This is a genomic window from Fulvivirga imtechensis AK7, assembly GCF_000331535.1.
Lineage (GTDB): Bacteria > Bacteroidota > Bacteroidia > Cytophagales > Cyclobacteriaceae > Fulvivirga > Fulvivirga imtechensis.
In genome coordinates this window covers 1-57,671 of the sequence record NZ_AMZN01000069.1, presented here as the reverse complement: position 1 = coordinate 57,671, position 57,671 = coordinate 1, and the positions used below count along the sequence as shown (strand labels likewise).

42 protein-coding genes and 4 tRNA genes are annotated in these 57,671 nt (G+C 41.5%); 12 read left to right on the top strand and 34 right to left on the bottom strand.

The window, feature by feature from the left end; translation table 11 throughout:
• Window positions 1-374 precede the first annotated feature (374 nt).
• The 7 genes from C900_RS19515 (at window position 375) to C900_RS19485 (ending at window position 12,754) form a co-directional block, all read left to right on the top strand.
• The gene (locus C900_RS19515; protein ID WP_009581902.1) at window positions 375-2,672 is read left to right on the top strand and encodes an NADP-dependent malic enzyme; all 2,298 of its coding nucleotides are present in this window, start codon (window positions 375-377) and stop codon (window positions 2,670-2,672) included.
• Complete coding sequence (ruvA, locus tag C900_RS19510) at window positions 2,650-3,243, top strand: Holliday junction branch migration protein RuvA (protein WP_009581901.1); 594 nt, start codon at window positions 2,650-2,652, stop codon at window positions 3,241-3,243. Before C900_RS19515 ends, ruvA begins: the two co-directional genes overlap by 23 nt.
• A gap of 13 nt (window positions 3,244-3,256) precedes the next feature.
• On the top strand, window positions 3,257-10,441 hold the full coding sequence (sov, locus tag C900_RS19505; RefSeq protein WP_245558458.1) for a T9SS outer membrane translocon Sov/SprA: 7,185 nt from the start codon (window positions 3,257-3,259) through the stop codon (window positions 10,439-10,441).
• Between the two features lie 58 nt (window positions 10,442-10,499).
• A complete protein-coding gene (gcvH, locus tag C900_RS19500; protein ID WP_009581899.1) occupies window positions 10,500-10,880 on the top strand; it encodes a glycine cleavage system protein GcvH in 381 nt (126 codons plus the stop codon).
• A gap of 2 nt (window positions 10,881-10,882) precedes the next feature.
• The gene (locus C900_RS19495; protein WP_009581898.1) at window positions 10,883-11,251 is read left to right on the top strand and encodes a VanZ family protein; all 369 of its coding nucleotides are present in this window, start codon (window positions 10,883-10,885) and stop codon (window positions 11,249-11,251) included.
• A gap of 72 nt (window positions 11,252-11,323) precedes the next feature.
• Complete coding sequence (locus C900_RS19490; RefSeq protein WP_009581897.1) at window positions 11,324-11,998, top strand: energy transducer TonB; 675 nt, start codon at window positions 11,324-11,326, stop codon at window positions 11,996-11,998.
• Between the two features lie 81 nt (window positions 11,999-12,079).
• On the top strand, window positions 12,080-12,754 hold the full coding sequence (locus C900_RS19485) for an energy transducer TonB (RefSeq protein WP_009581896.1): 675 nt from the start codon (window positions 12,080-12,082) through the stop codon (window positions 12,752-12,754).
• Window positions 12,755-13,565: 811 nt separating this feature from the next.
• Here C900_RS19485 and C900_RS19480 read toward each other — a convergent pair.
• From C900_RS19480 to C900_RS19405, 14 genes are all read right to left on the bottom strand, one after another.
• Window positions 13,566-15,722 (bottom strand): peptidase domain-containing ABC transporter, encoded by a 2,157-nt coding sequence (locus C900_RS19480; RefSeq protein WP_009581895.1) that lies wholly within the window; start codon window positions 15,720-15,722, stop codon window positions 13,566-13,568.
• Window positions 15,723-15,727: 5 nt separating this feature from the next.
• On the bottom strand, window positions 15,728-16,204 hold the full coding sequence (locus C900_RS19475) for a peroxiredoxin family protein (protein WP_009581894.1): 477 nt from the start codon (window positions 16,202-16,204) through the stop codon (window positions 15,728-15,730).
• Window positions 16,205-16,840, bottom strand: a complete 636-nt coding sequence (locus C900_RS19470) for a hypothetical protein (protein WP_009581893.1) — start codon at window positions 16,838-16,840, stop codon at window positions 16,205-16,207.
• A gap of 599 nt (window positions 16,841-17,439) precedes the next feature.
• Window positions 17,440-18,060, bottom strand: a complete 621-nt coding sequence (locus C900_RS19460; protein WP_009581892.1) for an ATP-binding cassette domain-containing protein — start codon at window positions 18,058-18,060, stop codon at window positions 17,440-17,442.
• A gap of 846 nt (window positions 18,061-18,906) precedes the next feature.
• A complete protein-coding gene (locus C900_RS19450) occupies window positions 18,907-19,125 on the bottom strand; it encodes a hypothetical protein (protein ID WP_040497141.1) in 219 nt (72 codons plus the stop codon).
• A 162-nt stretch (window positions 19,126-19,287) separates the two neighbouring features.
• Window positions 19,288-20,505, bottom strand: a complete 1,218-nt coding sequence (locus C900_RS19445; protein ID WP_009581889.1) for a helix-turn-helix transcriptional regulator — start codon at window positions 20,503-20,505, stop codon at window positions 19,288-19,290.
• 4 nt (window positions 20,506-20,509) lie between these two features.
• A complete protein-coding gene (locus tag C900_RS19440) occupies window positions 20,510-21,517 on the bottom strand; it encodes a hypothetical protein (protein ID WP_040497140.1) in 1,008 nt (335 codons plus the stop codon).
• Window positions 21,518-22,241: 724 nt separating this feature from the next.
• Entirely contained in the window at window positions 22,242-23,417 is a 1,176-nt protein-coding gene (chrA, locus tag C900_RS19435; RefSeq protein ID WP_009581887.1) for a chromate efflux transporter, read from the bottom strand.
• Between the two features lie 8 nt (window positions 23,418-23,425).
• Entirely contained in the window at window positions 23,426-24,397 is a 972-nt protein-coding gene (locus C900_RS19430) for an isopenicillin N synthase family dioxygenase (protein WP_009581886.1), read from the bottom strand.
• Between the two features lie 69 nt (window positions 24,398-24,466).
• Window positions 24,467-25,084, bottom strand: coding sequence for a chemotaxis protein CheC (locus C900_RS19425; protein ID WP_185113981.1), 618 nt, complete (start codon window positions 25,082-25,084; stop codon window positions 24,467-24,469).
• Between the two features lie 23 nt (window positions 25,085-25,107).
• Window positions 25,108-26,754 carry a chemotaxis protein CheA gene (locus C900_RS19420; protein ID WP_009581884.1) on the bottom strand — a complete coding sequence of 549 codons (1,647 nt, stop codon included), beginning with the start codon at window positions 26,752-26,754 and terminating at the stop codon, window positions 25,108-25,110.
• Window positions 26,747-27,133, bottom strand: coding sequence for a response regulator (locus C900_RS19415; protein WP_009581883.1), 387 nt, complete (start codon window positions 27,131-27,133; stop codon window positions 26,747-26,749). The genes C900_RS19420 and C900_RS19415 overlap by 8 nt, the downstream gene beginning before the upstream one ends.
• A gap of 57 nt (window positions 27,134-27,190) precedes the next feature.
• Window positions 27,191-27,718, bottom strand: a complete 528-nt coding sequence (locus C900_RS19410; protein WP_009581882.1) for a chemotaxis protein CheW — start codon at window positions 27,716-27,718, stop codon at window positions 27,191-27,193.
• Window positions 27,719-27,742: 24 nt separating this feature from the next.
• Window positions 27,743-32,686: a HAMP domain-containing protein gene (locus tag C900_RS19405; RefSeq protein ID WP_009581881.1), complete on the bottom strand. Its 4,944-nt coding sequence runs from the start codon at window positions 32,684-32,686 to the stop codon at window positions 27,743-27,745.
• A gap of 191 nt (window positions 32,687-32,877) precedes the next feature.
• On the opposite strand from C900_RS19405, the gene C900_RS19400 reads away from it, so the two are divergent.
• Together C900_RS19400 and C900_RS19395 are read left to right on the top strand one after the other, a co-directional pair.
• A complete protein-coding gene (locus tag C900_RS19400; RefSeq protein ID WP_051052917.1) occupies window positions 32,878-34,566 on the top strand; it encodes a PAS domain-containing hybrid sensor histidine kinase/response regulator in 1,689 nt (562 codons plus the stop codon).
• Between the two features lie 149 nt (window positions 34,567-34,715).
• On the top strand, window positions 34,716-35,075 hold the full coding sequence (locus C900_RS19395; protein WP_009581879.1) for an Hpt domain-containing protein: 360 nt from the start codon (window positions 34,716-34,718) through the stop codon (window positions 35,073-35,075).
• A 326-nt stretch (window positions 35,076-35,401) separates the two neighbouring features.
• On the opposite strand, the gene rpsJ is transcribed toward C900_RS19395, so the two are convergent.
• The 20 genes from rpsJ to recF all read right to left on the bottom strand — a co-directional run bounded on the left by rpsJ (window position 35,402) and on the right by recF (window position 54,491).
• Entirely contained in the window at window positions 35,402-35,707 is a 306-nt protein-coding gene (rpsJ, locus tag C900_RS19390; protein WP_009581876.1) for a 30S ribosomal protein S10, read from the bottom strand.
• Window positions 35,708-35,719: 12 nt separating this feature from the next.
• On the bottom strand, window positions 35,720-37,834 hold the full coding sequence (fusA, locus tag C900_RS19385; RefSeq protein ID WP_009581874.1) for an elongation factor G: 2,115 nt from the start codon (window positions 37,832-37,834) through the stop codon (window positions 35,720-35,722).
• 11 nt (window positions 37,835-37,845) lie between these two features.
• Entirely contained in the window at window positions 37,846-38,313 is a 468-nt protein-coding gene (gene rpsG, locus C900_RS19380) for a 30S ribosomal protein S7 (RefSeq protein WP_009581872.1), read from the bottom strand.
• A 13-nt stretch (window positions 38,314-38,326) separates the two neighbouring features.
• Entirely contained in the window at window positions 38,327-38,701 is a 375-nt protein-coding gene (gene rpsL / locus C900_RS19375; protein ID WP_009581870.1) for a 30S ribosomal protein S12, read from the bottom strand.
• 171 nt (window positions 38,702-38,872) lie between these two features.
• Window positions 38,873-39,202 (bottom strand): DUF3467 domain-containing protein, encoded by a 330-nt coding sequence (locus C900_RS19370; RefSeq protein ID WP_009581868.1) that lies wholly within the window; start codon window positions 39,200-39,202, stop codon window positions 38,873-38,875.
• Window positions 39,203-39,204: 2 nt separating this feature from the next.
• Complete coding sequence (rpoC, locus tag C900_RS19365) at window positions 39,205-43,512, bottom strand: DNA-directed RNA polymerase subunit beta' (RefSeq protein WP_009581866.1); 4,308 nt, start codon at window positions 43,510-43,512, stop codon at window positions 39,205-39,207.
• A gap of 63 nt (window positions 43,513-43,575) precedes the next feature.
• Window positions 43,576-47,448 (bottom strand): DNA-directed RNA polymerase subunit beta, encoded by a 3,873-nt coding sequence (rpoB, locus tag C900_RS19360; protein ID WP_009581864.1) that lies wholly within the window; start codon window positions 47,446-47,448, stop codon window positions 43,576-43,578.
• A gap of 160 nt (window positions 47,449-47,608) precedes the next feature.
• Entirely contained in the window at window positions 47,609-47,989 is a 381-nt protein-coding gene (gene rplL / locus C900_RS19355) for a 50S ribosomal protein L7/L12 (RefSeq protein WP_009581863.1), read from the bottom strand.
• A gap of 48 nt (window positions 47,990-48,037) precedes the next feature.
• A complete protein-coding gene (gene rplJ, locus C900_RS19350) occupies window positions 48,038-48,562 on the bottom strand; it encodes a 50S ribosomal protein L10 (protein ID WP_009581862.1) in 525 nt (174 codons plus the stop codon).
• Window positions 48,559-49,263, bottom strand: a complete 705-nt coding sequence (gene rplA, locus C900_RS19345) for a 50S ribosomal protein L1 (protein ID WP_009581861.1) — start codon at window positions 49,261-49,263, stop codon at window positions 48,559-48,561. The genes rplJ and rplA overlap by 4 nt, the downstream gene beginning before the upstream one ends.
• Before the next feature lie 12 nt (window positions 49,264-49,275).
• Window positions 49,276-49,716, bottom strand: coding sequence for a 50S ribosomal protein L11 (rplK, locus tag C900_RS19340; RefSeq protein ID WP_009581860.1), 441 nt, complete (start codon window positions 49,714-49,716; stop codon window positions 49,276-49,278).
• Window positions 49,717-49,720: 4 nt separating this feature from the next.
• Complete coding sequence (gene nusG, locus C900_RS19335) at window positions 49,721-50,278, bottom strand: transcription termination/antitermination protein NusG (protein WP_009581859.1); 558 nt, start codon at window positions 50,276-50,278, stop codon at window positions 49,721-49,723.
• A 19-nt stretch (window positions 50,279-50,297) separates the two neighbouring features.
• A complete protein-coding gene (gene secE / locus C900_RS19330; protein WP_009581858.1) occupies window positions 50,298-50,489 on the bottom strand; it encodes a preprotein translocase subunit SecE in 192 nt (63 codons plus the stop codon).
• A 227-nt stretch (window positions 50,490-50,716) separates the two neighbouring features.
• A tRNA-Trp gene (locus C900_RS19325) sits at window positions 50,717-50,789 on the bottom strand.
• A 172-nt stretch (window positions 50,790-50,961) separates the two neighbouring features.
• Complete coding sequence (gene tuf, locus C900_RS19320; protein WP_040497139.1) at window positions 50,962-52,149, bottom strand: elongation factor Tu; 1,188 nt, start codon at window positions 52,147-52,149, stop codon at window positions 50,962-50,964.
• A 171-nt stretch (window positions 52,150-52,320) separates the two neighbouring features.
• Window positions 52,321-52,395, bottom strand: a tRNA-Thr gene (locus C900_RS19315).
• Window positions 52,396-52,611: 216 nt separating this feature from the next.
• A tRNA-Gly gene (locus tag C900_RS19310) sits at window positions 52,612-52,684 on the bottom strand.
• A gap of 71 nt (window positions 52,685-52,755) precedes the next feature.
• Window positions 52,756-52,838, bottom strand: a tRNA-Tyr gene (locus tag C900_RS19305).
• A 154-nt stretch (window positions 52,839-52,992) separates the two neighbouring features.
• Window positions 52,993-53,379 (bottom strand): DciA family protein, encoded by a 387-nt coding sequence (locus C900_RS19300; RefSeq protein ID WP_185113980.1) that lies wholly within the window; start codon window positions 53,377-53,379, stop codon window positions 52,993-52,995.
• Window positions 53,380-53,399: 20 nt separating this feature from the next.
• Window positions 53,400-54,491: a DNA replication/repair protein RecF gene (gene recF / locus C900_RS19295; protein ID WP_009581855.1), complete on the bottom strand. Its 1,092-nt coding sequence runs from the start codon at window positions 54,489-54,491 to the stop codon at window positions 53,400-53,402.
• Window positions 54,492-54,541: 50 nt separating this feature from the next.
• On the opposite strand from recF, the gene pdhA reads away from it, so the two are divergent.
• The 3 genes from pdhA (at window position 54,542) to ribH (ending at window position 57,128) form a co-directional block, all read left to right on the top strand.
• Window positions 54,542-55,576 carry a pyruvate dehydrogenase (acetyl-transferring) E1 component subunit alpha gene (gene pdhA / locus C900_RS19290; RefSeq protein WP_009581854.1) on the top strand — a complete coding sequence of 345 codons (1,035 nt, stop codon included), beginning with the start codon at window positions 54,542-54,544 and terminating at the stop codon, window positions 55,574-55,576.
• 286 nt (window positions 55,577-55,862) lie between these two features.
• The gene (locus C900_RS19285) at window positions 55,863-56,570 is read left to right on the top strand and encodes a tetratricopeptide repeat protein (protein WP_009581852.1); all 708 of its coding nucleotides are present in this window, start codon (window positions 55,863-55,865) and stop codon (window positions 56,568-56,570) included.
• 81 nt (window positions 56,571-56,651) lie between these two features.
• Entirely contained in the window at window positions 56,652-57,128 is a 477-nt protein-coding gene (gene ribH / locus C900_RS19280; RefSeq protein ID WP_009581851.1) for a 6,7-dimethyl-8-ribityllumazine synthase, read from the top strand.
• The last annotated feature ends 543 nt before the right edge of the window (window positions 57,129-57,671 follow it).

Here is a 57,671-nt window from a genome sequence, read left to right as displayed (position 1 = left end):
TGTAGATCACACTATCGCAGGCATTGAAATTTAGTCATTTGCTCACAGCCCTTGCTCCGCCATAGCGGCTACGCGAAGGCGATGCTTGACTTTTTTTGTTATCCCGAAAGCTTTATGCAAGTTGGGGACAAGGCAGAATGACCTTAAAAAGAGGTTTTTAGGTTATTTTTGAATAAGAACACAATTTAATCGGTTCTACTATATCGAACTCACGTTATTTATTAACTTTATCCTTTGTTAATAAAAGGGCTGTATCTAAAAACGGCTTGCATGTAGCAGTCCGTCTTCCCGGATTTGTTTTAACGTTATGCGGATAGAAGTGCTGTGCCGTTTTTTACCATGCCCTGACCTAACCAAATGCAACCAACTACTATATGGCTATAAAAATCAGAAAACAGGATGCTTTAAACTACCATTCTCAAAACCAACCTGGAAAAATAGAGGTAGTACCCACTAAGTCTTTAAGTTCTCAACTGGACCTTGCCCTGGCCTACTCTCCGGGAGTAGCCGAACCTTGTAAGGAAATAGCTGCCAACAAAGATGATGTATATAAATACACATCGAAAGGCAACCTTGTAGGGGTAATTTCCAATGGAACTGCCGTTCTCGGCCTTGGAAATATTGGTGCGGATGCGTCAAAACCGGTTATGGAGGGGAAAGGAGTGTTATTCAAAAAATTTGCGGGCATTGATGTGTTTGATATAGAAATAGATGAAGAAGATCCTGACAAATTCATTGAGATCGTAAAATCCCTGGAACCCACTTTCGGAGGCATCAACCTGGAGGACATAAAAGCACCGGAAAGCTTTAAAATAGAGCAAACACTACGAGAGAAAATGAGCATCCCGGTAATGCATGATGACCAGCATGGTACCGCCATTATATCCGCGGCAGCATTGCTTAATGCATTGGAATTGGTAAAAAAGAAGATCGGTGACATACAAATTGTAGTGAATGGCGCGGGGGCCGCTGCTGTTGCCTGCACAAAAATATATATTGCCCTGGGAGCAAAAAGGGAAAACATCGTAATGTGTGACAGCAAAGGGGTGATCAATAAAAAGAGAACTAATTTGGATGCTTCCAAGGCTGAATTTGCCACCAACAGAGACGTGGATACGCTGCAGGACGCCATTAAAGGTGCCGATTTCTTCCTTGGACTTTCTGTGGCTGACATACTCACCCCTGAGGATATAAATGCCATGGCTAACAATCCTATTGTGTTTGCCCTTGCCAATCCCAGTCCTGAGATCAGCTATGAAACGGCCATGCAAACCCGGGAAGATATTATTATGGCTACGGGCCGTTCCGATCATCCTAACCAGGTAAATAACGTACTGGGCTTCCCATACATTTTCCGTGGCGCACTGGATGTAAGGGCCACTGCTATCAACGAAGAGATGAAACTGGCTGCAGTTAGATCGCTTGCCGAACTCGCCAAAGAGCCTGTACCGGAGATGGTAAGCAAAGCCTATGGTGACAGCAAGATCATATTCGGCAAAGACTATCTGATACCCAAACCACTTGATCCGCGACTTATCACTACTATTTCACCGGCTGTGGCCAAAGCAGCCATTGAATCAGGTGTGGCAAGGATTGAGATCACCGATTGGGAAAAATACCATATTGAATTGCAACAACGCATAGGTATCGATGAAAAACTCATGTCAAGGGTCATTAGCAGAGCCAAAAAAGATCCAAAAAGAGTGGTGTTTGCCGAGGCTCATGACCTTAAGATACTAAAGGCGGCACAGATCATTCAAGACGAGAAAATTGGGTTTCCTATCCTTCTGGGGAAACGTCTCATAATCGAAGAAATGATCAAAGAGCATAAGTTGGAGCTATCCGAATGTAAGATCATCGACACCTACGAAGAAGATGAGATGGTAAATAAATTTGCCAAGTCATACTATGAAAAGCGCAAGAGAAAAGGTGTTACACTATATGAGGCAACCAAGCTTATGCGCGAACGCAACATGTTTGGCTGCATGCTGGTAGAACATAATGAAGCCGATGCATTAATATCAGGATTGACCAAAGACTACCCGAAAACAATATTGCCTGCCCTCCAGATCATAGGTATGGAAAAAGACATCAAACGGGTAGCGGGGATGTATATTATTTCAAACAAAAAGGGCACATTCTTCTTCTCTGACACCACTGTCAATGTAAATCCTACTGCCGAAGAACTGGTTGATATTATAGGGATGACTGCACGAGGGGTAAGGTTTTTTGGCATTGAACCAAGAGTAGCTGTTCTGTCCTATTCCAATTTCGGATCAAGCAAAGGAGAAGTGCCCACTAAAGCACAAAGAGCTGTCAGGCTGACAAAGGAAAAGTTTCCCGACCTTGTCATTGATGGAGATATCCAGGCCAACGTAGCGCTAAGTACGCAGATACAGCAGGAGAATTATCCCTTCAGCGAACTTGCCGAAAACGGAGCAAACACGCTGATCTTTCCCAATCTTGCTTCGGGTAATATTGCTTATAAGCTTGTGATGGAGATAGGTGGAGCGGAGGCCATCGGTCCTGTTCTTCTGGGAATGAAAAGACCCGTACACATACTCCAACTGGGCAGTTCAATAAGAGAAATTATTAACATGACAGCCATCGCTGTTGTGGATGCACAACTTTATCAAAAAAACCTGGAAGATGATCTCGTACCTCAAAGGTAAGCTTGTTCAGAAAGAACCAACACACGTGGTGATCGATGTCAATGGCATTGGTTACCACGTCAATATTTCATTGACAACATTTAGTAGCATAAAGAATGAAGAGAGCATTATGCTGCATACTTATCTGCATGTAAAGGAAGATTCACACACACTCTTCGGTTTCTCCAACGAAGCAGAAAAGAAGATGTTTCTTAACCTGATATCTATATCAGGAGTGGGGCCCAGCACAGGACTGATGATCCAATCTTCGCTTACCTCGGGAGAGCTGAAGCAGGCCATTATAAGTGAAGATGTAAAGACTATTCAGGGAGTAAAGGGTGTAGGCAGTAAAACGGCACAGCGAATCATTCTTGAATTAAAAGATAAGATTAAAAAAGAAGGATTATATCAAGAGTCTGAGGATTTTCAACCACAGGCACACAATACTATTCGTACTGAAGCGTTATCGGCCTTAATAACGTTGGGGATTAACAAACCAACGGCCGAAAAAAGTATCGACAGGATCCTGAAAAATTCAGGAAATACGATTACTTTGGAGGAATTAATTAAGCTCACATTAAAAAACGCGTGATAATATTTACGTTTTGATTTCGAAGAAGTTCTATAAATCGCTAGTAGCTTTTCTATGCGCTTTTGTGATTTGCTCAGAGTATGCTCAATCCAGAGATACTAAAAAAATAAGCTTAAAGGCACTCAATAGTGTTCACCTAAACGCTAGTTTTTTTCAGCAAGATACTACTCAGCAGGATACTGCTAAGAATGCATCATATCAGCCATCCAGAAAGCCTACGTATCAGCCGAAAGACCGGTTTGGCGATCCTTTTAGTAATGTTACGAGTCCTTCGCCATTATTGTTACAGGATCCGGCCAGTTTACAGCTAGGCGTAGAAATAGATACCGGCATGAACTATACCATCTATGAAAAAATAGGTGATATTAACTACCGGCCTACTTCATCCATGACCTTCGAGGAATTCAAAAGATACCAGGAGAGACAACAGCTTAAAGATTATTGGAAAAACAGGTCTGCAGGCCTTGATGGAGAAAGCGCTGTAAGCGGAAGAAATCTTATTCCTCCCATTTATGTGAGCCCCATTTTCGACAGGATATTTGGCGGCACTTATGTAGAGATCATCCCGCGTGGATTCGTAACCCTGGATTTCGGAGGACGCTGGCAAAGGATCAATAACCCTAACATACCCATTCGCCAGCAGCGAAATGGGGGGTTCGAATTCGACCAGCAGATCAGCATGAACGTAGTGGGTAAGATTGGTGAAAAACTGAGGGTCACCGCCAATTTTGACAATAACAATTCTTTCGACTTTGAGAATAACCTAAAAGTAGAATACACCGGTTTTGAAGAAGATATATTGCAAAAGCTTGAGATCGGCAATGTTAGCCTGCCCCTTAACAATAGCTTAATAACAGGCGCCCAAAACCTATTTGGAATAAAAGCTCAAATGCAGTTTGGCGATCTTTTTGTTACGACCGTGGCATCAACGCAAAGAGGCAAATCGGAATCCATTACGATTGATGCCGGTGGAGTACAAGGGCGGGAATTTGCCCTGGAAGCTTCCAATTATGATGAAAACCGGCATTTCTTCCTTGGGCACTTTTTCAGGGACAACTTTGAGAAGTGGCTGGCCGGAATACCGTTTATCACCTCCGGGGTGAATATAACCCGTGTGGAGGTATATGTGGTAAACAGAAATAACGATACTCAAACATTGAGAAATGTGGTAGGTTTGATGGACATGGCTGAACCCAATGCTGCCAACATATATCGCAACAATCTTATAGCGGCCGCAGCCGGGGCCACTGCGAATGATAATAACGCCAATGACCTCTTTACAACACACCTGAATTCGATCAACCGCAGTGCGGAGGAAATAAATAACGCACTCCAACAGAAAGGTTTTGAAAATGGATTGGATTTCGAAAAAATAACCAGTGCCAGAAAGCTGGCTGCCAATGAATTTATTGTTAATACAAAACTTGGGTATATCTCATTATTCAGGAAATTACAAAATGATGAAGCTCTGGCTGTAGCCTACGAGTATACCTATAACGGACAACGCTACAAGGTAGGCGAGCTTGCAGAAGACTATACTAAACTGAGCGAAGAAAAAGTCATATTTTTAAAACTGCTCAGACCCAGAAAAATAAACATCACCGACCAGCAGGGCAACCCGGTACCTACCTGGGATCTGATGATGAAAAATATTTACAACCTGAACGGAACCAATATCGCTCAGGAAGGCTTTCAACTACGCATAATCTACCGTGATGACCTTACCGGTATTGACAACCCACAGTTGCAGGAAGGCGCCACAGCCAGCACCAAGCCGCTTATTGAAATAATGGGCCTTGACAGGCTAAACCAAAATAACGATCCTCAGAGGGATGGGAATTTTGACTTTGTAGAAGGAATAACCATAGAGCCGGGTACAGGTCTCATTATGTTTCCCTACCTGCAACCTTTTTCAGACCCGCTGAGACGAGAGTTTCGGGGAGACCCCAGAGAACAGGCGCTTATTGACAAGTATGTATACAGCGAGCTTTATAATAAAACTAAAAATGATGCCGAGCTTGTTTCCAATAAAAACAAATTTGTGATCATTGGGCGGTTTCAGGCTGGTTCTACAAGCGAGATTGTTATTCCGGGGTTCAACATTGCCGAAGGTTCTGTTCGGGTGTATGCTGGCGGGTCGCCATTGCAGGAGGGCGTTGATTACCAGGTAGATTATACCTTTGGAAAGGTAAATATCATTAATGAGGGCGTTTTGAACTCGGGTAAGCAGCTTACTATCTCCTACGAAAAGGCCGATCTGTTCAATTTTCAATCCAGGACCCTTTTAGGCACCCGTCTGGACTATAAGGTGGATGATGATATTACAGTGGGGGCCACGCTGCTACACCTGAATGAAAGACCGCTGATATCAAGGGTGAGTGTCGGCAATGAACCCACCCGAAATACCAAATACGGATTTGACGTGAATATCAGAAAGGATTCGCGCTTTTTGACCAAAATGCTCGACAAGCTTCCGTTTATCCAAACAAAAGAGCCCTCGAGTATTACCTTTAATGCAGAATTTGCGCAATTAATACCTGGTACTTCAAATGAGGTAGATGGAGAAGGCACATCCTACATAGACGATTTTGAAAGTACAGCCACCCCGTTTTCTCTGTCTAATCCCAATAGCTGGAAACTCGCTTCCACACCCAAAACTCCTGATAATCGCTTCAATGGCCAAAGCCGGGGAATTGACTACGGCTACAGACGCGCCAAAATAGCCTGGTATCAGATAGACAACCTTTTCTATCGCGATGACCGCAGAAAACCCAGTAATATTTCCGATGAAGAGCTGAAAAACCATTATGTAAGACAAGTCGAACCACAGGAGATATTTCCCCACCTGGATAAGAATGTAATTAATATCCAGCCAATGTTCGATATCGCTTACTATCCGGGAGAAAGGGGGCAATACAACCTGAACCCCTCTGTAGCCACTACCGATGGTATTTTCACCAGCCCTGCTGAGCGCAGAGCCAACTGGGGAGGTATTACTACAGCTATACGATCTGAGGTCGATTTTGACAAATCCAATGTAGAATACATCGAATTCTGGTTAATGGACCCATTCATTAATACTGCCAATGGTGTGATCAAGGACGGACGGGGCAATAACAACCCTAATACTGAGGGTGGAGACCTTTATTTCAACTTAGGTAGCATCTCGGAAGACTTAATTCCTGATAGTCAGCACGCTTTTGAGAATGGGTTACCTGCCAACGGTTTTGATGTAAGCAATCCTCAAGGTGTAAAACCCACCGACCCGTGGGGTTTTGTTACCACACAGCAGTACCTGACAAATGCCTTTGATAATTCGGAAAATTCAAGATCCAACCAGGATGTAGGGCTTGATGGGATGAGTAGCGAACAAGAACGGGTTTATGGTCCGTTTCAGGCTTTTGCCAACTTCGAGGATCCCGCTGGTGACGATTTCCAGTATTTTCTTAGTAACGATCTGGATGCAAGAAATGCCGGTATACTGGAACGATATAAAAACTTCAACGGCCTGGAAAATAATTCGCCTGTGGTTACTAATAACACCGGCCTGTTTACACCCTCCGCTACCACAATCCCGGATAATGAGGACCTAAACAATGACAATACCTTAAATGAACTTGAAGAATATTACGAATACAGGATCAGGCTAAAGCCTAATGAGCTTGAAAACCACAAATACATAGTAGACAAACATGTAGACAGTAGTAATAAAACAAAAGAGCCAGTAACCTGGTACCTTTTCCGCATACCTATCCGGCAGCCCGACAACACTGTTGGTAATATATCAGGGTTTAAGTCTATTAAATACTTAAGAACATACCTTACCAATTTCAGCGAACCGGTGGTATTACGTATGGCCAATTTTCGTTTTGTAGCCAGCAGATGGAGACGCTATACCAATTCATTGAGAGATGCTCAGTTTAGTGAGATCCCTGAGGCTGAAGACTTCACTAACCTTACCGTTTCCGTAGTAAATATTGAAGAAAATGGCTCCGGAGATGAAACTTCTTCTCCATATGTACTTCCTCCCGGCTTTAACAGAGACCGGGATAATACATCTTCTGTAGAAAGAAGGCTGAACGAGCAGTCGTTGCAAGTATGCGTAGAAGACCTGGAAGATGCCAATGCAAGGGCTGTAACCAAACAGGTAGCTTACGACCTGATCAACTACGGCAGGATCAAAATGTTCTTGCATGCTGACAGTCAGGACGCTGAAGATGGTGAAGTAACTGCATTCCTCAGGCTGGGTACAGATGTAGATTCTAACTACTACGAAATTGAGGTACCATTAAAGATCACTGCCAAAGGAGCTATGATGGCAGAAGACATTTGGCCTAAGGAAAATGAAATCGATCTGGATGTTGATGAACTGTATGCATTAAAATCCGAGCGCGATCGTTTAAATATTTCAAAAAGAGAGCTTTTCCCCCAGGAGGGGCACAAGCAGGTTGGGAACAATAGGATAAGACTGCGCGGCAACCCGGATATGAGCGCCATCATCTGGCTTACTATTGGTGTTCGAAACCCACGATCCCCGGACGGTGCGGCTAAATCGGTCTGTATTTGGGCCAATGAGTTGCGTGTTACTGATTTTGACCGCACGAAAGGATGGGCTGCCAATGCCACTCTGAATGCAAAGTTGGCTGATTTTGCTAATGTGACAGCCACTGCCCGCCATACAACTTTTGGATTTGGTGGTATTCAATCTAAAATAGCTGAAAGAACGCGGGAGGAAACCACTTCTTATGATATTTCCGCTAACGTTACTTTAGACAAGTTACTACCTGACGCACTTGGTTTGAAAATACCCATGTATGTGAGCTATGAAAAAACTACCATTAAACCCAAGTTTGATCCGGCTAACCCGGATATAACAGTTGATGCTTCACTCCTCTCATTCGAAACAGAAGAGCAAAGGCGAGAGTATGAACAAATCGTCACGGATGAGACTACCCGAAGAAGTATAAACTTCACTAATGTGAGGAAAGTGAAAGTCAATCCAGAAGCCAAGAAACATATCTATGATATTGAAAACTTCTCTTTCACCTATGCATATAGTGAAATGGTCCGGACGAACTTCAATCTGCAGCAGATGCTACAGCAAAACTACAACGCTGCAGTAGCCTGGAACTATAGCCCCATGGTGCAGCCATGGGAGCCTTTCAAAAATGTCCGGTTTTTAAATTCACCATTCCTGAAACTGATAAAAGATTTTAATCTAACACCAGTCCCGACCAATTTGTCTGTTAGAGGAGACCTAAGACGGGAATTCAGGAAAACGGTATACAGGAACAGGATGGAAGTATACAACAATGACCTGGTCAACTATGAGAAATATTTCACTTTCAACCGGTCTTACAACGTGCAGTGGGATATTACCAGAAGCCTGTCCCTGGATTATAATGCCAGAACAAATGCAATAATAGACGAACCAGAGGGAGACATAGACTCGGATGTTAAAAGAGATTCAATCTGGACAAATCTGAAGAACCTGGGGCGTATGAAAAATTTTGATCAAAATGTCAGCGCCAATTACAGGCTGCCATTGGATAAATTACCTGTTACAGATTGGGTAAGCGCTGATTACAGATATCAGGCAGGATACGCCTGGACTGCCGGCCCTATTAACCGGCCAGACAGTCTTGACTTTGGCAATACCATTCAAAACAGTAGGGATAATACAGTGAGTGGAAAGATCGATCTGATAAAACTTTATAACAAAGTAAAAATCCTGAAAGAGATCAACTCCCCGCCCCGTACCACCAGAAGAAGCTCTCTGAGACCAACTACAACTCAGGATACAACACAGGTCAAGAAAGCAGAAAACAAAGGGTTGAAAGGGTTTTTAAAGTTCCTTATGTCGGTACAGTCCATCAATGCCACCTATACCTTAAGAGAAGGAACATTGCTGCCTGGCTTCAAGCCACGTGCATTTCTCTTTGGCATGGACAGCAGCTTCAATGCTCCAGGGCTTCCTTTCATTCTCGGTTCCCAGGATCCAAACATACGATATGAAATGATGAGAGACGGGTTGCTCACCACCAATAATGAGCTGACCGCACCCTTTACACAAACTAAAACGGTTGATTACAACGTTCGCGCTAACCTGGAGCCACTCAGAGACCTGAAGATACAGTTAGATGCGCGTAAAACAAAGAGCGCTTCCTACCAAGAAATATTCCGAAACACTGCTGATGATGGTGAAGACCCTGTTTTTGCCTCCCTGAATCCAAGCCGTTCAGGTGGTTATGCTGTCTCCTTCCTGGCCATCAAAACAGCATTTAAAAAAGATGACGACAATAACAACTCACCCGTATTCCAGGATTTTGAAGCTCATCGCCTGGAAATACTAAGCAGGTTCAACAGAGAAACAGGAATACAGTATGATACCAACTCACAAGATGTACTCATCCCGGCCTTTATTGCGGCCTATGCCGGAAAGGACCCGAATGAGGTGAACCTGAGCCCTTTCCCCTCCACACCATTGCCCAACTGGAGGGTCGACTATACAGGTTTGGGACGTATTCCCAAACTTCAGGAAAAGTTCCAGTCGATAAGTATCACACATGGATATCAGTCTAACTACTCCGTGACCAACTACACCAATTCCCTGCAATATAATGATGGACTGGAGCTGGAGAATCGCATAGAAGATTACAACGATTCCAGATTTGGTGTACAAAACGGAGAAAATGTACCACTTTACATTATCAGCCAGGTGATGATCTCAGAGCAATTCTCACCTTTGGTAGGTATTAACATCAGAACAAAAAGTCGTTTAACGGCGAGGGCCGAATACAAAACCAAACGTGATGTAGCGCTTAACATCACTAATGCCCAGGTTACTGAGCTCAGAAGTAATGACATTGTACTTGAAGTAGGCTTCACCAAGGCAAACTTCAAGCTCCCCTTTAAATCACAAGGGCGGGTAATCTCATTAAAAAATGATCTTACGTTCCGTCTTAATTTCACTATCCAGAATACAGAGACCATACAGCGGAAAATAGATGAAGTAAACACTGTGACAAACGGTAGCGTTAACCTTCAGCTAAGGCCAAACGTCAGCTACGTGTTGAATGAGAAGCTTAACCTTCAGTTTTATTTTGAAAGAAATATTAATGAACCTAAGGTATCCAATTCGTTCAGAAGAGCCACAACCCGTATGGGTATCCAGATCAGATTTAGTTTGGCACAATAATATTTTCGCATTAGGAAAAAGAATGTATTTTTGAATCAAAAATTAACCAAAAAACATAATGAACATACCTCAATCATTGAAATACACCAAAGATCACGAATGGATCAAAGTTGATGGAGACATTGCTACAGTAGGAATCACAGATTTTGCTCAGGGAGAACTTGGCGATATCGTTTATGTTGAAATCGAAACAGAAGGAGAAGACATTGAACAAGGCGAAGTATTTGGTACTGTGGAAGCAGTAAAAACAGTTTCTGACCTGTTCATGCCCGTAAGCGGTACTGTGGAAGAAGTGAATACCGACCTCGAGGGTTCTCCTGAACTTGTAAACGAAGATCCTTATGAGAAAGGTTGGATGATAAAGATCAGGATGTCAGACCAAAGCCAACTGGATGAACTGTTGGATGCTGACGCTTATAAAGAGGTAATAGGCGCCTGATAATGCCCAATAAATATCTGATCGGGTCAATTCTGTGGGCCATAGTAATACTTGTACTTACGCTGACACCCGGTGAATCAGTACCCGATCTTACCCTTTTTTCATACGACAAACTAGGGCATGGGTTTGTCTTCTTTGTATTGGCCTTTCTCCTGATCAGCGGCCTGTATGAAAGCAGGAAAGACCATATCAAGCGAAACAGTATGCTTACCTTGGGTGTTATACTTTCAGCGCTGTATGGGTTTCTGATCGAACTGGCACAGGCCGTAATACCCGGCAGATCGATGGAAATGTATGATGCTCTGGCAAATATAGCCGGATCTTTTTTGGGACTGTGCTTGTTTTATATACGCAATAAATACAAAGCTTGATAGAAAATTAATTAAGTTTTGTATATTTGAAAACACGACTCATTCTAATTTTAAATAAAGAGTACATTAATAATGGAAGCTAAAAAGACAGAAAAAGCTGACCTGAATAAAAAATCAGGACTCCTTTTTAACATAGGTCTCCTTGTTAGCATGTGCCTCGTGGTACTGGCTTTCGAATGGAAGAATTATGATGAAGGAGATCTTGTTGACTTAGGTCAGGTACAGGACGATTTCGAAGACCTGTTGGAAATACCGCCAACGGAGCAACCACCTCCCCCTCCGCCAAAGATCCAGCAGCCGGAAATTATCGAGGTTCCTGATGAGGAAGAGATAGAAGAAGAAATTGAAGTAGACCTTGACGTAGAGATCACAGAGGAAAAAGTGATAGAAGATATTATTGTGGAAGAGGCTCCGGAAGAAGAAGTAGCCGAGGAAGTTTTCATGATTGTGGAAGACCCTGCGACACCTCCTGGTGGCTATGAAGCTTTCTACAAATATGTGGCTGACAAACTAAAGTATCCTGCCCAGGCCAGACGTATGGGTATTGAGGGTAAAGTATATGTACAGTTTGTTGTAGATAAAGACGGAACTCTTACAGAAGTACAAGCCGTTAAAGGTATTGGTGCAGGTTGTGACGAGGAGGCTGTGCGTGTTATTCAAGGCGCGCCAAAATGGAGCCCTCCGAAGCAAAGAGGTAAACCTGTAAAGCAAAGAATTATTTTGCCAATTACCTTTAAACTAGGATAAATTAAGAGCCCGGAGTAAAAATCCGGGCTTCTTTTTGATTTAAACAACTAATTCATTAGTTTTATAACTAAATAATTAGTTATGGAGATAAAAAAACATTCCTCTGCAGATGTGCATAAAAAAGCAGGGCTCTTCTTTCAGATTGGACTGCTCGTGGCACTCGCTCTAACAGTTTGCGCTTTCGAATGGCGCAATTATGATACCGGTAACTTCGTTGACCTGGGACAGGTACAGGACGACTTCGAAGACCTGCTGGAAATACCACCCACTGAACAGCCACCTCCCCCACCTCCCAAGATCCAACAACCCGAGATCATAGAAGTGCCTGATGAAGAAGAGATTGAAGAAGAAATAGAAATAGACCTGGATGTGGAAATCACTGAGGAAAAGGTGATCGAAGACATCATCATAGAGGAGGCGCCTGAAGAAGAGGTGGCAGAGGAAATATTCCAAATTGTTGAAGAACCTGCAACTCCTAAAGGTGGATATGCAGCCTTCTATGAATATGTGGCCAAAAATTTACGTTATCCCCCACAGGCACGGAGAATGGGTATCGAAGGCAAAGTGTTTGTACAGTTTGTAGTCGATCGAGATGGTAAAGTCAAAGATATACAAATAGCACGAGGCATAGGCGCTGGCTGCGACGAAGAAGCTGTACGAATTCTGCAAAATGCACCGGATTGGAATCCGCCTAGGCAGAGAGGCGTTCCCGTAAGTCAAAGGATCATGATACGAATAGCTTTTCAGCTAAACTAAGCTATTTTACCTGGCACAAGTGTTCAGCGATAGCCTCACTTGTGCCTTGTATCAATTTCCAATCTTCAGCCTCACAGCTCTTTTACAGATAAAAACTGAAGATCCATGCCTTGTACTTTTTATCCTGGACGTGTTATTAAATAACTTGAGTTCGATATAAAATGCTTAAAAAAGGCAGTCATCCTATCCCGAAGGCTTTAAGGCTTTCGGGAGAAGGATCTTCCTATGTTGCTGGTAGTATCCTTGAACTTAGTAAGATTCTTCAGCCTCCCCGAAGGCAAGTTCGGGGACCTTAAAAGAGGGTTTTAGGTTATTTTTGGATACGAATACAATTTAATCGGTTCTACTATATCGAACTTACGTTAAATTAACATATACCTTAAAAGCAGAGTCATCCAGAAGTGGAAGGGACCCCTCACCCAAAACTCGGTGGAAAACGGGGATTAAACAATGTGAGTGATAGAATTTACATGTCCCATTAAAATTCCTACGGCCATTGCTAAAGGATTTGGCTGTCAGCGGAATGTCATTTCTCAAGGCCGTTCAGGGGCCGTTCAGGTAGCTATGTCATTATACACAAAATCAACTAAAGGTTGTGGGTTGCCTCCCAGGGAATTAGCTCGGGACATGCAGGATAACGTCATTTCCCAATCGTTTCAACTCAAACCCACGTTATTAAACATATGCACAAGTGTTCAGCTATAGTGTCACTTATGCCTTCTACACGGTTGTGTTCCTCGCAACAGTCCTAGATTCAAAGTCACTCAGGGGTACAGAATACCCGATCGACCATTAGGACATAACCAACTTATTAACTTGATAAGAGTTCCCTATAAGATTCGCTATAAAAATTATCGAATAGCATCAGGCTCTCCGGAGTTCCTTGCGAAACCACTGTTCCATTCTCTAAAATATAGATGTGGTCCGCTATGGAGGCAGTTTTTATTCGGTGTGTAACCAAGAGTATGGCCATTTCTTCCTTAAAGGAAAGTAACATTTCTAAAATAAAGTTCTCAGTGCGTCTATCCATAGCAGAGGTACCTTCATCTATTAGTAAAATATCCGGTTTTCTAAAAAGTGCACGAGCAAGACCAACAAGTTGTCTCTGTCCTCCTGATATATTGGCACCTTCTTCTCCAAGTAAAGTCATATAGCCTTGTGGAAATTTGGAAAAAAATTGATCAAATCCATTTTCTTGGCACCATATGGGAACATGTTCCAGAATTTTCGGATCTTCTGATAAGGCAATATTGAATAGTAAATAATTGTTGAAGATCTTAATCTCCTGAGATACTACCGCTATCTGCTTTCTATATGAATCCAGCTGTATTGTGTTTATTTTCTTGCCATTTGCCTGAATTTGTCCAGATACAGGTTCATAAAAACGCTGAATGAGTTGTAGAATGGTACTCTTCCCCACTCCACTTTCACCTAACAGCATAGTAATCCTTCCTTGTTCAATTTTCAAACTTATGTCTTTTAGTAATGGAAGTGATCCGGGAAAGTTGAAAGACAAGTTTTTTATTTCCATGGGTACGATACTGTTAGCAGGTTCACCGTCATTCATTTCCTTTTCAACCATTGTAAACTCTTCCATTCGCTTAAAAGCTACTTTCGCTTCCTGAAACTGTATATTGAAGGCCGCTAGCTTCGCTAACGAAGGTCCAATGGAACTGGACAGTGACAAAACAGCCATCATTACCCCTAGCATAAGATGATCTGCAATCACTAAATAGGCAGAAAATGACATTACAGCGAGCATCAATAACACTCCCGCAAGCTCGGTTCTAAGGTTAAATTTAATTTGGATCTTCCCAAGTTTGAAGATACTATCCTGAAAAATCCTATAAATTAAGCTGGTAGCCCCATGGAATAGTTCAGTTGTTGCTGTTGCTTTTATTTCAGAAATGCCGCTTATTACATCTATATAGTTACCTTCATTTAAAGCATGCTTAATCATCACATCTTTTTGGGCAGTAATGATGGGTTTATTTAAATTCCTAAGAATAACTATATAGATGGGTAAAAGAGAAAAAACAAGAATACCAACCTGCCAGGAATAAAAAAATACCCCGGCTAATGACGCCATCGCTACTAAGCCCTCAATTATAATATTCCCAGCAAGATTGCTAACTACCAATTGAATCCTTCGAGCATCATTCATGCGAGCAATCATCTCTCCAATTTTTTTTGAATCAAAAAACGGTTTGGGAAGGCACAGCAACGACTTAAAGAAATAACCGATCATTCGGTTATTAAAATCCCTACTTTGTGTGATTAAGAAAGTTGAGCGCACAAAATTTAAAGCCGCCTTGGCCAAAAGAATAAACCCAAATAAAACTATTCCAACGAGCAACTTCATAACTTCTTTTGTGGGCAGGATTACATCAATCAATTTTTGAATAAAAATAGAGGTGGCAAGAGAGAAAATAGCAATTAACACTCCTAAAAATAGAGAAGTCATTAGAATATTAATATCCTCTTTTATCCACGCAACTAACTGGGGAAATCTCCAACGCCTTTTTCGTACTTTTTTAAAATCTTGGTTTGGCACAAGCTTTAGCAGAGACTTGCTCAGCCAAACTTCCCGTAGTTGTTCAGGGCTCCACAAGCTAATGCCCTTTCTGGGATCACCAATGATCATTTTATCATCAACAAACCCATAAAATACTATGTAATGAAGTAAACGATTTTCAAGTGTGACATGTAGGATAGCCGGCTGATCAAGTTCACTAAGATTAGTTATCCCTTCAGCTTCCAATCCTATCACATCGAAACCTAATTGCCTCGCCCCTTGATAAAGTCCTAATAGTTTTGTTCCTTTTTGACTGGTTCCTGTTACTCTTCTAATCTCATCCAAAGATCGATTTCCGCCATGAAATTGTATAATAGAAGCAAGACAAGCTGGCCCACAATCCGATTGACCGTGCTGTAGAATAAACTTTTTGTTAAGCTTGGATAGGTTCATTACCGTTATAAAAGATCTAAAATAGTCTCGATTTTTACTTCTCCCTTGAAATGTTGGATCAGCTTACCTTTTTTATAAATAAGTGTTTGAGGGACACTACCCTCAAATGCAGAAATCACTTTTTCAGGGGAGGATTTAAGATAGAAATTGGATAGGTTATACCTACTTAAAAAAGCAAGAGCTTCATTTTCTGGTTCATAGGAAATTAGAAACAATTGATACTTTTTTAATTCACCAATGTTTTTACTGACCTCCTTGATTTCCTCTTGGCAGTGCTCGCATTCGCTATTAAAAAAGATAAGAATGGTTGTAGGGGTGATATCAGTATCAGCCTGATTGATTTGATTTAACATCAATGAGAGGTCACCTTGTTTTTTTTCGATCGCCGCCTTTTTGTTGAGTCTTCGAATTCCCTTAAACCCTACCCATCCAATAGTCAACAATAACAAAAAAGCTAAAGTAAGAATTGCCTTCTTTTTCATCTAGGCGGCCAGGTTCATACTTAAAAAAGTAATAAATACAATCCAAGTTATAAGTGCCGAGCCATAAACTGGAATAGTAAAGGTTAAAGCTGCATTATAATTAGTGCTTAAAACCTGCTTGATTCCAATCGCCAAGAAAATTATATAAGCCACCTGAAATAAACTAAGCGCTTGTAATGGAAAAATAAGCCAATTTTCCACCTCTGATACGCTAAAAAAATTCAATAATGAAAGCGGCTGAAAATATTGTATATCAACAAGTGTGTAACTTGTATCGATAAAATGAAACCATATAAGGGTAATTAAAGAAGGAATCAACCAGACGAATTCAGCTTTTATTACCACCCTTAAAATCTCTCTAAAGCTAATTTTATGACCAAAAAATATTGTCCAGCTAAGTATCCAAATACCAATGAGAAGGATTTTGACGAAGTAAAATACAGGAAGAACCATGTAGTTTATCCAGGACAGACGGGCCTTGTAATCAATTAGTTCTTCTATTTTACTCAAGCTCAGCTGATTGTAAAAACCATTAACTAAAACCTCATCCGTAAGTATAATTTTGTCCAATAAAACACCAAGTATAATTGACGATAAAATAAGGAGCCCAAACAGGTAAAAGGTATTCAACTTCATATATAATTGATATTTAATAGTTTCGGATTTTAATTATGAATAGTGTTATGGCCATTGCGGTGAATGGAAGAGCTGCTAGTAAATTAATCTGAATAAACACAATCAAGTAAATGGCAACCATGATGGGTAAATACAACATGCTATCCCTAATAGAAAATGAAAAAATATGTAGAAAATGAGCAAACATTGCATTATTAAACAGTACAATAGACATTAAACTAATATCTTGGAAGATGTGCGACCCAGGGTCAGCCAATAGAAGTAACATTAGATATATCATAAATGGGATTACGGTATTGAGGAGTAGGTAAAAAGGAACCACGTTCTTATTAAGATAAATAACTCTTATATACGGTATAACCTTAACATAACCTTCATTCATCATTAGAGATGGAAATAATTGAATTAAAGCAACAACTCCGAGAATAATATTTGCATTGGATTCAGACATATCACTGGCAACAGCAGCTATCAATATGGAGGTAATTTCTATGTACCGGAGAATGAAAAATTGAAACAAAAAATTTGCAACAACTCTCCGGATGTAATCACCAAGTATCTTATATATGTACAGATATGCCTTCAAGGTACCTAAATACTTACTGTTCTATTAAAACTCTCCCGGATTCAATACCTAATACTCTGGAAAGCGGTAGGTTGTCCCTGACGGGAGAGGAATAAATTATAAGTCGTTTATCGTTTTCTATAAATTGTCTAAGTAAACACTGTGCTTCATCATCTACATTTTCAAAAGGTTCATCCCACATAATTATTTGAGGATTTCCTATCAAGCTCCCAGCCAAACCCACCTTCTTTTTCATACCAGTCGATAAATCTCGGATAAATTTCTTAGGCCACTCCTGATTAAACATTTTGCTAATACCCTCTACTGCGAACTTAATCTGAGAATCATCCAAGCCTTTTATTTTCCCGATCAACTCGAAGTATTCCATTGGTTCGTAAAATGGAATTAAAAATTCCTCTCCAAGATATGCCGCAATAACTTTTGATAAGTTTAATTCATTTGTGTATACACCATTAATTTTGATCTTTCTATAGCTGGTTTTCACCAACCCGACTATCCCCTTTAGAAACATACTCTTGCCACTTCCATTCGGTGCAGTTATCAGAAAAGTATCACCTACATCAAAATTTAAATCATGACAATGTAGATGAAATTTTTTCACACTAATGTCTAATTTTTCAATATAAATATTCATAAAAATACCTATGTTTATTCTGCTTTAATTTGTAATAACCTATCCTCCCAAAATTTAACTATCCGGGAAAACCGGCTGATGACAATTATTGTAAAAACAATTGATAGGCAAGAAATTAATTCTGGACCAACAGAAAAATTTGACCACAAGTATTGAAACATAGCAGGAAATGCAATAGTCAATACCAGTAAGGGAAACCCATAAAACTTATGAATTACCAAACCCTTTTTGCTGTTGAACAAATCAACATAGATGGTCAGAAGTGGAAAAACAATAAGAAACAATAAGTTTGGTATGATAAAATACAAAATAATAATGTTAAAGATGCTATAATCAACTATAAGCCAAGGAGTAAGTGATACAGCTTTTATTAAAATGAAAGAAAACACAAAATATGAAAGGTTTAAAAATATGTACATATAAATGATATTCTTCATTCTGATTTGAAATGCAACAAAATGGCGGAAGGAAGATTCCCATCCCAATCCATAGTACAGATGATTGTAGTAAAATTGAAATATATAGGAAAAGATGAGAAGTCTATGAAAATAAAGATTCAAAGTTTCTACCGTTTGTAAGAATATGAGCATGCCAACGACAATAAAGTAGACAATAAAGGAGGTGATGAAATAGAAGTAAAGCTTTGGATTTCTAAAAATCAATCGCTTATAGTAAGAAAGTAGAATAAAAATTTTCATACTGGGTAAAATATGTACTTAGATCTTTGAAATTCGCGGAGGAATCTGCCAAAAAGAGTTAAAGCAAAACGAATTTCCCTCCAATGGAGTAAGAAGTAATAACTTTCCTCGGCAGATCCTTACCTAATAAATGGGATTTAAGTTAAGTTTAGTAGTATTCACATACCGCAATAACAGCTCCTGTTGCTACCATACCGGCTACAAAACCGATTCCACCGGATACCGCTCCAAATGCATATCCAATTCCACTTGCCCAAAAGCCAAGAACAACTTGAGTTGCCACGCCACAGCCTCCGCCCTCAACATTCTCCATTTTTTCTAAAGATAATTCTTTCATTTTTTCGATTGATTTATATGTTATTGACATATTTAAACGAGCTATGTCATTTACTCGGATTTATGGCCATAAAATCACTTCAAGTATAGCCTCCGAATAAAGTCTTTTGCAAATCCTGAACGTCACAGAACGTATACATCAGCGTAATTTAACGTCACAAAGTGTGTATATAATAATAAATTATTTATATAGTTATATACCATTCAGTAACTCTTCCATCCAGTTTTCACTAGTTAATCCCAGTTTTTTCTTAATTCTAGACCTAGATTGCCTAATTGAATCGGATTTTATTCCCATTAAATCCGCAATATCTTTATTACTCATATTAAGTTTAAAATAGCCCAGAAGCTTCATTTCATTCGGTGTAAGTTGTGGATATTTCTTTTGCAGCTTTTCAAAATGACCATTTTGGGTTAAATCAAAACTCAATTCAAAGACTCTATAATCTCTATTGATTTCCTTCTGTAACTCTTCTTTAATTACTCTGGTAATAGGCTGGAAAGCACTCCGCTGCTCAAAGCTTAACTTATGAAGTTCCTCTTCTATTTTTTTTAATGTTTCTTCCGTACGACTTATTCGATGAGCTGCTTTGATAGCTTCATTTCTTCTCTGTTCTAATTCATTCTTTAGTTTACTTCCTTCTTCTACTACTTCCTCAATGTTGTTTATAACAGGGCGAACTTCCTTAATTAGGTCAAGTGTTATACCCGAAAAGAAATATGCTGTCAGATAGCTGACTACAATGAAAATTAGCCATATATTCATATATCGGGAAACCTTAGGTGGGTTTAGCCCTGATTGATTTAAAACATCTTGCCGTTCTATTGCCCATTTTTCGTTATTCTTAAGTGCATTTTCATATTTTACAACCTCCGAAGACGTCATATAGTGATATTGATAATCAAAGCCCAAATCAAAGCTTCTATACAATAAAATGCCCAAAACTATTACAAACCAAATGGTAGCTCCTTTACGTCCAACAACAAGAACCACTACTAATATTAGGGCGTGTCCTAATGCAAAATCCGTAAAAATTGCATCCTGTGACGGGTTACCTATACCCAACATGTTAGCAGTACTCATTATCATAATAGCTGCCATACTTGTCCATGCAGCTATTTTATCATAAAACATGATCTTTATTTCCGGCATGTTTTGCCAAAGTTCTGCTTTTCCCAGAACACTAAGATTATACAATAAAGAACCAATATTTAAAATAATAGCCGGTACATAGATATAGTACAGAAGATAAACTTGGGGGACGAACTTACCTTCCGCAATCCTCTCCGATGTAAGAAAAAAAATGGTACTTATCACATAGACAATGTTCATAACGATCACCAGTTTCCTCCTCGCCCCCATAGTAGGCAACAGCAATCGCCTCTTTGATTCTTCTAGCAAGCCTTCCATTTCCTTATGTTAAATCAAATCCGGATATATAGATATTTTTTAAAGGTTTGCCGGCTTCATAGTTTCTTACGATAACACTGGCCTTTACTTCAGATTTAAACTTAGATAATATGCCCAAGGGCAGGGACTTCAGAGTTCGATATAAAGGAGATTTTATATCAGCCCACATCATCGCTATGTTATGTCCGGTAACTTGCAGAACACCTTCTAGCAAGTTGCTCAGTTCATTTTCACAACCCTGCCTTGCATATATACCCTCAATAGCAAGAAATCGATAGTCAGTATTGAATAGCCTGCGAAGAAACGGTATTTTTACTTTCAAAAGCACTTTACCTAAAGCACTTGGAATATTTAATATTTTCCATCTTTCTTTGGTAGCTGCAATTCCGGCCAGGATCCTCCCATCACGTTTTAATACATAATAGTCCGCGTGTTCGTACTTAATATTATCAATGGTAAATAGGTTATAATCTCTATAATGATCACAAAGTAGCTCTTTGACTTCCATAAAATCTATTTTAGAAATGTTATTAGCTGCTTTAGGAAAAATTCTGGAGAAAATAATTGTTGAAAACTGACCTGCTTCCTGAAAGTTAAAAAGGTCACATATTGCCCGGGAGCGCAGATTATTTAAATCAACATAGGCATATGTTAACCCAATATTTAGAGCAGCTAAATAGTTATTTATCTCTTGTTTTAGGACTGAATTTTTGTTTTTCTTAGTTTTAGGCAACTCCTCTACCCTAAATCCAGGCAAAAAAGAAAAATATCTAAAGTAATATCCTTTTGTCTGCTCCTTAAGCAAAGTTCTGCTCACATTGGCACACATACCAACTACCCTTCCTGCCAATTTTATTTGTAAGTATTCAACAGTTGAAGCAATATGATGTAATTTGGGCCTGATATAGCAATGCCTGTAAACCATGCTACGACCCTGCTGACCGATTTCATTGGCTTCGAGCAAATCTGTAATGCCAGATCCAGCTCTATCCGTTATATGTAAATATTTCATAGATACTTAAACAAAGTGAAAAATGCTGTGGTAAAAATTTTTCGTTAACCTCTAAATTCCAAAAAAGTAACAGTTTTGATTTTGGATTCTCAAATATATTATAAAATAAATAATATATAAACTAAACTTTAAATGCGTATAAACCAAATATAAATATTCTATATTAAAATATCCTTCCTGACGTCTGGTAACATAAAAAACCGCCCGAACCGCATCCTAAAAAACCAGAAATTATATTCAATCACGAGCTTATGCTGCTGTACAGATGTACCGATGACATCAACCAAAATAGAAGGTGAGGAATATGGCAAAAAATATTTACTCCATTCGAGGACCCTTTTTCATACAAAAACCGTACTACCCAACCAGTCAGCTTTGGGCCAAAGGCCAGTGTTTTTGCCATAAGTTCAGGTAAACATTACTGAATTTTCGCAGGGAAACTGCTCTTCAGCACACTTCAGCAAACATGATCCATTTGTAATACACCTACCTGGTACAGTAGGACAAAATCGCAACGAAGGTAAGGTTATGGTCACGGAAGCTATGTCAACTCACATCAAAAAATTAAAAATATAGATAGATAGCAAGCCGCGCTAGTGAATTATATATTCTCTGGAATTCAAATAAAACTTCACTGTGTTTTAAATTCTTCGTGTAAAAAAGTAAGTAGATTACAGCTAACAACAGTGACAGATTGATCCCTAGGAAAGCTGTATAAAAGTATTTAAAATAGAAACCCGGCACCCAAACCAAGCAGGATAATCACAGGGGCGGGAATTTTAGTAAACACCAGCACTACAAAAGTACCTGCTATTACCGCAATATTTTGCACATTAGACTCCAGTGGAAGGAACATAAGCACGGCTGCAGCGACAACCATTCCTGAACTGGCTGCATTAATTCCCTCTAGCGAGGCCTTTATAATGCGATATTTCTTCAGCCCTTCCCAAAACCTGATCACAAAGAATATAAGAAACGTGCCGGGAAGAAAAATGCCTATGGATGCTACCAACGCACCTACAATCTGCCCCCCAATACCAAAATTACGCATGGCCAATGTGCCTATATAAGCACAGAATGAAAATACCGGTCCGGGTACGGTCTGCACCATGGCATAGCCTGTTAAAAATTCTTCGGAAGTGAGGTAACGCTTAAATTCAACAAATTCGGTATAGAGCAGTGGTATGAGTACCTGCCCACCGCCAAAAATCAAACTGCCGCTTCTGTAGAAGTTCTCCAGCAGCCGAACGGGCAGGGACCGGGTGACACCACCCAGCGCTGCGATAAATACGAAGAACCCTGCCCACAGGATAAAATTTGCCCATTGTATCTTGATCCGGTCTTTCTCCTCAATGGGTTGAGCCTTATACTTAAATGCGGTAAAAGCCCCGCCTGCCAGGATCAGCAGTGGAAAAACGAAAGGAGACTTAAATACAAATGACCCAATCGCCGCCAGCACCAAAATGACCGCTGCAGTTTTAGTTTTTATAACTTTCTGACTAATGCGGAGAGCCGCATAACTCACAAAACCCACCGCCATTGGTTGTATGAATTTGGTGAACTCAATCGAAATGCTCCGGGCTTGTAAGTGAGAAATGATTATGCCGGCAATTGTCATAATAGTTACAGCCGGTATCATCCACACCAACAGTGTAAGATAAGCGAGGTTGGGGCCTCCTATGCGAAACCCGATAGCCGTTATGGTTTGTGTAGACGTAGGCCCCGGAAGGATCTGACAAAGTGCATTAAGCTCTATCAGATCCTCTTCTGAGAGGTACCTTCTTTTTTTCACCATCAGGTCAAACATCAAAGCTATATGAGCCTGTGGGCCTCCAAAAGCACTTAAAGCAAGTAGTAGTACGTCTTTTAGAAAAATGTAATATCGTACACGCTTAAACAACTCCCGGCTTATTTCTTCAAACCTATCTCTGCCAGTCGTTGGTCCAGAAAATCTCCCGCTGAGATGTCGTCAAATTGTTTAGGATGCGCCTCATCTATACAATTCTCCAGACAGGAGAGATCCATTTCAGACCTGGGATGCATAAAAAACGGAATTGAATACCTGGATGTACGCATCTGTTCTTTGGGAGGGTTGACCACCCGGTGTATTGTAGATTTAAGCTTATTATTAGTATGGCGCTCCAACATATCACCCACATTGACCACCAACTGCTCAGGAAGTGCGGTAATGGGTATCCATTTTCCATCCTTCCTCAGCACCTGCAAGCCGTCAGCGCTGGCACCCATTAATAGTGTAATAAGGTTAATATCTCCATGTTCAGCAGCTCTTACTGCATCTGCGGGCACAGCATCTGGATTTTCAATAGGAAAATAGTGAATGGGCCTAAGGATACTATTTCCATTCTTAACTTTGTTATCGAAATAGTTCTCGTCAAGTCCAAGGTAAAGTGCTATGGCTCTTAGCATTTGTACTCCCGTTTTTTCCAATCTTCGGTATACTTCAAGACCAACTGTCTTCAGTTCGGGAACCTCCTCTACCCACACATTGTCGGGATATTCTGCTTTGATGGGATCATTGTCAGTAACTTCCTGTCCTATATGGAAAAACTCTTTCAGGTCTCCTGTAGTTCTGCCTTTAGCATGCTCTTTACCTTTACCTATATAGCCCCGCTGCCCTGCCAGACCTTCTATTTCATACTTTTGCTTCACCTCATCGGGCAAAGAAAAGAACTTCTGTATAGCTGTATACAGGCTCTTCGACAATTCATCCGTCAGATAATGGTTTTTTATTGCAACAAATCCGATATTGTTATAAGCTTCCCCCAGCTCTCTGACAAACTTCTTCCTGCGTTCTGCATCGCCACTATCAAAATCTGCGAGGTCCAGTGATGGCACCTCATCGTACAATATATCGCTCATAAAGTTAGGTTTAATTCTAACTACTAAATAAAGGAATAAATTATAATAAAGCTAGATAGAGGAGGGCACTTAGTCCTTTAATAGTAATTTAAATTCTCTTTTGTTTATCTTCCTGATCAGGTTCATGACCTTTTCCAGGTTAGGAATATCAAAAATCAAAACCATTGACATATCGACCTGCTGATGACTGCTTTTAAATATCGTATTTACAGTGAAAAGCACAGGGCGAGTCAGATCAAGGTCCAGCACCAGGTCATTTTCAGTGACAGCAGTACGATAAATCGGGGCGCTTGGAACCGACCCGTAAATATTTATTTTAAGGATATCTGCAAGGTGCGTTACCAGTGTACCTGTTACTATATTACTTATCTCCAGTAGCAGGGATTCCCTCATTTTGTTAGTCACTGTGGTTGTTTTAAGGCAAGCAGCTTCAAACATCCGGATCTGTTTATCAGAAAAGAGGATCAAAGTATGGGCATAGATATCACCTTTAACCTCTGACTGTATAATTACTTCAATTCTATTATCGTTAAATAATTCCTCCAAAGCCGATTCCTTGTCAGCTTCATATAATTTTGGCACATTGATCAGCACTTCTTCCTTTGATATTCTTGCAAAAGAATCAGCAGCTTTAGCCAGAATTATGTTCATTAATTCCTGTAGTATATCTTTTTCTAGCTGTGTCATTTGGTCATAAAGCATTACAGGCACTAGTAAATTTGTAAACTGCTTTCCTTTTGCTCATAAATTTTGGTAGCATTGGCAACATCCAGCACATAACAAACCTCACCAGACCCGAGTAAAGTAATGCCACTAAACAAATGATTATTGTCCAGTGGTTTTTGTAAAGGTTTAATCATGATCTCCTGCTGCCTAAGGAGCTGATCCACTATAAGTCCATACTTTTTGTTGTTGTACCAGACAATGACTATATCCATTATCTCACGTTTCAAATTGATAAAGCTCGTCTGATATTCCTCCTTAAACAAAAAGTCATTCATATAGATTAATTCTATTGTTTCATCTTTGCGCTCCAATGTCAACACTCCAGCTATGGTATGTATAGACCTGCGCGAAACAGTAACTACCGAATGTATATTCAGCAGTGGCAGTGCAAAATTGTTCTCGCCAACCTTAAACAACAGCGCTGCTTTCACGGCCATTGAAATAGGTAGTGACATAATAAAATTAGTGCCCTTACCTACTTCAGATTCTATTTTTAAGTCTCCTCCGATGGAGTCTATTACACTTTTGACAATGTCTAATCCCACTCCTCTGCCTGCAAATTCAGTAACCTTGTCAGCCATGGAAAATCCGGGAACGAACAAAAGGCCAAGCGCCTCATTATCTGTGAGTGAACGTGCCTTAGCGCTGGTAATCATCTTTTTCTCCACGGCCCGGGACTTAATGGCCTTTGGGTTTAACCCACGGCCATCATCGGAAATAGAGATAAAAACAAGACCCTTGTCACTGCTGGCAGATATTTTAAGCGATCCCTCCTCCTTCTTTTTTTGCTTTTTTCGATCCTGTGGGGCTTCTATACCATGAGTAATTGCATTGCGAATAAGATGTATCATAATGTCGGATATCACCTTAAGTACATTTCTGTCAATTGTGGTGTCCGCACCTTCTACTACAAGGTTAACAACCTTCTTTTCTTTGGCTGCAATATCACGTATGATACGTGGAAATTTATTAAACAAAGAGGATACCGTGACCAGCCGTGCCGTCATCACAGTCTCCTGAATACTGTCTGCTACTCGCGACAGGCTTTGCGTAATAACCTTGATCTGCTGATTTTCAATTATCTCCGCAAAGCTGATCAGATGATCTCTACTAATGATGAGCTCACCCACAAGATTGAGTAGATCGTCCAGTTTTTTTAATGAAATGGATACAGAATCAGACAAGTGAAGCTTGTTGGACACGACACTGGCCCCTCCCTCGCTTTGAAGCCCTTCAATCCTGTCCTCTCCACCGGAAATCACTTCATTAAGCCCGTCAAGTAGCTCATTGTTATGTTGTTGTACGCGTGGTTTAGCTATATTATTGATAAGATATCCAAGGTAGTCAACGGCTTTGAATATCAAATTCACCTTGCTTCCCTCAAAGGTAATATCACCATTACGTATTGCGCTGAAAACATTTTCGAGTCTGTGGGCGAGCTCAGCAATAGCCTCCAATTCCATAGTACCGGCATTGGCCTTCATATTATGGAGAAGCCGAAAGATCTCGGCCACAACTTGTTCATTACCAGGATCACGCTCAAGCTTAACTATGTCTGTTGATATCTGGTCATAGCTCTGCTGCGCCTCTGCTAAGAAAATGGCACGATATTCCTTTTCGCGATCATTCATTATTTATCTCATTACCAAGAATTTCTCCCACCACCTCCACTACCTTTTCTTCATCAAATGGTTTCACAATATAGGCACTGGCTCCAATTTCCATCGCCTGCTCTACTATGCTGCTCTGTCCTACCGCACTTACTACAACTACATTCTGATCAGGATATTTCTCCTTTATAGATCTCAAAACGTCCAAACCTGAATTGTCGGGCAAAATCAGATCCAACGTTACCAGGTCGAGATTATCATGCTGCTCATCCACGCCCTTTAGAGCATCCTGGCCACTGGCTGCTTCATTCACTACATTATATCCCGCATCCTCAAGAATATTCTTTAAGATCGTTCTCATGTAGTACGAATCATCTACTACTAAAATATTCTTACTCATGACTATATATATTTTTTATGATTTTAATTTAATGTCAGCAACAGGCAATTCAAAATTTTAAACCGAAGAAATCTGACTTATTTCCTTTGCTGACAATACTTTTAATATATCTAATAAGATCACCAGATCACCATCATTAGTTTTTCCCAGTCCGGAAATGAATTTGTTTTTTAACCGGGCTTTCTCGATCACATCGGCAGAACGATTAATTTGGGATTCCGAAAGTACTAACGTATTTGGCATCTCTGTTACAATAAAACCGATGGTATAGGTATCGGCATCTATAACTATAGTAAATGAATCAGCTATAGGGGCATCTTTTATTTTCAGGGCTGGCTTAAGGTCAAACCGCTCCTCAAGATCTACAATAGCAATCAAGTCGCCTCGCACACTGGCCACGCCTTTAATGAAGGGTGGGGTCTTTGGCATTTTAGAGATTTTCGGAGTTATAGTCACCTCCTTTACGTGCTCAATACTGACTGCATAATCTTCCGTGCCCAATTTGAAAGTAACAAACTGATAAAGCACCTCATTTTTCTTGCTTTTGCCTTCCTGTACTAAAGCGATGCTGTCCTTATCTTCCATAATTTCACAGGTTTAAATTTAAGCCTATTTACTTTTACCTGATTTCTTATTCGAAGTAGACTTCGTGCCGGAGGTTGGCTTTGAGCTGCTGGCATCTTCCTTCCTTGAGGTACTCTTTGCTGTAACAGATTTTGTTGCCGTCTTTTTAGTACCTGTAGCAGAAGCTTTTTTCTTCGCTATTGTCTCTTTTTTTGCAACTGAAGGGCTATCGACAGGCAATTTTCTATTCGGCCCTGTTGATTTTAGTTTACTTGAGGTCCCTTTTAGTACAGTCGGCACACTTGATATTTGTCGTCTTGCGGTCAATTCGCGTTGTGTTCTGAACGAAAGGGTTTTTGGGGGCGCCTGAATTGCATGGGGGGAAAGATGTATCTCACGCTCATGTGTAGGATAAAGTTTGAAAGCGCTAATACCCATTTGAAGGTCTTCCGCAATAAATTTCATATTCTGGCTAGACTCAGTAAATTCTTCCATGGATGCCGACAGTTGCTGTGCAGTGCTGGCCACACCTTCAGTGGTATTTGCTGTTTGCTCGGCAATATCCACCACTTCTTCCACGTACTTAACAACATCTGAGATCTTCTTTTTCTGTAACTCAGTCGCTATTCGGATATCCTCCGCTGTTTTTAGGGTTTTGCTACTGGAATCAGCAATGTTTTCGAAGGCCTCGGTAGCATCAAACGTAGCCTGCTTACCTTTCTCCACTATTTCGGTCATGTTTACGATTGCCGCTGATGCTGACGATGAATCTTTCTTCACATCCGCCACAAGGGTTTCGATCTCATTAGCAGATTTCCTCGATCCTTCGGCAAGCTTTCTGATCTCCTCGGCCACAACGGCAAAACCTTTACCCGCCTCACCGGCTCTGGCCGCCTCAATGGCAGCGTTAAGTGCCAGTAGGTTGGTTTGAGCAGAAATGTCTGTGATTACACCCAGGTACTTGGATATCTCCTGAGAACGTTCACTCAATACTTCAATGGTTTTGGCAGTCAGGGCAGCAGATGAAGCGATCTGTTCCATATTTTTTACCACCTGGGAAACCGTCTTCATACCCATTTGAGAAGTGTTCTCACCAAGTGCCGCGGCATTGTTTACTATCTCCGCTTTATGGGCCGTTTCCTCGGTACCGGTCATAATTTCCTCGATCAATTTAAAGGCCTGGTCAGTCTTGCCTGCCTGGTTTTTGGAACCTTCGGCCATGGCTTGCATCGAAAGCGCCACATTTACCGTAATTTCATTCATATCAAGCCCCTTGGCAGCCATCTCTTCAGATGACTCACCCACCACCATTGAGCTCTCATTGATGTTGAGGAGTAGTGTATTCAGGTTGCTAACGGCAGTATTCAAAGCGTTAGACATCGACTGAATATCACCGGCTGTTGCAATTTCCACCCGCTGGGTCAGGTCTCCTTCTGATATCGCCCGTACTATCCGACTTACTTCCAGTACCGGGGATACAATAGACTCGAGAAGGTTATTAAGCGTATCTACCAACTCTTTCCAGCTTCCACTGATATCGGTCATCGCTACCCTTTCCGTCAGTTTTCCTTCCGTACCTGCTACTCTCGCCACCCTGCTGACCTCCCTGGCCAGAGAGTTCAGCATCGTCACCATCGAGTTGATCGTTTCTGCAAGCCCTGCCACCTCCCCTCTGGCATCGAGGGTAAATTTCTGTGTCAGATCACCTTTCGATACTGCCGTAACGAGACTCACAATACCCCGCACCTGTGTGGTGAGGTTGTTCGCCATGATGTTCACATTTTCAGTGAGTTGCTTCCATACGCCCTCCACACCGGGTACATTCGCCTGACCACCCAGCTTTCCTTCTGTACCCACCTCACGGGCCACACGAGTTACCTCGCTGGAGAATACGTTCAGGGAGTCCACCATCTTATTGAGGTTTTCTTTTAAGACGGCAAGCTCTCCGTTTACATCCACCGTGATCTTTTTAGTCAAATCGCCCCTCGCCACCGCGGTGGCTACCTGTGCAATATCCCGCACCTGCAGGGTCAGATTCGATGCCATGGTATTCACGTTGACGGTTAGTTCTTTCCAGATGCCTTCCACACCCGGCACATTGGCCTGACCGCCCAGTTTTCCTTCTGTACCCACCTCACGGGCCACACGCGTTACCTCATTACTAAATATGTTCAGCGAGTCCACCATTTTGTTGATGTTCTCCTTCAAATCTGCTATTTCACCTTTTACATCTACGGAGATCTTCTTGGTAAGGTCACCTTTCGCAACCGCTGTTGCCACACCGGCAATTCCCCGCACCTGAGTGGTAAGGTTATTCGCCATGATATTCACATTCTCTGTCAGGTGCTTCCATACACCTTCCACAGCCGGTACGTTGGCCTGTCCTCCCAGTTTCCCTTCCGTACCCACCTCGCGGGCCACCCTTGTTACCTCCTCCGCAAACACGTTCAGGGAGTCCACCATTTTATTAATATTGTCCTTCAAATCGGCAATCTCTCCTTTTACATCCACCGTAATTTTTTGGCTCAGGTCACCTTCGGCCACCGCTGTCGCTACGTGCGAGATATCCCGCACCTGGGCAGTCAGGTTGCTACCCATGGTGTTTACGTTATCGGTAAGATCTTTCCATACACCCGCTACATTCGGCACGTTGGCCTGACCACCCAATTTACCCTCCGTACCCACTTCCCGAGCCACACGAGTTACCTCATTACTGAAAATATTCAGGGAGTCCACCATGCCGTTGATATTTTCTTTAAGGTCCGCGATCTCACCTTTTACATCCACCGTGATCTTCTTGGTCAAATCACCCTTTGCAACAGCAGTAGATACTTTCGCAATATCCCGTACCTGCTCCGTCAGGTTACTCGCCATGGTATTCACATTGTCTGTTAATTCTTTCCAAAGGCCCTCGACACCAGGCACGATCGCCTGACCACCAAGATTACCCTCGGTACCTACCTCACGGGCCACACGAGTTACCTCACTGGCGAATATGTTCAGCGAATCCACCATCTGGTTAAGGTATTCCTTCAGCTCCAGGAACTCTCCCTTTACATCCACCGTGATCTTCTGGGTCATATCTCCCTTGGCCACAGCAATTGCCACATCAGCAATATCCCGCACCTGAAGGGTCAGGTTACTGGCCATGGTATTTACATTATCAGTTAGTTCCTTCCATACACCGGCTACATTAGGCACATTGGCCTGGCCGCCCAGTTTTCCTTCGGTACCCACTTCACGCGCCACTCTCGTCACCTCATCAGAGAATATATTCAGGGAGTCCACCATCAGGTTGAGGTTCTCTTTCAAGTCCGCAATCTCACCTTTAGCATCTACCTTAATTTTCTGGGTCATATCCCCCTTCGCCACCGCGATCGCGACATCAGCAATATCCCGCACCTGAAGCGTCAGGTTATGAGCCATGGTATTTACATTATCCGTCAGCTCTTTCCATACACCGGCCACGTTAGGCACGTGAGCCTGGCCGCCCAGCTTTCCTTCGGTACCCACTTCACGCGCCACCCTTGTTACCTCATTACTGAAGATATTCAGAGAGTCCACCATCTTGTTGATAAACTCCTTCAGATCGGCAATCTCGCCTTTTACATCCACCGCTACTTTCTGTGAAAGGTCGCCCTGCGCAACAGCCGAGGATACTTTAGCAATATCCCGCACCTGGTTGGTCAGGTTGCTCGCCATGGTATTCACATTATCCGTCAGGTCCTTCCAAACACCGGCTACATTGGGCACATTAGCCTGGCCGCCCAGCTTTCCTTCAGTACCCACTTCACGGGCCACCCTTGTTACCTCATTACTGAAAATATTCAGCGAATCCACCATTTTGTTGATGTTCTCCTTCAGGCCCGCTATCTCACCCTTCACGTCCACCGTAATCTTCTGGGTAAGGTCGCCTTGGGCCACAGCAGTGGAAACTTTGGCGATATCCCGCACCTGGGAGGTGAGGTTGCTCGCCATTATATTTACATTTTCCGTTAGTTCTTTCCATACACCTTCCACGCCCGGTACTTTTGCCTGCCCTCCAAGGTTTCCTTCAGTACCCACCTCGCGAGCCACACGAATTACCTCATCAGCGAAAGTATTAAGTGAATCGGTCATCTGGTTGATATTCTCCTTCAGTACCAGGAACTCCCCTTTTACATCAACCGACACTTTTTTCGTAAGATTACCTTTAGCAACCGCAGTTGCCACATTGGCAATATCCCGCACCTGGTTGGTCAGGTTACTTGCCATAAGGTTCACATTGTCGGTCAGGTCTTTCCATACACCGGCTACATTGGGTACAGTAGCCTGGCCACCCAGTTTACCTTCGGTACCCACTTCCAAGGCCACACGGGTTACTTCCCCTGCAAAAAGGTTAAGATTATCAATGGTTCGGTTGATGGTCTCCGCCATCACCTTAAAGTCTCCTGTTACGGGGATCTCAAACTTCTCATACAGATTACCGCCCGATATATTTTTAAGAACTTTACCCACTTCCAATACCGGTACCGCAATGGAATCCACCAAACCATTAATATTGTTGATGATGTCCTTCCAAAATCCGGATGCATTTTCAGCCGATGCCCGTGCGGTCAGGTTACCTTCAATACCTGCCACTTTTGATATCCTCGACACTTCACCGCCCACACCGGAGATCATTTCCACCATGCTGTTGTATGCTTCGGCTATTTCAGAAAATATATCATCTTCCTCTTTATTCAACCGTACGGATATATCCCCTTTCTTAAAAGCATCCAATGCAAACAATATCTTGTTTAGCTGTTTGGTAGCATATACTTCGTCCTTAAGTGTTTCCTTTATGGGTATAGAGTAAAGTTCGGCAGCAGGAAAGGCTTTGTATTTGCCAGATTTTATCGGTTCATCATCGTCTTTCTGGTGATTATCTATTTCAGGAACTTCTTTTTTAGATTGTACGTACCTTTTATCTGTACTTTTCTCAGTTTCGGGTTTCTTCGGAGATTCCATTTTTTTAAATTGTCGTAAGTAAAGTTCTGTTGAACATTAAAACTTTTTCCAAAAAGAAATGTTCAACATGTTGAGGAATAATTTTTAAACGCCTTTATATAAATATAAGAAAATTACAGAGTTACCATCACCACCACACTCATTTACCTATGAATGGAGATGTTAGAAATGGAACGAAAAATCAACGTATTTTGAATAAACCAACTGCAACGGAATTAAATCAAAACCTGAATGAAGCCCTTCTTAATAACTATGTAGACGGGCTAATTGGTTTTGACAGGTCATTCCAGGTAATCGAGTGGAACAGGATCATGGAACTACATTATGGCATTAGCAGAAACGATGCTATTTCTATGGATATTTTCGAAGCCTTTCCTGAATTGGACAGAAAAAAAGACATAGATATTCTTTATGAAGTACTTAGTGGCGGTAATATTTATTTAAAAGAAAAGAAATATAAGCTACGCGAGGGCTACTTTGAAATTCTTATTACACCTATTCATGACAAAGAAGGGAATGTTACCGGTGGTATAATCACTCTTCATGATATTACTGAAATTAAAGAGATGCTTGAAAAACTCAAGCGTCAAAACCAGGAACTTGCCAATACCAACCAGCTTTTACAAAAGGAAATTGCAGAAAGGGAAAAGGCAGAAGCAGATCTAAAAAAGGCCCATGACAATTTGGAACGAAGAGTAAAAGAGCGTACAGCGGAACTCACCAAAGCTAAGTATGAAGCGGAAAATGCTTCAAGGGAAAAAGATAAATTCCTGGCTAATATGAGCCATGAGATCAGGACACCCATGAATGCTATCATAGGAATGGCACAATTACTTAAGGACACCCCGCTTACCGAACATCAGACTAAGTATGTTAACTCCATCAATTTCGCCTCCGATACCTTACTTTCATTGATTAACGACATCCTCGATTTCAGCAAAATAGAAGCTGGCATGATCGACTTTGAGGACCGTACTTTTTCCCTGGAAAACCTGGTTAATGAAGTGCTGGAGATCACTTCATATCGATGTCAGAATAGTAAGGTACAATTGGAAAAACAGGTAGACTCAAAAGTCCCCACATCTGTTTCGGGTGATAAATACAGATTGAACCAAATCCTGCTAAATCTGCTGAGCAATGCCGTTAAGTTCACACCACATGGGAAAATAGAGCTGAAAATTGGAATTGAACAAGAATCGAAAGATGAAATACATCTTAATTTTACCGTTAAGGATACCGGTATCGGCATACCAGGAGACAAAATAGATACAATATTTGAAGGCTTCACTCAGGCAAGCAGCGACACAACAAGGAAATACGGTGGTACAGGGTTGGGCTTGACCATTGTTAAATCTCTTGTTGAACTACAAAAAGGAAGGGTATCAGTCAAAAGCCAAGAAGACATAGGCTCAGAGTTTTCCTTTACTATTCCCTTCAAAAAAGTATCCACACAGGATGGCGCAGGCCGTAATAAAGGAAAGGAACCGCTAAGTGACATCACCAACCTTAAGATACTGGTGGTGGAAGACAATGAATTGAATCAATTCCTCATTCAATCGCTGCTTGTCAAATACAAGGCTATTGTAGATGTAACACCAGACGGACTGGCAGCCCTTGATGCTCTGAAAAACAACCACTATGATCTGATATTAATGGATATTCAAATGCCAAATATGGATGGATACGAGGCTACCAGGAAAATTAGAAGTACCTTTGATGAAGGTAAAAATAAGATCCCTATTGTAGCTATGACAGCGCATGCACTTGTTGGTGAAAAAGAAAAATGCATTGAAGCCGGCATGGATGATTATATAACCAAACCGATCAAGGTCAGGGAACTCCTGAACAGTATACACAGAGTTCTTAATCAGTGTCTATAGGAAAACACGCCAATGTCTGCGTTATGCTCGTCCCAAAAATGCTCACGTACCCCAGTACGCTCCGCTTTTTGGCACTTCATCCCGCCCTTTGGCGGGAACGTTTTCTTAAAGCCACTTAGAGTTTTCATACAAACACTAATTAAAATCAAATGAAGCAATACACCGATCTCACTTACTTGCAGGAACTCACTGATAATGATGAGGAATTAATTATTCAAAGTCTAAAAAGATATTTCAATAGTTCATCCTCCCAACTGCAAAGCTTGCTCAAAAGTACTGATGAGCAGGATTGGGAAGGCATTCATAATAGTGCTCATTCGCTGTTTGCTACCACTCAAATTGTAGGCATAACTGATCTGGCTAAAGCGCTGAAGGACATTCAACTGCTTGCCAGAGAAAAGCGTGATTTCGATCAAATAGAACAAGACGTAAAGCAAGCCAACGAAATTATTAACCACTCATACCAGGAAATACAAGCTCATTTGGACAAACTGCAAAACTCTCAGTAATTCCCAAATCCAAGTCCATAAAACCACCCCATATTCATTCTAAATATTATAAAACTACTGCGTCATCCTGAAATTTTTGCAGAGCAACGGAGAAAATATTCAGGATCCCCAGAACAGAGGCAGAAGCCGGATCTCATACTGTATCACGAATCAGGGAGATTCCTGATCTCCGCTCTGCTGCGTCAGGAAGGACGAAAAAGGAAAGGCTCTGTCAGGAAAAGCTGCATCAGAAACGAAAAAGGGAAAAGTCGTCTTTAAAAACCACAAAAGGCCATGCACAATTTACATTGTGATGGCCTTAATTTCATTTTAAGTCTTTCGCGTACTTAAACTTTGATCTCTACGTCTACACCGCTGGGAAGCTCAAGCTTCATCAGAGCGTCAACAGTTTTAGTGCTGTTAGAGTAGATATCTACCAGTCTTTTGTAAGTACAAAGCTGAAACTGCTCTCTGGATTTCTTGTTTACGTGAGGTGATCTCAATACTGTAAACTTCTCCTTGATAGTAGGAAGAGGAATTGGTCCACTCACTACCGCACCAGTTGTTTTCACAGCTCTCACAATTTTCTCAGAAGACTTGTCTACCAAGTTGTGATCGTATGACTTAAGTTTTATTCTTATTTTCTGATTCATAACTTTAATTAATTAAACTGCTGCTCCTTTTACTTCTTCGATAACTTTATCAGCCAGGTTCTTAGGAACAGGCTCGTAGTGAGAGAATGTCAATGTTGCAGTAGCACGTCCTGAGGTAATAGTCCTAAGGTCAGTTACGTAACCGAACAGTTCCGCCAAAGGAACATCCGCTTTTATAACCTGAGCACCACCTCTGGTATCCATACCTTTCATTAAGCCTCTACGCTTATTCAAGTCACCGGTAACAGATCCGGTATATTCATCAGGAGTAAGCACTTCCACCTTCATGATAGGCTCTAACAACTGAGGGCCGGCCTGTCTGGCGGCAGCTTTGAAACCAAGTCTGGCAGCCATTTCGAAAGACAGGGCATCAGAATCCACATCGTGGTAGCTACCGTGGTAAAGCTCAACCTTCATGGCTTCAAGGGGATAACCTGCCAAAGGACCGTTAACCATAGACTGGTCAAAGCCTTTCTGTATTGCAGGGATGAATTCCTTAGGAATAACACCACCAGTGATGGCGTTAACGAATTGAAGTCCTGGTTTAACCACTCCGTTTTCATCAGGATCAGCAGGGCTTAATTTGAATACGATATCAGCAAATTTACCCTTACCACCAGTTTGCTTTTTGTAAACCTCTTTATGATCTACTAAAGTAGTGATAGCTTCTTTGTATGCCACCTGAGGAGCTCCCTGGTTTACTTCTACCTTGAATTCTCTCTTCAAACGGTCCATGATGATATCCAGGTGAAGCTCACCCATACCTCTGAGGATAGTTTGTCCAGTCTCTTCGTCAGTATTTACCTGTAGTGTAGGATCTTCTTCAACGAGTTTGGCAATAGCCATACCCATTTTATCAACATCAGCCTGAGTTTTAGGCTCGATGGCATATCCGATTACAGGCTCAGGGAATACCATAGATTCAAGAACAATCTTATGTCCTTCGTCACAAAGTGTATCACCTGTTTTAATATCTTTGAAACCTACTACCGCAGCGATATCACCGGCATGTAGCCTTTCGATCTGATTTTGCTTGTTCGCGTGCATCTGAAAGATACGCGAAATTCTTTCTTTCTTATTGGTTCTGGTATTGAACACATAAGAACCAGACTCCAGCAATCCTGAATATGATCTTACGAAACAAAGTCTTCCTACGAAAGGATCCGTTGCGATCTTAAATGCCAGTGCTGCAAATGGTGCATCAGGAGAAGGTTTTCTTGAGGTCTTTTCTTCTGTATCAGGATTAGTACCTACAATGTTATCTCTGTCTAATGGAGAAGGCAACAACTCCATTACATAGTTCAACATAGTCTGTACACCTTTGTTTTTGAAGGCAGATCCACAAAGCATAGGCACAAAAGCCAAATCGATAGTAGCTTTTCTCAAAGCAGCCACTACTTCATCTCTTGAAATGGATTCAGGATCTTCAAAATATTTCTCCATCAGAGTCTCATCGTATTCCGCTACAGACTCCAATAGTTGCTCTCTATAATGCTCAACATCCTCCATCATATCTTCAGGTATGTCTATTGTTTCATAGGTCATACCCAGATCTTCCTCATTCCACACCATGGCTTTCATTTCAACAAGGTCAACCACCCCTTTAAATGTAGCTTCAGCACCAATAGGTAATTGTAAAGGAACAGACTTAGTACCCAACATTTCCTTTACCTGCTTACATACGTTAAGGAAATCGGCACCATCACGGTCCATTTTATTCACGAAACCAATTCGGGCAACTTTATAGTTGTCAGCTAGTCTCCAGTTAGTTTCTGACTGAGGCTCAACACCATCAACAGCGCTAAAAAGGAAAACGAGACCGTCTAATACTCTTAAAGAACGGTTCACCTCAACAGTAAAGTCAACGTGTCCCGGAGTATCGATTATATTAATATGATATTGATCGCCTTTGTAAGGCCAGAATACTGTAGTAGCGGCAGAAGTAATAGTAATACCTCTTTCCTGCTCCTGCTCCATCCAATCCATAGTAGCAGCACCATCATGTACCTCTCCTATCTTGTGGCTTACTCCGGTATAATATAGAATACGCTCAGTCGTAGTAGTTTTACCAGCATCGATGTGTGCAGCGATACCTATGTTTCTCGTTAGTCTAAGATCTCTTGCCATTATTACAGATATTAAAATCTAAAGTGTGAAAATGCCTTATTTGCTTCTGCCATTCTATGAGTATCATCCTTCTTTTTCACAGCAGCACCTTCACCTTTTGACGCAGCAATAATTTCACCCGCCAATCTGTCCTTCATAGTTTTTTCACCACGAAGACGTGCATACCTGATCATCCATTTGATACCCAGTGTGATCTTCCTTTCAGGACGTACTTCCATAGGCACCTGAAAAGTAGCCCCACCTACTCTTCTACTCTTTACCTCAACAGAAGGCATAATATTGTTCAGTGCTTTTTTCCAGGTCTCCAAGCCATTCTCGCTGGTTTTATTTTCTACTTGAGCTACTGCTTCGTAGAAAATGCTATAAGCGATACTCTTCTTACCATCAACCATAAGATAGTTCACAAACTTCGTTACCAGGGTATCCTGAAATTTAGGATCCGGCAGAATATATCTTTTCTTTGGTTTAGCTTTTCTCATTATCTTCTAGAATTTATTTTTTGGGCCTTTTAGCACCGTATTTAGACCTTCTTTGCAACCTACCATTAACACCAGCAGTATCCAATGCACCTCTGATGATGTGATACCTTACACCTGGCAAATCTTTCACTCTACCACCCCTGATCAATACGATAGAGTGTTCCTGCAAATTGTGACCTTCACCCGGAATGTAAGCGTTCACTTCCTTACCATTAGTTAATCTAACCCTTGCCACTTTTCTCATTGCTGAGTTAGGCTTCTTAGGTGTTGTGGTGTACACTCTGGTACAAACACCTCGCCTTTGCGGGCATGAATCAAGAGCAGGCGATTTGGATTTTGTTACCAACTTCTTTCTACCCTTTCTTACCAATTGTTGAATAGTAGGCATTTATATTTCTTTCTTTAGTTTGTTCCCTTTTAAAAATTCGGACTGCAAAGGTAAAAAAAACAGTCACATTAATCAAATATTTTACATAAATTAATTCAACCCGAAGCTTACACTCCGGGTTGAAAGATTTTTATTTTTCTTAAAAGATCTTCAAATCAGGTTGAAAATCCTTTATGCTTCACCCATCGTTCCGCCAAAATTGATGGGGAACTTCGGGGCTTCTTCCGTCTTTTTTATAGGACCAAAGGTTTCTTCATACTTATGAATGTTTTCATTCAAAGCAGTCAGTAAGCGCTTGGCATGTTCAGGAGTTATCACGATCCTGGACTTCACCTTTGCTTTCGGTACACCTGGCATCAGACGAATAAAGTCAATCACGAACTCGCTATTCGAATGAGCTATCATAGCCAAATTAGAATATACACCTTCGGCTACCTCTTCGGATAACTCGATGTTAATTTGATTCGGATTTTCCTTTTTTCCTTTATGATCGTCAGCCATAATTATCTACCTTCCTGAAATTCTCTTTCCTTTGATTCTTCTTTGGAAGCTACGAGCTCATTATACTCTTCCTGAGATCCAACGATGACATCCTTGAACGTTCTCTGTCCTGTACCTGCAGGAATGAGGTGTCCTACGATTACGTTCTCTTTCAGTCCTAGCAACTGATCCGCCTTACCTCTGATAGCCGCTTCACTCAACACTTTGGTAGTTTCCTGGAATGAAGCTGCTGACAAGAAGCTTTCCGTTTTCAACGAAGCCTGAGTAATACCCTGCAAGGTAGGCTTCGATACAGCCGGCATGGCTTCTCTAACCTCTACAAGTTGCAAGTCCTTTCGCTTCAACGTAGAGTTCTCATCTCTCAACTCACGGGCCGTTACGATCTGTCCGGGCTTCAGGTTCTCAGAGTCACCGGCATCTGTCACTACCTTTTTATCAAGTACAGAATCGTTTTCTTCGCTGAAGACAAACTTATCCACGATCTCGTTGGTAAGGAAGCTGGTATCTCCCGGATCTACGATCTGAACCTTTTGCATCATCTGACTCACAATGGCCTCGATATGCTTATCGTTGATCTTCACACCTTGCAGACGGTAAACCTCCTGAATTTCATTCACCAGGTATTCCTGCACGGCAGTAGGGCCTTTGATAGACAGAATGTCTGCCGGAGTAATAGCTCCGTCTGATAAAGGATATCCGGCTTTCACAAAGTCATTGTCCTGCACAAGAATGTGCTTAGAAAGCGATACCAGGTATCTCTTCTTTATTCCGTCTTTCGACTCGATAAAGATCTCTCTGTTACCACGCTTGATACCTCCGTAAGTCACCACACCATCGATCTCACTTACCACAGCAGGGTTAGAAGGGTTTCTTGCCTCGAATAATTCTGTTACCCGTGGAAGACCCCCGGTAATATCTCTCGACTTACCCATCGTTCTCGGGATTTTAGCCAAAATCTGTCCGGCTTTGATCTTATCTCCGTTCTCTACTGCAAGGTGAGCGCCTACAGGTATATTGTAAGACTTACCATCATCCTTTGTATTTACCCTGATTGCAGGGTTTTTTGTTTTATCTTTTGTATCGGTAATTACCTTCTCTCTGTGCCCGGTTTGCTCATCGGACTCTTCTTTATAGGTAATGCCTTCGATAATAGACTCAAATTCGATTGTTCCGTCAAATTCAGACAAGATTACCGCGTTGTAAGGATCCCAGTAAACAAGTTCCTGGCCTTTTTCTACCTTTTGACCATCCTTCACCTTCAGGAATGAGCCGTAAGGCACGTGGTTGGTCATCATGACAGTTTTCTTCTTCTCATCGATTACCTTGATCTCACCGGTACGGCCCATTACTACTTCTACATTATCACCATCTTTGTTGGTAGTTTTAATGGTTCTAATTCCTTCGAACTCAATGATACCTTCAAATTTAGCCTTAATGTTAGCATCAACGGCAATGTTAGAAGCAGTACCCCCAACGTGGAAAGTTCTCAACGTAAGCTGCGTACCTGGTTCACCGATAGACTGGGCAGCAATAACACCAACAGCCTCTCCGGCATGTACCATTCTACCTGTAGCCAGGTTGCGGCCATAGCATTTAGCGCAACCACCGAGCTTAGTCTCACAAGTAAGAAGCGATCTGATCTCCACTTCTTCTATGGCTGTCTCATCAATCGCCTTGGCAATCTCTTCTGTGATCTCATCACCAGATTCACAAATAAGCTCATCTGTGATAGGATCATATATGTCGTGTACAGATACACGTCCTAATATTCTCTCAGATAGTGGCTCAACGATATCCTCATTGTCTTTTAAAGCCGTAACTGTAAGTCCTCTTAAAGTACCGCAATCATCTTCAGTGATCACAAGGTCTTGTGCTACGTCTACAAGCCTTCTGGTCAGGTAACCGGCATCCGCAGTTTTCAAAGCGGTATCTGCCAGACCTTTACGTGCACCGTGTGTTGAGATAAAGTACTCGATTACGTCCAGTCCTTCTTTAAAGTTTGAAAGGATAGGGTTTTCAATAATTGCACCAACAGAGCCCGCAAGATTCTTTTGTGGCTTAGCCATCAGACCTCTCATACCTCCCAACTGACGGATCTGCTCCCTGGAACCCCTCGCACCGGAGTGCATCATCATATAGATGGAGTTGAAACCCTGATCATCTTCGGCCAGTTTCGTCATCAGCGTATTGGTCAACTGAGTATTGATCCTGGTCCAGATATCGATCACCTGGTTATATCTTTCGTTATCGGTGATAAGACCCATCAGGTAGTTGTTCCATACGGCATCCACTTCTTCCTTAGCCTGAGCTACCAACACTTCCTTTTCCGGTGGAATAGCCACATCGTTCAGTCCCATTGAAAGACCACCTTTATAGGCCATTTGGAACCCAAGATCTTTAATATCGTCAAGGAAATGCGCAGTACGGGCCATTCCTGATATTTTAAACACATCCGAAATGATCTGCTGCAGCTTTTTCTTCGTCAACAGTTCATCAACGAAACCTACCTCTTCAGGAACGTGCTGGTTAAACAACACTCTACCTGCAACAGTCTCTATCACTTTGTTTTCAAGCTCGCCTTTTTCATTTCGAACCTTTGTTCTCACTTTGATGTAAGCGTGCTTGGAAAGTACTCCTTCATTGATGGCAATGATCACTTCCTCTGCACTGTAGAACATCATACCTTCACCTTTTACAGGATGATCCTCGGTTCCTCTTCTACCTTTTGTTACATAGTAAAGTCCCAGTACCATATCCTGAGAAGGTACGGTAATAGGGGCACCATTGGCAGGGTTCAGAATGTTGTGCGATGAAAGCATCAACAGTGAAGCTTCCAGAACAGCCTCCTGACCAAGCGGTACGTGTACCGCCATCTGGTCACCGTCAAAGTCAGCGTTAAATGCAGTACATACCAGCGGGTGCAACTGGATAGCCTTACCTTCTATCAGCTTAGGCTGGAAGGCCTGGATACCCAGTCTGTGAAGTGTCGGAGCCCGGTTAAGCATTACAGGGTGTCCTTTCAAAACATTTTCAAGGATATCCCAAACTACGGGATCTTTTCTATCTACAATTTTCTTGGCTGACTTCACTGTTTTTACAATTCCTCTTTCGATCAGCTTTCTGATGATAAAAGGTTTGAAAAGCTCTGCTGCCATATCTTTAGGCAGACCACACTCATGCAGTTTCAGCTCCGGACCAACTACGATCACAGAACGGCCGGAGTAGTCAACCCTTTTACCCAACAGGTTTTGACGGAATCGACCTTGCTTACCTTTAAGCATGTCACTTAAAGATTTCAAAGCTCTGTTTCCATCCGATCTCACTGCATTCACTTTTCTAGAGTTATCAAACAGTGAATCCACTGCTTCCTGAAGCATTCTCTTCTCGTTTCGTAGAATTACTTCAGGAGCTTTAATATCAATAAGTCTTTTCAGACGGTTATTTCTGATAATTACTCTTCTGTAAAGGTCGTTAAGGTCAGAAGTAGCAAATCGACCGCCATCAAGTGGTACCAGTGGCCTCAATTCAGGTGGAATTACAGGCACCATTCTGATCACCATCCACTCAGGACGATTTTCGATTCTGGTTCTTGCTTCTCTGAATGCCTCAACCACTTTCAGTCTTTTCAATGCCTCTGCCTTTCTCTGCTGAGAAGTATCAGTGGCCGCCTGATGTCTCAGATCGTATGAAAGTGTATCCAGATCAATTCTTGCTAATAGCATTTCCAATGCCTCTGCTCCCATTTTTGCGATGAACTTGTTAGGATCATCATCATCAAGCAGGTGGTTTTCTCTAGGCATCTTATCTACGATATCCAGGTATTCATCCTCGGTAAGGAAGTCCATCATGGCCAAGCCATCTTCTTCCTTAACACCAGGTTGGATAACCACATATCTCTCGTAGTAGATAATCTGGTCTAGCTTTTTAGTAGGCAAGCCCAGAAGATATCCTATTTTGTTAGGCAGCGATTTAAAATACCAGATATGAGCTACGGGCACCACCAGTTCAATATGGCCCATTCTCTCTCGTCTTACTTTCTTTTCAGTAACCTCAACACCACATCTGTCACAGATAATACCTTTATATCTGATCCTTTTATATTTACCACAATGACATTCCCAATCCTTAACAGGACCAAAAATTCTTTCGCAGAATAATCCACCCATTTCAGGTTTGTATGTCCTGTAGTTAATGGTTTCCGGTTGCGTAACTTCACCATGGGAGCTTTCAAGAATAGACTCGGGCGAAGCCAGGCTAATGGTAACCTTAGAAAAATCGTTGTTTAACTTTTTATTCTTTCTGAACGACATAGTTTGATTATTTAATGTCTAATGATCAGGAGGTCAGTGCCTCCCGATCAGAATATTTTATTATTAGTCTAAAGTAATTTCCAATGCAAGACCACGAAGCTCGTGTACCAATACATTGAACGATTCAGGAATATTAGGCTTCTTCATATTCTCGCCTTTTACGATCGCTTCATAAGCTTTCGCTCTTCCTATTACGTCATCCGACTTAATAGTAAGTATTTCCTGAAGGACATGAGATGCTCCAAACGCCTCAAGCGCCCAAACCTCCATCTCTCCGAATCGCTGACCTCCGAATTGTGCTTTACCACCAAGAGGCTGCTGCGTGATGAGTGAGTAAGGTCCGATAGATCTGGCGTGCATCTTATCGTCTACCAAGTGCCCCAGCTTAAGCATATAAGCTATACCGACTGTTACCGGCTGATCGAATCGCTGTCCGGTGAGACCATCATGCAAATAAGCTCTTCCATACTCCGGGAGTCCTGCTTCGGCCAATTCATTAGCCACTTCCTCCATAGAAGCGCCATCGAAAATTGGCGTTGCATAACGTCTGCCAAGCTTTAATCCTGCCCAGCCTAACACGGTCTCGTAGATCTGTCCAAGGTTCATCCTTGAAGGTACCCCGAGTGGGTTCAAGCAAATGTCAACAGGCGTTCCGTCTTCAAGGAAAGGCATATCCTCCTCTCTTACGATCTTGGCAACAACACCTTTGTTACCATGTCGACCTGCCATTTTATCACCTACTTTTAGTTTTCTCTTCTTGGCGATATAAACCTTAGCTAATTGTACAATCCCCGCGGGCAATTCATCACCTACTTCTAATGTAAATCTTTCTCTCTTGAATTCACCTGAGATTTCATTACGTTTAATGTTGTAGCTTTTCACCAGCTTGAACACCAAGTCGTTTACTCTTTCATCTGCCGTCCAGTTGTCCAGAATAACATCAGAAACGAGGTTTACCTCTTCCGGCACATTGTATGTGCTTTCATCTTTATATATGTTCTTTTCAGGGAACAGATTCTGCTCAATGTTCTTAGCATTGAATTTCACGCCTTTGCTGATCAGTTCATCACCAAATTTGTGTTTGATCCCCTGGCTTGTCTGTCCATCAAGAAGCTGAGTCAACTTTTCGATCATTCGAGACCTCAAAGCCAATAGTTCCTTGCTGTATTTGTTTTTAAGGATCTCCACTTCCTTCTTAGACTTAGCTCTTAGTTCTTTGTCTTTCTTAGGCCTTGAGAACAGCTTTGTATCGATAACTACACCCCTTAAAGATGGTGGCGCTTTCATAGAAGCATCCTTCACATCACCGGCTTTATCACCGAAGATCGCCCTAAGCAGCTTTTCCTCCGGAGTGGGGTCTGTTTCTCCCTTAGGTGTAATCTTACCGATCAGGATGTCACCTTCTTTTACCTCTGCTCCAATTCTGATGATACCGTTTTCGTCAAGGTGTTTCACAGCCTCTTCGCTAACGTTAGGTATCTCAGAAGTCAATTCTTCCTCACCACGTTTTGTATCTCTTACTTCAAGCTCATACTCATCGATATGGATTGAAGTATAGATATCATCGCGTACCACTTTTTCAGAGATTACAATGGCATCCTCGAAGTTGTAACCCTGCCAGGGCATGTATGCCACTCTCAGGTTTCTTCCAAGCGCCAGTTCTCCACCCTCAGTGGCATAGCCTTCCACCAGTGGCTGTCCCTTCAGTACCCTTTCTCCTTTTTTAACAATAGGAGTAAGGTTAATGCAAGTATCCTGGTTAGTTCTTCGGAACTTGATCAGGTTATACGTTCTGAAATCGTCATCAAAATTGATGAGGATATCATCCTCATTCATATCATATTTCACAACGATCTTTTTCGCATCTACGAATTCAACCACACCGTCACCTTCTGCAAGGATCAACGCTCTTGAATCAAGGGCCACCCTGCCTTCAAGGCCAGTACCAACAATAGGAGCCTCAGGCTTCATCAAAGGCACTGCCTGACGTTGCATGTTTGAACCCATCAGGGCACGGTTAGCATCGTCATGCTCAAGGAATGGAATAAGTGAGGCCGCTACAGAAACGATCTGGTTAGGCGCCACGTCCATATACCTTACTTCACCAGGCTCTACTACAGGGAAGTCACCTTCAAAACGAGCTTTTACTCTTTCGTTAATGAACTCTCCGCTATCTTTCAATGGAGCGTTGGCCTGAGCGATGTTATGAGTATCCTCCTCTTCTGCTGTGAGGTACTTCACATCACCGGTCATTACCACTTTACCACTGTTTACCTCTCTGTATGGTGTTTCGATGAATCCCATGTTGTTCACCTTGGCATGCACGCAAAGAGAAGATATTAGTCCGATGTTCGGACCTTCAGGAGTTTCAATGGTACAAAGTCTGCCGTAGTGTGTATAGTGAACGTCACGCACCTCGAAACCTGCTCTTTCTCTTGAAAGACCGCCAGGCCCCAGGGCTGACATCCTTCTCTTGTGAGTAATCTCCGCAAGAGGGTTGGTCTGATCCATAAACTGTGACAACTGGTTGGTGCCGAAGAATGAGTTGATCACAGAAGACAACGTACGCGCGTTGATCAGGTCAACAGGCTTAAAGTCTTCGTTATCTCTAACGTTCATTCTTTCTTTGATCGTTCTGGCCATTCTGGCAAGTCCCACACCAAACTGGGTGTACAACTGCTCACCAACTGTCCTTACCCTTCTGTTACTCAAGTGGTCGATATCATCCACTACAGCTTTGGAGTTGATCAAACCGATCAGATATTTCACGATCAGGATAATATCTTCGGTAGTCAATACCCTCTGGTCAGAGTCGATATCAAGACCTAACTTCTTGTTTATTCTGTATCTACCAACTTCACCAAGATCGTATCTCTTTTCACTGAAGAACAAGCTTTGGATAATATCTCTTGCCGTTTGCTCATCCGGTGCCTCGGTATTTCTCAACTGACGGTAAATTTGCTCCACCGCCTCTTTTTCAGAGTTAGAGTTGTCTTTAGCAAGGGTATTGAATATAATGGTATAATCCGTAACGTTTACATCTTCCCTGTGAAGGATTATTGACTTAGATCCGGATTCTACAATAGTATCAATATCCTCTTCAGTAAGAATATGATCTCTTTCAAGGAGTACTTCGTTTCTGTCAATTGACACCACCTCTCCCGTATCTTCATCCACGAAATCTTCAGTCCAGGTTTTCAGTACTCTTGCTGCCAGTTTTCTACCTGCAGCATTCTTAAGGTCCTTTTTGGTAGCCTTTACTTCTTCGGAAAGCCCAAAGAGGTCTAATATATCTTTATCGCTTCCATAACCTATTGCACGAAGCAAAGTTGTTACAGGGAATTTCTTCTTTCTATCGATATAAGCATACATTACATTGTTTACATCGGTAGCAAATTCAATCCATGATCCCTTGAAAGGAATAATTCTGGCAGAGTAAAGCTTTGTACCGTTAGTATGCTTGCTTTGAGCGAAGAATACGCCCGGTGATCTGTGAAGCTGGGAAACGATAACACGCTCAGCACCATTGATCACGAATGAGCCTTTCTTCGTCATATAAGGTATATTGCCCAGGAAAACCTCCTGCTCTATAGTTTCGAAGTCTTCATTGTCTTCGTCATTACAGGTCAGTTTAAGTTTTGCTTTCAAAGGCACTGAATAGGTGAGTCCTCTGTCAATACTCTCGTCAACTGAATATTTGGGAGGATCAACTATGTAATCAATAAACTCCAACACAAAGTTTTCTCTGGAATCCGTGATCGGAAAATTTTCAGAAAATACTTTGAATAGTCCTTCTTGTTGCCTTTTTTCGGCAGGAGTTTCCAACTGAAAAAAGTCCTTGAAAGACTGAAGTTGTATATCAAGGAAATCGGGATAATCTATTACTTTCTTAATAGATGAAAAACTGATTCTTGAGTTATCTTTTTTAGTAGCCAAGGCTTTAAAAATTTAAATTACAAGATGTTGTAAATGGCCGAAAGTCGTCTGACGGCCCGGAAATAGACTGTTTGTAAAGTATCTACAAACAGCAAAAGACCCCGATTTGTTTACCGGGGCCTAACTTATTGTTAGACGAGCAATAATATGTCGCCAAGGGTTACTTCAACTCAACTTCGGCCCCAGCTTCTTCAAGCTGCTTCTTAAGACCTTCAGCTTCGTCTTTAGACACACCTTCTTTGATAGCTTTAGGTGCTCCGTCTACCACTTCTTTAGCTTCTTTAAGTCCAAGTCCAGTAAGTTCTTTCACTAATTTAACGATTGCTAATTTAGCTCCACCTGGTGACTTAAGGATCACATCAAATTCTGTTTTTTCAGCTCCAGCTTCACCACCGTCACCGGCTGCAGGTGCAGCAACAGCAACAGCCGCAGCAGCCGCAGGCTCAATGCCGTGCGTTTCTTTCAAATATTCTGCTAGCTCATTTACTTCTTTTACTGTAAGTTCAACTAGTTGATCTCCAAGTGCTTTAACGTCTGCCATTTTTTATTCTTATTTAGTCAATTATTCTTTTGTTACTTTAAATTCATTTTATCGCTCAGCCAGCGCCTTCACCAGGCCACCGATAGTATGTTTTCCACTCTGAAGAGCTGAAAGTACATTCTTAGCAGGTGACTGAAGAAGTGCGATAACATCACCAATGAGCTCATTCTTAGATTTGAGTTCGCTCAACATTTTCAGATTTTCCTCGCCAATGAAGAAATCTTTATCTATGGAAGCAGCCTTTAACAAAGGTTTTTTGGCACCTTGTTTTTTTCTGTATTCTGTGATCACTTTAGCAGGCAGATTAGCCGTCTCGTTTGAGAAAACCACTCCGGAGAATCCTTTCAATGACTCATCAAGAGCAGAGAAATCGCCATCTACATTGCTAAGTGCTTTCTTGATCAATGTGTTTTTGTACACGCCATATTCTACGCCTCTGTCGTAACATACTTTTCTGAAAGCGTTTACCTGGGCTACTGACAGGCCAGAAGCATCCGTAATATAAAAGTGCGGATTGTTATTAAACTTCTCGGTCAGCGCCTCTATTATATTTGCTTTTTCTTGCCTTGTCATGATTTTAATCCTGAAATTGAGTTTTTATCAATAGTTATTGAAGGGCTCATTGTAGTAGAGATATTGATACTTTTGAAGTACGTACCCTTCGCTGAAGCAGGCTTAAGTTTAGATATGGTCTGGATCATCTCCTGCACGTTATCCTTGATCTTGTCAGGGGTAAATGACGCTTTTCCAACACTTACGTGAATGATCCCGAATTTATCAACTTTAAAGTCTATTTTACCGGCTTTGATATCTTTTACCGCTTTTCCTACCTCCAAAGTAACGGTACCCGACTTAGGGTTAGGCATAAGACCACGAGGTCCTAACACTCTACCTAATCTACCTACCTTGGCCATTACTGTAGGCATGGTAATGATAACATCAATATCAGTCCAGCCCTCTTCAATTTTCTTAATGTAGTCGTCAAGACCTACATAGTCAGCACCGGCATCTTTAGCTTCCTGCTCTTTGTCAGGGGTACAAAGTACCAACACTTTAAGATCTTTACCAGTTCCGTGAGGCAATGTAACCACACCTCTTACCATCTGATCAGCTTTCTTAGGATCAACACCCAAACGAATGTCCAAATCAACAGAAGCATCGAATTTAGTGAAAGTGATCTCTTTCAAAAGATTAGCAGCATCATCAAGAGAATATTCTTTAAGATTATCCACTTTGGCCTTTGCCGCTTTCTGATTTTTTGTCAGTTTTCCCATTTGCTTCAAATTTTACTCCCAAGGAGCTGTTCCTGTAACTTTTATACCCATACTTCTGGCTGTACCAGCAACCATTTTCATTGCAGATTCTACTTTAAAGGCATTCAGGTCGGGCATTTTAGTCTCAGCAATAGTTTTGACCTGATCCCAGGTAACGCTACCGATCTTGTTCCTGTTTGGCTCCGCAGAACCGCTCTTTTTCTTAGAAGCTTCCAGCAGCATCACAGCAGCAGGAGGAGTTTTAATTACAAAGTCAAAAGACTTATCAGTATAGATTGTAATTAATACAGGCAACACCTGACCCTGTTTCTCTTGCGTTCTAGCATTAAACTGCTTGCAGAAGTCCATGATGTTAAGTCCCTTAGAACCTAATGCGGGACCTACGGGAGGAGAAGGGTTTGCTGCGCCTCCTCTGATCTGCAACTTCAAGTATCCACTAATTTCCTTAGCCATTATCTTAATCTAATTTTTCTACTTGCATATAGTTTAATTCTACAGGAGTATTCCTGCCGAATATTTTTACCATTACGTTGAGCTTTTTACGCTCTTCGAAAACTTCCTCTACAGTTCCGGTAAAACCGCTAAAAGGTCCATCCATCACCTTCACCGACTCTCCTACTATATATGGTGTTTCCAGTTTTTCTTCAAATTCGTCAATCTCATCTACCTTACCCAGTATTCTGTTTACTTCCGACTGACGCAAGGGGACAGGTTCTTTTGAAGACCCCGTACCATTGTTACCCAAGAAGCCTATTACGCCCGGAATACTTGTTACCAAGTGGTTTGCCTCTCCGTTGCTGAGATCAGCAGAAACAAGCACATATCCCGGAAAAAAGTTTCTCTCTCTGACTCTCTTCTTCCCTCCCCGCATCTCATACACCTTTTCAGAAGGGATCAACACCTGGGGAATAAAATCCTGAAGTTTCTCTCTCTCCACTTCAGTTTCCAGGTAAGTTTTTACTTTCTTTTCCTGACCACTTACGACCCTAACCACATACCATTTTAATTCACTCATCGCTAGTCAAGTCTAAATATTAAAATTCCTTATAGAACCAGTCCATGCCGGTTTGAAATACATAATCCATCAAACCTATCACCAAAGCGAAGATCAAAGAAGCAACAAGTACCAATATGGAGCTGCTTTGCAATTCGCTATATTTGGGCCATGAGACCTTATTCTTCATCTCATCGTATGACTCCAGGATAAATGTCTTTAACTTATGCATCAGACTTTTTTATTAAAATTCAGCTCAGGCAAAGGAATGGATATCACCAAACCTCCCTTCACTTAAAACAATTTTTTAACTTTTTTACCTTGACTTTACAAGGTTTCTATATTTGCACGGGTGGAAATACTCGAATCCCGATGGCCACCGGGACAGGCTCCCAGCACCTGCGCTCATATCAATCAATTCAAACTATACACCTCGTCTTTTCAAGGCTTCTGTATTTGCACGGGTGGAGAGACTCGAACTCCCAGCCAACGGTTTTGGAGACCGCTACTCTACCAATTGAGCTACACCCGTTTGTCATGTATCCTACGAGCCATTTGCAACCTCTTTCCTCCCAATTTTATTGACCAAATTCAGGCCAACTCATATACCACAACTCAAAATGGTCTGCAAAGATACGACAAATATTTAGAAAATAAAAGCGTTCCGAATATTTTCCGGAACGCTCTACTAGAATATTCTATTCTTAATCTAAAATTTCAGTTACCTGACCAGAACCTACTGTTCTACCACCCTCACGGATAGCGAAACGAAGTCCTTTTTCCATTGCTACCGCGTTGATCAACTCAACAGTGATAGAAACGTTGTCACCCGGCATAACCATCTCCACTCCTTCAGGAAGGTAGATCTCACCAGTAACATCAGTTGTTCTCAGGTAGAACTGAGGTCTGTATTTGTTGAAGAAAGGAGTATGACGACCACCTTCTTCTTTAGACAGAACGTAAACCTCAGCTTTGAATTTTTTGTGAGGCGTTACAGAACCTGGCTTACAGATAACCATACCTCTTTTAATCTGATCTTTTTCGATACCTCTTAAAAGAAGACCTACGTTATCACCAGCTTCACCTCTGTCCAATATTTTTCTGAACATTTCCACACCAGTAACAGTAGATTTCAAACCTTCTGCACCCATACCAAGAATATCTACAGGATCACCAGAGTTGATGATACCTCTTTCGATTCTACCGGTAGCTACAGTACCTCTACCAGTGATAGAGAATACGTCTTCAACAGGCATCAAGAAGTCTTTATCGATCAAACGCTCAGGAAGAGGAATATACTCATCAACAGCTTTCATCAATTCTTCAACTTTTTCAACCCACTGAGGCTCACCATTCAAGGCACCCAAAGCAGAACCTTGGATAACAGGAATATCATCACCAGGGAAATCATAATCAGAAAGAAGCTCTCTGATTTCCATTTCAACAAGCTCTAACAATTCAGGATCGTCTACTAAGTCTACTTTGTTCATAAACACAACCAGCGCAGGCACACCTACCTGACGTGAAAGAAGGATGTGCTCTCTTGTTTGAGGCATTGGTCCGTCAGTAGCAGCAACAACAATAATAGCTCCATCCATCTGAGCAGCACCAGTTACCATGTTTTTTACGTAATCCGCGTGACCTGGACAGTCAACGTGAGCATAGTGTCTATTCTCAGTTGCGTACTCAATGTGTGACGTATTAATAGTAATACCTCTTTCTTTTTCTTCCGGAGCGTTATCGATAGATGAAAAGTCTCTGTTTTCAGCAAGACCTTTATCTGACAATACTTTTGATATCGCAGCAGTCAAAGTTGTTTTACCGTGGTCTACGTGACCGATTGTTCCAATATTCACGTGGGGTTTTGAACGGTCAAAAGTTTCTTTAGCCATATTTGAAAATCCCTAGTTTAGTTAAAATTATATTCGTTATTTTGTTAATTGTTTACCCTTTAAATGAGTATAAGGCTCATTACACCGCAAGCTTTACGGCAATGATCCTTCTTCATTGCTGAGCTCCTTATAGCTCATTCTCATGGGCACGAAATACATCAATTCCATACCTGGAGCCAAGAAGGGGATTTGAACCCCCGACCTCTTCCTTACCAAGGAAGCGCTCTACCCCTGAGCTATCTCGGCTAATTCCGCTGAGCCAGGAGTGCTTTCAGTCGGGACCCCGACTTCCTATCCTGATATTTCACAAGACGGAACACTCTACCCCTGAGCTATCCCGGACTGAAAAGTTCAAAGCTCATAACTTAAAGTCGAAACTTTTAAAACCACTTTTTAGAAGCATAAACTTCCATAAAACGATCCTGCCTGTAGCAGACTTATCAACCTTAAACTCAAAAGTTGAGCGGGAGACGAGGCTCGAACCCGCGACCTACAGCTTGGAAGGCTGTCGCTCTACCAACTGAGCTACTCCCGCTTAATGTTTTTTCCGGGAGACAAATTTACAACTTTGTAAGCTATCATAAACACTCCCGGAAAAATAAAATGTGGGGGGAGCAGGATTCGAACCTGCGAAGTCATAAGACAACGGATTTACAGTCCGTCCCAGTTGGCCGCTTTGGTATCCCCCCAAAGCTTCATTTTATTAATGAACTTTCCTTTGATTTTGAGGATTTCAGTCCTCGTTTTTTCCAAAGGAAGTGCAAAATTATACGGTTTTTTCTTTTAATCAAACTTTTGAAAAAAAAAGATTATTTTTTTTCAAAATGCCCCTTTTTAGCGGTTTTACATGAATATGACCTCATCAACAACGCCTTCTCCAAACTCCCTTTTGAAAATATCCAGAATTTTACTCTTGGACATATTGAGCTCGTGTTTAAGTGGTGCAGATTGGATCTCAACGAACAGTACCTGCTTCTTAACAAAGATCTTTCCTGTTCTGTTGGCTATTGTTTTACCCATCAATTTTTCCCAGGAAGCAATAACATTTGCAGCATCATATTTCCTTTTGAGATTATAGGTATTTAACATCTCTGTTATGGCAGACTTCAAGGAGCGTTCTCCGCTTCTGGCATTTTCCTCATACTTTTTCCTCATACAATATACTGTCTGGTCCACTACAAATATACTCGCTTTTCCTTTCCTGCTTTCACTGAATGTCGTCTTTCTCATTAATAGTGGGCCAACCTGCCTTATTTTGCCAGGGGCAGCGTTATGATCTGAGCTGGTAAGTTAAAGGTTGCCAGGAGTTGTTCTGTTCTGTCCCTACGGGCATCGGTAATAAAAACCTGGCCAAACTGATGGCCTGTAATCATCTCCATCAGCTTACGGATACGCTCATCATCCAACTTATCAAAAATATCATCCAGCAACAGTATAGGTTTAAAATCCTTCAAGCCTGCAATAGTATCAAAATGCGCCATTTTGAGTGCGACCAGGTATGTCTTTTGTTGCCCCTGTGAGGCAAACTTTTTTATCGGCTTACCGGAAATAATAAGTCTGTAATCATCGCGATGAATGCCCATGGATGTTCTTTCCAGCGCCAGGTCTTTTTTAATACTGGCTTTAAACTGGGCTACAAAGTCATCCTGCAGCCACTCTGAGCGATAGATAATATTCACTTCTTCCTTCCCTTGTGAGATCTGGATATAGTGTTGCTGAAACAACATCAGAAAACCTCTAATAAAAGCTGCTCTTTTTAAAAATATATCCTTCCCCAGTTTCAGCAGTTGGTCATCATATGTATTAATTAAGTCATAGTCTACCCTCCCTATAAAGGCAAATTTTTTCAAAGCACTGTTCCTCTGGCGCAGGTATTGATTGTATTTCGATAATGTCTCCAAATAGCTGCTGTCCAACTGACACAGGATAGTATCAAAAAACTTTCTTCTTGCCTCACTTCCTTCCCTGATTACATCTACGTCATTGGGAGCGATTAGAACCACGGGAAAGCGTCCAACATGCTCGCTTAGTTTTTCATAATCCTTTTTATTTGCTTTGAAAGTTTTTTTTGAGCCCTCCTGGAAAGCACACACTATTTCGTAGGTCTTATTCTCCAGCTTAAAATTGCCCTTAATACTAAAAATGCTTTCTCCAAAGCGAATATTTTGGCTGTCGATATTGTTGAAGGCGCTTTTTGTTAATGATAAATAGTATATCGCATCAAGTATGTTCGTCTTGCCACTGCCATTCACACCTACCAGACAATTGACCTTCTCTGAGAAATTCAGGGTCACGTCCTCGTAATTCTTGAAATTAAACAAACTTAATTTTTCAATGTGCATTAACTTTTTTTACTTATTTTCGCAGTCCAATCGCATTCAAAATTAACATTATGGCAAGTACAACAAAAGAAAAGAGCAAATCTAAATCTTCTGCCAAATCCAAATTTTCCAAAGAAACATATCTAGAGTGGTTTGAAAGTATGCTACTCATGCGGAGGTTTGAAGAAAAAGCAGGACAGCTATATGGTCAGCAAAAGATCCGTGGTTTTTGTCATTTATATATAGGACAAGAGGCTTGTGTAGCAGGTGCTGTTTCAGCGCTGAAAAGAGGGGATAAATATATCACTGCTTATCGTGATCATGCTCACCCAATTGCTCTCGGTTCCGATCCGAAGCAGATCATGGCCGAGCTATTTGCCAAGGAAACGGGCATATCCAAGGGAAAGGGTGGCTCTATGCACATGTTTGACAAAGAAAATCATTTCTTTGGAGGCCATGGTATTGTTGGCGGTCAGGTACCTCTTGGTGCAGGCATTGCCTTTGCAGAAAAGTATAATAAAACTGACAACCTTTGTATTTGCTATATGGGAGACGGTGCGGTAAGGCAGGGCGCCTTTCATGAAGCGCTGAACCTGGCCATGACCTGGAAATTGCCGGTAATATTTGTGATTGAGAACAATGGGTATGCTATGGGAACTTCCGTTAAAAGGACTTCGAACGTTACCGACCTCTACACTCTGGGAGAGGCATACGATATGCCATCTGAGCCTGTTGATGCCATGTCGGTAGAAGCAGTGCATGAATCGGTGGAGAAAGCTGCTGCACGCGCACGAAAAGGAGATGGCCCCACGCTACTGGAATTCAGAACCTACAGGTACAAAGGCCATTCTATGTCTGACCCTGCAAAATATCGTACTAAAGACGAAGTGGAAGAATATAAGCTGAAAGATCCTATTGAGCAGGTAAGGAAAACAATCCTGGATAAGAAGTTTGCTTCGGAAAAAGATCTTGAGACCATAGAAAAAAAGATAAAAGATCAGGTGGCTGAATGTGTGAAATTTTCTGAGGAGTCAGATTTTCCTGATCCTAAGGAGGCCTTTAAAGATGTATATGCCGATGAGGACTATCCATATATAACGGACTAATAAGTGTCTCTAAAAAATGTCAACTTAAGAATGCGTTGGTCTCAAAAATGCTCAAGTACCTTGGTACATTCAGCCTTTTTGGGGCTTTCAAAGTCCATACTTACCGAAGCGGCTACGCAAAGGCGAGCTTGATGTTGATGTTTTCTTAAAGTCACCTGGCGTTTAAAATACAACCACCCATTATAGAATATTGACATAAAAGGGCTACCGAAAACAGGATTTTTCTTCAATCCTGTTTCTACTTTATAAACTAATTGTTAGTTTTGCAGCCTTAAAATCTTTACAGATGGCAGTAAAAAATAAAAAAGGTACTGAACAGCACAGCAGTGACCTACTTGAGAATCCGGAGGCTTTAGCGGGACAGATCACAAAGACGGAAGAATTTGTTAGCCAGCATAAAGGGCTGGTGTTTGGTGTAGCCGCAGTAGTAGCATTATTAATTGCGGGGTATTTCGGATTTAGATATTATAAAAACACTCAAAACCTGAAAGCTCAAAATGAGATGTTTCAGGCCGTGCATTATTTTGAGTCAGATAGCCTGAACCTGGCTCTTAATGGGGATGGGAATAATCTCGGCTTTTTGAGTATCATTAAAGACTATGGCATAACTGACGCTGCCAATCTCGCTAACTTTTACGCAGGTGCAACATACCTGAAGCAAGGTAAATATGAGCTAGCCATTTTATATCTCAAAGATTTTAGTTCGGATGATCTGTTAGTACAGGCAAGGGCATATAGCCTGATCGGTGATGCATACATGGAGCAGGAAAACTATACAGAGGCTGCAAACTTTTACCAAAAAGCAGCCGAATACAAGCCAAACAAGTATTTCACTCCGCTCTATTTATTGAAAGCTGCAATGGCTTATGAAAAGGCAAACAATAATGAGGCGGCCATTCGGGCGTATGATAGAATCATAACCAAATATTGGGATTCTAATGAATTCCAGAAGGCAAAAAAATACAGGGCTATGCTCAATGGCAGCGAATCTTAAACCAAAAAAACAAGATTTTATAAAAAGGGATAGGGTTAAATCTTTATCCCTTTTTTATTTTTGAACCCAAAAGATCTTTAAATGGCATCATCACAAAAAAATTTAAGCGACTACAGCAGTAAGAATATCTCCAATATATCAGACAAACGTTTTGCTGTTATTGTGTCAGAATGGAATGAAGAGGTTACCGAGGCGCTTTACTCGGGGGCTTATGAAACCTTGATATCTAACGGGGCCAGCCGCGATAATATTATTAGAAAAAATGTGCCCGGAAGCTTCGAACTCACCCTGGCAGCACAATGGATGGCCCAAAAAGATGATGTAGATGCCGTCATTTGTATTGGATGTGTCATTCAGGGTGAAACCAAGCATTTTGATTTCATCTGTAGCGCTGTTGCACATGGTATAACAGAAGTAGGCCTGAAGTACAACAAGCCGGTCATTTTTGGGGTACTGACTCCTAACAACCAAAAGCAAGCTCTGGATCGGGCTGGTGGGAAGCATGGAAACAAAGGTGATGAGGCGGCTATTACCGCGATAAAGATGTTAGGGTTTTAGTTATTGTTAATGGTTAATCGTTAATCGTTAATGGTCAATGGTTAATGGTTAATTGTTGCTTGCTTGAAGCTTAAAGCTTGCGGATTGGTTCTAATATTTGAGTTTGATGTTTGATGTTTGTTCCATGTTTGAGGTTTGAGACTCTACTTGCCTGCTGCTTCTGCCTACTGCCTTTTAGCATTATTGGTTACTTCTTGCAAGGAAAGCTTTACTAGTCCTTATAGGCTTAGTAAAGCAGTATTTGTAACTCAAGCCTCAAGACTCACGACCAGGTACTCAGGACTCTATTTTGCCTACTGCTTTTGTGTACTGCCGACTGTTTCTGTCTGATGTTAATCGTTAATCGTTATTTGTTAATAGTTAAGTGTTGCTTGCTTGAAGCTCAAAGCTTGCTGCTCTACCTGCCGACTGCTTCTGTCTACTGCCTTTTAGCATTATTGGTTACTTCTTGCAAGGAAAGCTTTACTAGTCCTTATAGGCTTAGTAAAGCAGTATTTGTAACTCAAGCCTCAAGACTCACGACCAGGTACTCAGGACTCTATT

Excerpts from the sequence above, each read along its gene's own strand:
- C900_RS19515 (WP_009581902.1), top strand. The coding sequence starts at position 375 with ATGGCTATAAAAATCAGAAAACAGGATGCTTTAAACTACCATTCTCAA.
- ruvA (WP_009581901.1), top strand. The coding sequence starts at position 2,650 with ATGATCTCGTACCTCAAAGGTAAGCTTGTTCAGAAAGAACCAACACAC.
- gcvH (WP_009581899.1), top strand. The coding sequence starts at position 10,500 with ATGAACATACCTCAATCATTGAAATACACCAAAGATCACGAATGGATC.
- C900_RS19495 (WP_009581898.1), top strand. The coding sequence starts at position 10,883 with ATGCCCAATAAATATCTGATCGGGTCAATTCTGTGGGCCATAGTAATA.
- C900_RS19490 (WP_009581897.1), top strand. The coding sequence starts at position 11,324 with ATGGAAGCTAAAAAGACAGAAAAAGCTGACCTGAATAAAAAATCAGGA.
- C900_RS19485 (WP_009581896.1), top strand. The coding sequence starts at position 12,080 with ATGGAGATAAAAAAACATTCCTCTGCAGATGTGCATAAAAAAGCAGGG.
- C900_RS19480 (WP_009581895.1), bottom strand. The coding sequence starts at position 15,722 with ATGAACCTATCCAAGCTTAACAAAAAGTTTATTCTACAGCACGGTCAA.
- C900_RS19475 (WP_009581894.1), bottom strand. The coding sequence starts at position 16,204 with ATGAAAAAGAAGGCAATTCTTACTTTAGCTTTTTTGTTATTGTTGACT.
- C900_RS19470 (WP_009581893.1), bottom strand. The coding sequence starts at position 16,840 with ATGAAGTTGAATACCTTTTACCTGTTTGGGCTCCTTATTTTATCGTCA.
- C900_RS19460 (WP_009581892.1), bottom strand. The coding sequence starts at position 18,060 with ATGAATATTTATATTGAAAAATTAGACATTAGTGTGAAAAAATTTCAT.
- C900_RS19450 (WP_040497141.1), bottom strand. The coding sequence starts at position 19,125 with ATGTCAATAACATATAAATCAATCGAAAAAATGAAAGAATTATCTTTA.
- C900_RS19445 (WP_009581889.1), bottom strand. The coding sequence starts at position 20,505 with ATGGAAGGCTTGCTAGAAGAATCAAAGAGGCGATTGCTGTTGCCTACT.
- C900_RS19440 (WP_040497140.1), bottom strand. The coding sequence starts at position 21,517 with ATGAAATATTTACATATAACGGATAGAGCTGGATCTGGCATTACAGAT.
- C900_RS19430 (WP_009581886.1), bottom strand. The coding sequence starts at position 24,397 with ATGAGCGATATATTGTACGATGAGGTGCCATCACTGGACCTCGCAGAT.
- C900_RS19425 (WP_185113981.1), bottom strand. The coding sequence starts at position 25,084 with ATGACACAGCTAGAAAAAGATATACTACAGGAATTAATGAACATAATT.
- C900_RS19420 (WP_009581884.1), bottom strand. The coding sequence starts at position 26,754 with ATGAATGATCGCGAAAAGGAATATCGTGCCATTTTCTTAGCAGAGGCG.
- C900_RS19415 (WP_009581883.1), bottom strand. The coding sequence starts at position 27,133 with ATGAGTAAGAATATTTTAGTAGTAGATGATTCGTACTACATGAGAACG.
- C900_RS19410 (WP_009581882.1), bottom strand. The coding sequence starts at position 27,718 with ATGGAAGATAAGGACAGCATCGCTTTAGTACAGGAAGGCAAAAGCAAG.
- C900_RS19405 (WP_009581881.1), bottom strand. The coding sequence starts at position 32,686 with ATGGAATCTCCGAAGAAACCCGAAACTGAGAAAAGTACAGATAAAAGG.
- C900_RS19395 (WP_009581879.1), top strand. The coding sequence starts at position 34,716 with ATGAAGCAATACACCGATCTCACTTACTTGCAGGAACTCACTGATAAT.
- rpsJ (WP_009581876.1), bottom strand. The coding sequence starts at position 35,707 with ATGAATCAGAAAATAAGAATAAAACTTAAGTCATACGATCACAACTTG.
- fusA (WP_009581874.1), bottom strand. The coding sequence starts at position 37,834 with ATGGCAAGAGATCTTAGACTAACGAGAAACATAGGTATCGCTGCACAC.
- rpsG (WP_009581872.1), bottom strand. The coding sequence starts at position 38,313 with ATGAGAAAAGCTAAACCAAAGAAAAGATATATTCTGCCGGATCCTAAA.
- rpsL (WP_009581870.1), bottom strand. The coding sequence starts at position 38,701 with ATGCCTACTATTCAACAATTGGTAAGAAAGGGTAGAAAGAAGTTGGTA.
- C900_RS19370 (WP_009581868.1), bottom strand. The coding sequence starts at position 39,202 with ATGGCTGACGATCATAAAGGAAAAAAGGAAAATCCGAATCAAATTAAC.
- rpoC (WP_009581866.1), bottom strand. The coding sequence starts at position 43,512 with ATGTCGTTCAGAAAGAATAAAAAGTTAAACAACGATTTTTCTAAGGTT.
- rplL (WP_009581863.1), bottom strand. The coding sequence starts at position 47,989 with ATGGCAGACGTTAAAGCACTTGGAGATCAACTAGTTGAACTTACAGTA.
- rplJ (WP_009581862.1), bottom strand. The coding sequence starts at position 48,562 with ATGACAAGGCAAGAAAAAGCAAATATAATAGAGGCGCTGACCGAGAAG.
- rplA (WP_009581861.1), bottom strand. The coding sequence starts at position 49,263 with ATGGGAAAACTGACAAAAAATCAGAAAGCGGCAAAGGCCAAAGTGGAT.
- rplK (WP_009581860.1), bottom strand. The coding sequence starts at position 49,716 with ATGGCTAAGGAAATTAGTGGATACTTGAAGTTGCAGATCAGAGGAGGC.
- nusG (WP_009581859.1), bottom strand. The coding sequence starts at position 50,278 with ATGAGTGAATTAAAATGGTATGTGGTTAGGGTCGTAAGTGGTCAGGAA.
- secE (WP_009581858.1), bottom strand. The coding sequence starts at position 50,489 with ATGCATAAGTTAAAGACATTTATCCTGGAGTCATACGATGAGATGAAG.
- tuf (WP_040497139.1), bottom strand. The coding sequence starts at position 52,149 with ATGGCTAAAGAAACTTTTGACCGTTCAAAACCCCACGTGAATATTGGA.
- C900_RS19300 (WP_185113980.1), bottom strand. The coding sequence starts at position 53,379 with ATGAGAAAGACGACATTCAGTGAAAGCAGGAAAGGAAAAGCGAGTATA.
- recF (WP_009581855.1), bottom strand. The coding sequence starts at position 54,491 with ATGCACATTGAAAAATTAAGTTTGTTTAATTTCAAGAATTACGAGGAC.
- pdhA (WP_009581854.1), top strand. The coding sequence starts at position 54,542 with ATGGCAAGTACAACAAAAGAAAAGAGCAAATCTAAATCTTCTGCCAAA.
- C900_RS19285 (WP_009581852.1), top strand. The coding sequence starts at position 55,863 with ATGGCAGTAAAAAATAAAAAAGGTACTGAACAGCACAGCAGTGACCTA.
- ribH (WP_009581851.1), top strand. The coding sequence starts at position 56,652 with ATGGCATCATCACAAAAAAATTTAAGCGACTACAGCAGTAAGAATATC.